Below are 57,671 nucleotides of genomic sequence, written 5' to 3' on the forward strand. Positions count from 1 at the left end.
CCTTGATGCGTATTCTTGGGCTAATTTTTCTATTTCAGGATCAATCGGCACCAAAATGGATTGACCGGCAAGGATCGCTTCAATCCTCTTAGTGAGATCCGGCCACTGGTCCCTGGGCAAGGAAAAACCTACACCTAAATTAAGCAGGGTATATTGCTTTACGCCTTTATCTGTCCGCTTGGACTCAACAAGGCGATAGGTATAATACTGCCCACCGTCTTTCCTTCCTTTGATTGTAGTTCTTCGAATATACATGCGTCGCAGCTTGGCATAAAAAAGTCTGCATGTCAAGTCTTTATTATTTTTTATGGCACTACAAGCGATGGTGAATTTCTATGTTGCTGAAATTCTGACGATTTATTTTTTTAGCGCAACGAAAAACTTTCATCAGGGGAGACTTTGAGAATAATTGTCAAAAACTTGGGCTAACGCCATGCTCAGCAGCAGCCAAGGCTACTGCTGCCCTTGAATAAAATGTTTAATGTCAGTCCGCTTCGCTATTCCAAAAGTGCCACTGCCCTGGCTGTCTGCTGAAGCTACATGTTCGGCAATCTTGCCGTTTCACCTTGCTCTTGTTTTTATTCCCTGTTTTTTTACTTTCCTTTTCAGAAGAAGCCTCTGATCTTCATTGGCAATCTTGGTTGCAATGGCATAAACTTTATTATGAAAAGATTCGTAGCTGTCTCTCTTTATTAAGGGTATTGCACCGTTTGCATATTCTTCAGGTGTTAAAATAGCAGATAATGATGTTAGATACGATTTGATAAATCGTTTTTCATCTCCAGTGATCATCCATGTTCCGTATTCATCGGCGAAAACAATTTCTTCACCGTCTTCCATTTTATCAATCAGTTTGTGAAGCAACTTGAAGCACTGCACCGCCACATCATGATCTCTTTGATCGGTTAATTTTGAGCTATCTTCAAGGTAATCGCTTATTTCATCAAACCAGGCATCGGTTTCCTCTGGGATATCGGAAAAATTTTTAGAATTTATGTCAAATGGCGCATAATAGTAACCGCCCACAGACTTTTCATAAAACTCTTCAATAGTTGCCAGAACTTCCTCACCGTCCACAGAAGATGTTGGTGCTTCGCTTATTGCTCCACCAAACACGTCATGCCTTTGATTTGTGTCCATCGTATCAAAGGCTAATTGTAGCATTTCTAATAGCTTCGATTGGCTTTGGGTTTTGAGATACGTAAACAAGCGTTTTTTATTCATCGCACATTATCTCTCTATATTCCATTTCTGTTATCTGTGATTTTGCCGATCGGGCTGCGGATCAGCGGCAGATTCGCCGCCTAATGTGGCGCGATAGCGACACGATTAGGTGGCGGTTCTGTCCGCTGCATCCGCTTGATGGCTGGCGCGTAGCGACAGTCATCAAGCGGATGGCAATCCGCAGCTCGATGGCGTGGCGCGAAGCGTCACTCCATCGCATTATTCACCGGAGAGGGCCGCTTTTTGGCCCGAATCCGGTGAAATAAAATGTTATAGATTTTGGTCGTCCATTAGATTTTTCATGCATTCATCCGCAATAAAATCTGGTTCCATACCTTCATAAAAGGCTTCGTTCAAGATAATTTTGAATCATTTTTTCGGGGCCAGACGAACCAACGCTGAAATCATTAGCGCGTATCCGTTTTTCAATCAAAGAATCTTCAGATAGCAGAAAAATTCCTGAAATATCAACGGTTAGTTTAGAGACATAAGATGGCCTTAGCGCCCATCCTTCAATAATCGTTTCTGAATCCCAAGTTGAATGATTTTCAAAAAGCTTTAATAAAGCTGGCCATAACTCCTGATGTTGGTTGTTGATATCCAGAATCAACTCGCTATTATTTCTTGCAATGTAATATTCGCGATAATCAAAATTTTCCATATAATGAAAAGTAGGATGGGATAAGGGATCAGTAACAGCTGCAATTCCGGCCCCAATATCATCGGTTGAAATAAGACCGTACTGTAATCGAGCGGCAATAACGCGAGAGATGGTAGTTTTTCCAACCATAGGAGCACCGCCTAAATACAATACCCTTGGATATTTCATTGTCATTTACTCTATAATCGCGGCGCTGACCAGCGCCGTGTGTAGCGCAAGCAAGCGGAGCTTGGTTGTGGTGTTCACGGTGTCTGGTCAAGTACCTTGTTCTGGCGCGAAGCGACAGGGCGAGGTGCTTGACGAAGTCAGCACCGCGATTCATGGCGACGAAGTCGCCATGAACAAGTGATTCTACAGATCTGTATATCCTCCCGGCTTGCGCAAGAATCTATGCACATCTCGATCCCTGCATAAGCAGTCCCACCAGGATTCCTTTTACCAAACAAACTTCGTAATAAGCTAATATTTTGTGAAAAAATCTTGCTTTTTTATGATGAACGGACTTAGGCGCAAGGAAATAATGACAAGCAGGTTTTAAAAGGTCATCCGTTTAGACGGCCTTTTTTGTGGGTGGTAGCTTTGCTGGGTAACAGGACAAAAAAGCTCACAATAGGTTATGAGCGGCGCTTAGGGAGCATATAGACGACGTAGGTAAAGGGAAAGGGTTTTAAAAGCCATGATAGGCTATTATTTAACAGATAGCTGGCATTGCAACCTTTACCACGACTGACCTAGAACGGCTCACAGAGAGCATATTAGCAGTAGTTAAGTTAGGGATTCAAATATGGGTACATAGCGGGTACAGCCAAAACCAAAAAAGCCTCACCACGAATTAACATGATGAGGCTTATATCTAAAACCCTGGCTAAGCAGGTTTTTTGACTGGTGGCGATGCAGGGAATTGAACCCCGGACACTACGGATATGAGCCGTATGCTCTAACCATCTGAGCTACATCGCCAATCTATGTAAAAACGGTTCGTTTTGAACCGTGCCAATATTCAAAATTTTTAAGGTTTTGTCAACAAAAAATATCAAAAAAGACATCTTTGTTTTGTGCGAACAGTACTTGCAAAAAAAGGCTCCATTTTTCAGGCTGTTACACCTGAAAAATGGAGCAAGAATCCCATAGGGATAAGGCTCTGGGGCAGATATTACATCATGCCGCCCATGCCGCCCATGCCACCCATGCCACCAGGAGGCATTGCAGGTCCGCCCTTATCGTCTTCAGGCTCTTCTGCAATCATGCACTCGGTGGTCAACAGAAGTCCGGATACAGAAGCTGCATTCTGCAAAGCAGAACGGGTAACCTTGGCAGGATCGATAACACCAGCTGCGATCAGGTCTTCGTATTCTTCGGTTGCAGCGTTGAAACCATTAGGTCCTTCCAGGTTTTTCACGTGCTCAACGATTACACTGCCTTCACGACCGGCATTGGCAGCGATCTGACGAACAGGCTCTTCCAGGGCGCGGAGGATAATATTTTTACCCAGTCCCTGCTCACCATCCAGCTCGAGGTTATCGAGCACTTTGAGGCAGCGGAGATACGCAACACCACCACCGGGAACAACACCTTCTTCCACGGCAGCGCGGGTTGCGTTCAGGGCATCCTCAACGCGAGCTTTTTTCTCTTTCATTTCAACTTCGGTGGCTGCACCAACATTAATTACAGCAACACCACCGATCAGTTTTGCAAGACGCTCCTGCAGTTTCTCACGATCGTAATCAGAGGTGGTATCATCAATCTGAGTGCGGATCTGTTTTACGCGGGCTTCGAGCTGCTCTTTATCGCCAGCACCATCAATGATGGTTGTGTTGTCTTTGTCTACAACAATGCGTTTTGCAGTACCCAGATCGTTTACAGTAACGTTCTCGAGCTTGATGCCCAAGTCTTCGGTGATAACCTGACCACCGGTAAGGATGGCGATATCTTCCAACATGGCTTTACGACGATCGCCAAAACCAGGAGCTTTAACAGCTGCTACGTTCAGGGTGCCGCGCAATTTGTTGACAACCAGAGTTGCGAGAGCTTCACCATCAACATCTTCAGCAATGATGAACAGTGGTTTGCCCATTTTTGCAACAGACTCGAGAACAGGAAGCAGGTCTTTCATGTTGGAAACCTTTTTCTCATTAATGAGAATCAGAGGATCTTCCATGTTAACTTCCATACGTTCTGGATCGGTTACAAAGTAAGGAGAGAGGTAACCGCGGTCAAACTGCATACCCTCAACAACATCCAGGGAGGTCTCCATGGATTTTGCTTCTTCAACGGTGATAACACCCTCTTTACCAACTTTGTCCATAGCCTCGGCAATGATGTTACCAATGGTCGCATCGTTGTTTGCAGAAATGGTACCGACCTGAGCAATCTCTTTCTGCTCTTTGGTAGGGCTGGCAATAGATCTCAACTCAGCAACAACAGCTTCAACGCTGGCATCAATACCGCGCTTGATTTCCATGGGGTTGGAGCCTGCAGCTACAAGTTTTGCACCTTCTCTGAAAATAGCCTGAGCAAGAACAGTGGCTGTGGTGGTACCGTCACCTGCAACATCAGAGGTCTTGGAAGCAACTTCCTTTACCATCTGAGCGCCCATGTTCTCGAACTTGTCTTTCAGCTCGATTTCTTTGGCAACAGTTACACCATCTTTGGTGATAACAGGTGCGCCGAAAGATTTCTCGATCAGAACGTTTCTACCTTTGGGCCCCAAGGTCACTTTTACGGCATTGGCCAGGGCATTCACACCGGTGAGCATATTTTCGCGAGCCTTGCCACCATATTTTAATTCTTTTGCAGACATTATCTAAATCTCCTTTATTACAAAGAATGGAAAGTTATCGTTCAATTATGCTTCAACAACACCAAGGATATCATCCTCGCGCATAATGAGATAATCCTCACCATCCAGCTTTACATCTGTTCCGCCGTATTTGGAAAAGAGGACGCGGTCACCAACTGCAACATCCATGGCAACGCGTTCGCCGGCATCGCTCAGTTTGCCTGGGCCGACTGCAACGATCTCACCTTCTGCTGGTTTCTCTTTAGCTGAATCGGGAATGATGATTCCACCAGCGGTTTTCTCCTCTCCTTCCAATCGCTTGACCAGAATACGGTCATTCAACGGACGAATTTTCATAAACAAATCCTCCTGTTACGTAATTAAATGTTTCTCTCTTTTTGTTATCTGTAGCCAAATAGATGTCTCTATTGCCGTCAAACGGCAGGCTCTATCTGTAAAGTAGGAAATCGCAGGGGCAGTGCCCTTTAGACTGCGCAAAACAATAGTGACGGATTTTGAAAAATCAAGGGTAATGGGCGGAAAAAAATATCCGCCCAATACATTGAAATAAATAGAATTTTTATTTCAGGCTGAACAATTTATTTTTTTTTAGCACACGGGAACCACCCAGTTTTGGGAGTCTTCCCTGGCTCCAAACTGAATTTCCTGGATCGCATCATAGAAGCGTTGCGACAGGGGGCCGATTCCTCCGCCGGCAATGGTATAGGTCTTTTCACAATAGGTAAGTTCACCTACAGGAGATATCACCGCAGCTGTTCCTGTACCGAAACTTTCCTGCAGAGAACCGTCTTCTGCAGCCTGAATGACTTCCCCAATGGTCAATCGGCGCTCTTCAACCGGAATTTCCCACTCTTCAGCCAGTTTGAGTACGGAATCCCGGGTAATACCAGGCAGGATAGACCCGCCAAGGGGAGGAGTAACCAGGACGTCATTAATGACAAAAAAGATATTGGAGGTACCTACCTCTTCAATATATTTGTGCTCGACAGCATCCAGCCAGAGTACCTGGGTAAAACCTTTATTGTGTGCCTCCACCTGCGCTTTCAGGCTTGCCGCGTAGTTGCCTGCGGTTTTAGCAAACCCTACCCCTCCAGGTACCGCACGGACATAAGAATCTTCAACATAAATTTTGGTGGGACTGAACCCCTCGGAATAATAGGCTCCCACAGGACTGTTTATGATATAGAACAGATATTCTTCAGCGGAACGTAATCCCAGATGTGGTTCTATGGCTACCATGGTGGGGCGAATATACAGGGTTGCCCCCGGCTCAGACGGGACCCAGTCCTGATCCAGATAAATGAGTGCCTTAAGAGCCTGCAGTACCCGCTCTTCAGGGAAACGCGGCATGCACATACGTAAAGCCGATTGATTCATACGTGCAAAATTGTCCAGCGGCCGGAAAAGCAGGATCCGGCCATCATTGGATCGATAGGCCTTCATACCTTCAAAGATGGCCTGACCGTAATGCAGAACCATGGCCGCGGGATCCAGGGAAATATTACCATAGGGTTCAATCTGGGCGTCATGCCAGCCATCCTGCCTGTTCCAGCGCATGGTGAACATGTGATCCGCATAATATTGCCCAAAGCCCAATTTATCCTGGTCCGGTTTCTGTTTCCGCTGCTCTTCCGGTAATTTGTTTACAGCGATTTCAAAATCTTTGTGTAACATTGTTTCCCCTTTGACACGCAATCCAATTTCATTTTGCAGTAATACCTTGTACTATGCCAATACGTCAGGTCATACATAGTGTCTGTCCAGAAACGATTTTTTATTCAACCTTGAGACAGACAAAAAAACATGTCGCAGATATGCGGTTCAATATACCGATAATTTTCTGCGCCCTGACACATTCAGGAAAAGATTATTTCTGGTTGAGTACAATGCAGGTAGTATTCCCCCCACACACCAGGGAAATCCAGTCAGGGCACCTGCAACACAGAACATCAGAATAAAGCCTTTTAAGAGAATTATGGAGCAAAGACAGAAACGAAGTTTAGCACCGGTACAGACGAAATTTTTTATCTTCGTTTTTCTGCTGTCCATGATCATGCTAGGCATGATTCTCTGGCCGTTCTGGCCTTTTCTCATTCTGGCCTTTCTGCTTGCGGGAATCTTCCGGCCTATTTACAGCTGGCTGCTCAGGTGGGTGTCCCCCTGGATGGCTTCCAGCCTTACCTGTGTTCTGATAACCCTGATAGTGTTCGTCCCTCTTACTTTTTGCGTGGGTACACTCTCCTCGGAAGCACTTAATCTCCTCCATCTCGGTAAAGACAGTAATGTACTGCTCAAACTGCAGCAAGTCATCCAAAATAATTCATTGACGCACCAGTTCCAGGAGCTGCTGCTGGAATACGGAGTACATTTCACGCCTCCGGATGTAACCGAAATCGTCTCCGAGATCAGCAAGACCATGGGAATGTTTGTCTATAATCAGGCAACTTCTTGGGCTGCCAATATCATGAATTTTACATGGCAGTTCTGCGTACTGATCATTGTCATTTATTTCCTGCTGATTGAGATTGATTCCCTGGTCGACTTCCTTACGCGCTTATCTCCACTGCCCGATGACCAGGATCGCCTCCTGATGAATAAATTTATGGAAATTGCAGGCGTTATCCTTATCGGTAACGGGCTGAGCGGTCTGTTTCAGGGCACGTTGGGGGGGATTTATTTTTCTTTACTTGGGTTGAAATCCCCGGTTCTCTGGGGTTCGGTGATGGCCATTCTTGCCTTTCTGCCCATTTTCGGCATTGGCCTGGTGTTAATTCCCACAGCGGTCATTCTGCTTATCAGCGGATCTGTGGTCAAGGCCATTCTCACAGTACTTTTTTACATGATTCTCTCTTTCAGCGTCGAGTACCTGCTGAAACCAAGGTTTGTCGGCAGACAGGTAAAAATGCATACTCTGCTGGTATTTCTGGCCATTATAGGCGGCATGAGCCTGTTCGGCGTCCTGGGAATTATTTACGGCCCACTCATAGTCACGGCTTTCTTAACGCTTTCTGACATGTATCTCATGGAATACAGCGTGATATTGAACAGATCAGTTGAAAACAGCACAAAAAAAGGATCTCACCCCTACTGCGGAGAGATCCCGGCACAAACAAAAGAAAAGAGCGATGAACAGGCTCCTTAAAAAGGATGCTATTGCAAAATTCCTCCCATGGGATCATTGAACCAGCGAAGAGCATTGTCCCTGGAATCAAAAAACCGCAGTAACATGCCATCATCATTCACTGTTTTTTGCAAAAATTCTTTTTTATCCTCATCGCCATTGTACAGGACACTGATAACAACACGATGTTGATCCGCCAATACGGCCTGGTTAAACATATGCAATAATTTGTATATTTTAAATATGGAGAACTGATCCAACAACCGTGTTTGGCGAAGATCAATCACCATCTTTTCACAAGTACAGTCATGGAGTTCCATGACTGCAATCTGGAAAACATCACTGGCCTGGGAGTGATCCACTTCACCCCGGACCAGGACCTGGACAATCCCCTCTCCGAGCTGATTCACTTCAACGGTTGCCATATTTCGCCTCGTTCTTCCCTGCGTAAACCATCGATTTCCAATAGATGTCGCCATGTTGTATCCTTATCGTCTTTCTTGACGTATACCTTCTGTTTCTTACAGAATATGGCAACTACGGGAAGAGGTACAGTAAACATCTGGTAAAGAAGTGAGCCCTGGCAAACAAATTTATTAATTTCAGATAATTAACGCGATAAAAACTTGAGAATAATTATTCCTTCCTCTTCGCTTGCGGTGCAATCCGTGGTCCGATGACAAGAAAACATATACCAGCGAACAGACACACCACCCCTACCCATTCCAGGCGGCTCAACTGCTCCTGCAGAATGAGTACGCCTAAACAGGAAGCGGTAAGCGGCTCAGCAAGGCTCAAGGTTGCGGCTGTTCCCACAGGAACGTGTTTAAGCCCTGAAGCAAACAGCCAATAGGAGACGGCTGTTGCCAGAACACCAAGGTGAATCGCAACCAGCACACCGGATCGACTGACTAACCAGCGCTGATCAAAATAGAAAAGAAAGGGCATAAGCAGACAGGCTGCCAGGGAAAACACCAGTGCAACCACCGTCTCTGCCCGATGGGTCTCCAACATTTTTTTGGTGCCCACTGTATAGGCGGCATAAGAAAGGCCTGCCCCCAGGGCGAGCAGAATTCCTACAGCATCACCTTGGGCATCGGTGCCCAGCCCGACCAGAAACAGACAACCGCAGATGGCCAGACACGTTGCACAATACCATATATATCCAGGACGCTCTCCCTGAAAAAAATAACCAAGTATACCCGCAAAAACAGGTGAGCTGCCAATGGCTGTCATAGTACCCACAGCCACGCCGGTTTTAAAAACCCCTAGAAAAAAACATCCCTGATAGGCAGCAACGAAAAACGCAGTGAGCAAAAGCAGTTTTTTGGGCCACGGAGCCTGGCCGTTAAACTTGCGGCGAACCAGTGACACCAGCAGCAAAAAACCACCACCTACCAGCAGACGCATGGCACCCACGGATATGGGATGGGCAGTGACAGGCGCAAACGCCTGAGCAGTTCCGGTTGTTCCCCAGAGAACAGCTGCCCCAATAATTAACCACACACCAGATGACGAAGAATTTTGACAGGTCACAATGGCTCCTTCTATTGCTCAAACGAGAGGTTCTCTCCTTACCTCTAGGTAATACGAGTTGTCAAGGCGTAATCAGTCAGCCTGGTATGATGATCATTTATAGTCTCCTCCCTTGACATACGCCATGCTGAATTTACTATAGATACCGACCCGGGTCTTTTCCCGGATTTCTGAAATAACTTCATGAAAACAAAACATATACCTCCCGCTGTCTGTGGTATGGCTTGTACGGGAAGAGCGCCCCGGCAAAGGAGAGTTATGCGTTTTGTACCCAACCAAATCGACCCTTTATGCAGCTGTACATCTTAGAAGACAGGTGCACCTAAGGAGAACTTGCTTATGATTCAAGTTGATCACCTAACACGAACCTACGATAATTTTGTGGCTGTAGACGATGTGTCTTTCTCCATTTCCCATGGAGAGGTCGTCGGTCTGCTCGGCCACAATGGCGCAGGCAAGACAACAATCATGAAAATGATTACCGGATTTCTCGAGCCCACATCCGGCCAGATCACCATAGATGGGAATGATATCGGCCGCAGCAGGAAAAAAATCCAGTCCATGATCGGTTACCTGCCTGAAAACTGTCCGGTGTATCCGGAAATGCATGTTGCTGATTACCTGGATTACGCGGCTTCCCTGCATGGAATAAAAGCAGGGAAACGTCCGGCCCTGATCGCCAAAGTACTCCAGCAAACAGGACTGGTTGAAAAAGCCCTGCAACCCATCTCAACTCTCTCCCGGGGGTATCGACAGCGAACAGGTGTTGCCCAGGCCATACTCCACAAGCCTAAAATCATCATCCTCGATGAACCGACCAATGGCCTTGATCCGACGCAAATTCAGCATATGCGCGCCCTGATAAAAGAACTGGCTCAGGAGGCGACCGTCATTATCTCCACCCACATTCTCCAGGAAGTGCAGGCTGTCTGTGATCGGGTGATCATTATGAAAGACGGACAAAAGGCCCTGGATGCCAATCTTGATGAGCTGCAATCCAAACAGAAACTTCTGGTGGAAAGCTCAGGCGAAACCACAGAGTTCTCTCAACTTCTCAATGATCTGCCCGGAATAGATTCCATAGAACCATGCGCAACTCAACCGGATAAGGGTATTGCACACATTGTCAGTCTCAAGGAAGGGGCTGACCAACATGCACTGGCCTCACAAATTGCACAGAAAGTAACGGATAACCATTGGCAACTCTACCAGATGCACTTTGAGACCAGAACACTGGAAACCGTATTTGCAGAGATAAGCGCACGGTAAGGAGGAACGCGTCATGAACACCATTTTTCGAGTTGCCAAAAAAGAATTTGCCGCTTTTTTCAGCTCGCCCATAGCTTATATCTTTATTGGTGCCTTTCTGGGCATCAATCTGTTTATTTTTTTCTGGGTGGAAACATTTTTCGCATCCAACATCACAGAGGTTCGTCCGCTGTTTGCCTGGATGCCCATCCTGTTGATCTTTCTCACCTCTGCCGTAACCATGCGGCTCTGGGCGGAAGAACACAGGGCAGGTACCCTGGAATTCCTTCTCACCTCACCGGTCAACCCGCTAACCCTGATCCTGGGTAAGTTTTTTGCCTGTCTTGGCCTGGTTGCACTGGCCCTGCTGCTGACCCTGCCTCTGCCGATCACCGTCAGTTTCCTTGGTGATCTGGATTGGGGACCGGTACTCGGCGGCTATGTGGCGACCATGTTTCTGGCAGCTGCCTATATTGCCATTGGTCTGTATATCAGCGTTAAATCGGAAAACCAGATTGTCAGCCTGATTGTCACGGTCCTTGTCTGCGCCTTTTTCTACCTGATTGGTTCAGACACCCTGGTTGCTTTTTTCGGAAATCGCAGTACGGAGTTTCTCCAGCTGCTGGGCTCAGGTTCCAGATTTGACTCCATCACCAGGGGCGTAATTGATCTGCGGGATCTGTACTATTACCTGTCCATCACGGCAATTTTTCTTTGCCTGAACCTGTATGGTCTGGAAAGAATTCGCTGGAGCAACAATCAGCCTAACAGCCATCATAAACGCTGGAAAATTGCCACCTTGCTGGTCATGGCCAACTTTCTGGCTGCCAATTTCTGGCTCTACCCCATGGGAACCCTGCGCACAGACCTGACCCAGGGAAAAATCTATTCCATTTCCAGTGCAACACGCAGTTACCTGAACCAGCTCAAGGAACCGCTGCTCATCCGTGGATATTTCAGCGCCCAGACACACCCCCTTTTGGCACCCCTGGTTCCACGCCTGCAAGATCTATTGGAGGAGTACGGAGTTGCAGCCAGCAATAAGGTACGGGTTGAGTTTGTCGATCCCCTGGAAAATCCGGATCTGGAGCAGGAAGCAGGGCAAAAATACGGCATCCGTCCCATTCCTTTCCAGACTGCCAGCAAATACCAGGCTTCTGTGACCAATTCCTACTTCGACATCCTCATTCAATACGGAGATCAGTTTGAAACCCTGGGTTTTCGCGATTTGATAGAAGTCAAGGTGCGCAATGAGCAGGATATGGACGTGGAGCTGCGTAACCCTGAATACGATATAACCAGAGCAATAAAAAAAGTGCTCTACAGCTATCAGGGTGGCGGCGATCTCTTTTCCAATATTGACCGGCCGGTTACCTTTACGGGATATATCTCACCGGATAACCGTTTACCCAAGGAACTGGTTAGCCTCAAATCAGACCTGCAGCAGTTGCTGGATGAAATGCAAAAAACAGCAGGCGACCGTTTTCAGGTCAGCATGGTTGATCCTGAAGAGGGAGATGGCAAAGTTGCGGAAGAATTGCAGAATCAATACGGTTTCCGCCCCATGGCTGCCAGCCTGTTTGACAGCAACACCTTCTGGTTTTACATGGTAGCCAAGAGCGGTGACCAGACCATAGAAATTCCTCTTCCGGAAGATCTTGAAAAAGAGAGTCTCAACCGGGCTATCCAGGCAGGATTCAAACGTTTTGCCACCGGCTTTACCAAAACCGTAGCCCTGAATACTCCTCCGGCAACCCCGGCCATGGCTCAGTACGGTATGCCTGCCAGAGGCCCCCAGTTCAGCATGCTGCGGGAACTGCTCTCCCAGGAGCATGTAATTTCTGAAGCAGACCTGAAAAACGGGCAGGTTCCAGGAGATGCAGAACTGCTCATGATTATTGCCCCGGATAAACTGGATGAGAAACAGCTTTTTGCCATGGACCAGTTTCTGATGCAGGGAGGCACGGTTGTCCTGGCAACATCACCTTACTCCATTGATATTCAGGGTGGGCTGAGTGCCACCGAACATACCTCGGGTTTGGAAGACTGGTTAAAATTCCAAGGAATTACCCTTGAAAAGAGCATGGTCATGGATCCTAAAAACAGTGCATTTCCTGTACCTGTTGAACGGAACGTTGGCGGTTTCACCATTCAGGAAACCCACATGGTCAATTATCCTTTTTTTGTCGATATTCGACCTGAAGCAAACAGTAACCAGGTAGACATTCTCAGCGGTATTCCCCAGGTCACCATGAACTGGGCGTCTCCCCTGCAGATTGATGCAGAAAAAAATGCAGACCGGATCATAACTCCACTACTGAAAAGTTCTGCCAAGAGCTGGCTCACCGATGACACCAACCTGCAGCCTGACTTCGAGCAGTACGGAGAATATGGCTTTCCTGTGGGAAAAGAACAGGATCGCTACCTGCTTGCAGCAAGCATAGAGGGCAGCTTTACCTCCTACTTTGCAGGCAAACCTTCACCTCTGCTCCAAAAAGATGAGCAGGACAAGGAACAACCTGCAACCCCTGAACAGGACACCAACAAAGAAGAAAAACAGATTATCAGCCGACAATTGGACAAATCCGTTGATTCAGCACGCATCATTCTTTTCGCGTCCAACAGTTTTATCAGAGACATAGTGCTCAACATCGGGGCCAGTGTCATGCGAACCAATAACCTGTCACCCGTGCAATTAATGGCCAACACCGTCGACTGGTCTCTGGAAGACCGTGCACTGCTCAGTATTCGCGGTCGCAGCCATTTTTCAAGGCCACTGGCTCCTCTGGACAAGAATATGCAGATATTCTGGGAGTATCTTAACTACGGTCTTGCATGTGCCGGGCTCTTTCTTGTCTGGTTTGTCGCCCGACTGTTGAAAAGGCGCTCTCAAAGCCGCTATGCGCAATTGATAGCCCATGTTGATGGAGGTACTCAGGCATGAACAAGATTATAATTCCTGCCATTATTCTTTTAATCGTCCAGATAGGTCTGGCCATTAATCTGCAGCTCAACACGACCAGATATGCCGCTTTTACACCGGATGCCCCCTTTGTATCCACAGCTATTAAAGAGGTGGATCAACTCACAGTGGTTGGAAAAGATGGACAAAAAGTCCGCCTGACCAAAGAAGCTGAAAAGTGGCTGCTTCCTGATTATTACAATGCTGCAGCAAACAGCGAACAGGTGCAAACTGCCCTTGATAACATTGCTAAAGCCAAGCAGGGTTTGGCGGTGGCTACCACAGAGTCTGCACTGGCCCGTTTTCATGTGGCTGATGATGACTTTGAACGCCATGTAATCCTGCACAGTCAGGGCAATAAGGTCGGCGATTTTTACCTTGGTTCTTCTGCAGGATTGCGAAAAAGCCATGCCCGGGTCGCTGACAGCCAGGAGGTGATCAGCGTTGGTCTGAGCACCTTTGACTTTGAGAACACTCCTGAAAGCTGGATGGATAAAACCATCGTCCAGGTGAACAAAGACTCTGTACAGCGCATTGCCTTCAAAGATTTTACCCTGATTAAACATGAAGACAAATGGCTGCTGGAACAGGATAAAAAACAGTCGCCTACCCTTGAGGAAGAGGTGAAAACGCTACTGAACAGCCTGCACACGATGAGTGTGGATGGAATCATTGCACCGGAAGAGGCTGCCAAGATCAGTGAACAGACTCCTGTCCAGGAATTTGCCGTCACCTATGCCCAGAAGCCCAAACAGACATATTCACTGTTTAAACCGGAAGAGGGTGAAGACTATATCCTACGGGTAAGCGATCAGGAACACCTCTTCAAGGTTCCAGGCTGGCAGATCGAAGACCTGATCAGCATCGGCCCTGAAAAATACCTGGAAGCCCCTGCACCTCAGTCTGAAGACAGCGCTACTGAAGAGGTAGCTCCTGAGCAGAAAGAGGACACCATGGCAGAAGAACTTTCCCAGGAACAGCAAGCGGACATTCCGGTTCCGGCCCCATTGCCAGAAGAACCGGCAGATACTGAGCCCACCGAATAACCTTTTCCATATCCAGGCGTTGTCAGACAGCGCCTGGATATTCATCCCTCTGCTTGCGCAACACATCACAGAAAAGGAGTTTCTCGTGCAGCACGATGTTTTTATTTTTGATATGGACGGCACCCTCTGCGATTCCAGACCGGGTATTCTCAACGGCCTGAACTACACCCTTGAAAAACTGGGCCGTCCGCCCATTGACGAGGATGAAGTTCTGGCCTACATCGGTCCCCCTCTGCAGGTTTCCATTCAGATGCTTACCGGCTATGAAGATCCGGATAAAATTGAATCTGTGCTCGGAATCTACAGGGAGTATTACAGCGACAAAGGTATGTACGAACTCAGCGTGTATGAAGGTATTGAACAAACCCTGATCGAACTTGGCAAACATGCCCGCCTTGGTGTTTGTACCTCCAAACGGCACGATTACGCAGAACGTATTATCGAAAATCTTGATTTTGGCAAATATTTTGATTTTGTCAGTGGTTCCCAGCCTGGCCAGGCAAAATGGGAGCAGCTCGATCAACTCTTACAGCATGAGCGTATCAGCAAACAGTCTGTGATGATAGGGGACCGGCTCCATGATATGGAAGCTGCTCACAAAAATGGACTTACCAAAGTAGGTGTTCTCTGGGGCTATGGAGCAAAAGAAGAGCTGCTGGATGCCGGAGCCGACCATCTGATAGAACATCCTTCTGCATTGCTGGAAATAGCAGTGGCCAGGTAAAACTCACCTGCCGGGGATCCGAGCATGCTGACCTCCATGCTGGAGAGTTGCTCCTGCAGCTCTCCCCACGTCTGAACAGGTATGATCAACGGGCATGGACTTGATCCGTACCCTTTTGTATATCAGGTAGCGTGTCCGAAGGTTTTTGCCGATTGCTTTTGCCAGATCATTCACCTGTACCGTCTCTCTCCATCATGAAGATTTACAGCAATGGCGTTCGCATTCACTCCGGCGTTAAAAGGTAACAGAATAGCCTAATTTCACCAAACGTCCCACATCACGATAGTAATATTGAGAACTGGCATCTTCCTCCATATTCCCGTAGGTCATAACTTCTTCATCAAAAATATTATCAACACTCAAGGACAGGTATCCTATACCGAGCTTGTACTTCGCATACAAATTAAGCACAGTGGTATCGTCGAGGTTTCGCTCTCTTGAGGTGAGGAGTTGGCAGTTGAAATCGATCACCAAAGGCTCGGTGTAATATCCCGCCCCAATCGTTGTTTGAAATTTAGGACCGCTCTGATACTCTTCTCCGTCAACATCATCGGCAACTGGATCAGCCAGATACCCTGCAACTTTAAAGGAGAGATCCTGCATCCAGTCGTTTTTCGCTGTAAATGGATAAAGAGCAATATCCCATTCAATACCCGTTGAACTGTAGTCTGTCGCATTATAATAGGTTCTTGGGTCAACCGAAGAATCGGTCTCGATTTTATCCTCATAATCCATATGGAATGCTGCCAGGCGCATCCGCAGCAAATCAACATCGTATTTTACACCGACTTCATAGGTCCATCCCTCTTCCGGTCCGAGATCCGGGTTGCCAACCACAGAACTGCTTTCATAATAGAGATTATTAAAGGTTGGAGCTCTGAAGGCCTTTCCAGCGTTAGCAAACAGATTCAAGCTCTCTGTCGTTTTCAACGTAATGCCCAAACTTGGGAGAAAACGGTCGTAGTCTGCGGTTCCTGACTCCCCGTCAACGAACTGTTGCCGTACACCGAATGTCGTTGTAAGCACATCAAAAACTGTCTTTTTTACCTGCATAAAAGCAGCGTAATCATTCCGGTGATGTTCGCCATACGTATTGTTATAATCAGCTCCCCTGTAAATCCAGTCTGCTCCTACATTGAAATCCCAGTCGTACAATTGGAACTTGTAATCTCCCTCAATGCCGTAATTATAATTTTTATTTTCATCCACCGGCTCATCAGGCGCGGTATACTCATCCCTTTCCATTTCATTGAACATACAGAATGCTTTTACCCTGATTAATTCCGTTTCATAGCGAATATCAGCAAAGTTTTTCAGGTAGTCCTGATCAGTTGCACTGTACCCCTTAGTGGCATCATCATAATATTTTTCAAAAGAGGTGGTTTCATATGAACCCAGATAGTCAAAAAACAGGTTGCCAAACATCTCCTTATTGACATTCCAGGCGTATTTATCTGTAGTGTCGAGAGTATATCGATATCCGCCTGAAAAGTTATACGAGATATCTTCCTGCCTATCAAGTCGTTGGTAATTAAAGCCGACTGTCAGTCCGGGTATCGTAGCGGAAGCACTATGGTTGTGATACCCTTCATTACCGAACTCCAGGGTGCCTGTGGCCGTGGTTTCATCTTTAGTTTTTTTTGTAATGATATTGATAACACCACTCATTGCATTGGATCCATACAGTGTCGAAGCAGCACCTTTCAGGATCTCTACTCGTTCAATCTGGTCAATTGGAATACTGTTTAAATCATATGCATGGCCTGCATTACCCTGCAGGGGAACCCCATTAAGGAGAATTAATTCCCCTTTCTTTATACCTCGAATGGAGACCGTACTGTTCATACCTCCCTGGGAAATTCCCAGAGGAGCATAGGATTTATAGGCAAGTCCGCCAGATCGACGTAACGCATCGATAAGGTTATTTGCTCCGGTCTCTTGTAATTCCTCTGAGGACAGCACTGTGATAAATCGAGGAGTAGCCTTTTCCTCTACAGGAAAACGTTCTCCCGTGACCGTCATCGTAGAAAGTTGTGTTGGTTCCTCCTGTGCTATGGCGGGGATTGCTGTGAACAGTAGTGGCAGCAAAAGAGCACTTCTTTTTTTGGGTATCAGACAGGTTCCTACCATCTCTCCTCCTTTTTAAAATGCATAGAAATCAGTTACACTGAAACGTGTATGTACGCTGGCAATACTACTGACCCAAATGGCATGCATTTACAGCCGATATCCCTTCCATAGCTTGCGGAGTAGAAGCAAGGACATGACAGACTATAAATCAGTACTGCTGATTATTTGGGTGGAGTAGGAAAAAGAGCCTCAGTCGCTGTATCCTGAAAAATACAGTAAGGGAGGAAGCATGATGATACGCAGTTTCAACCGCGGCTAAGGGTCACGGAAAAAATAAATTATCCAATCTTGCTTGAGCGACAATCAGCTCAGTACGGACTCCTAGCCAAGGTCGTATATTGGTCATGCTCGTTCGGAAATAAAAAAATCCCTGAACCACTTTTAAAAAAAAATGATCCGGGGATGCCCTGGTATTCCTCGTATCTGATACTGATTTCTTTTGCCTCGAGAAAGCAGCTATTGTTTCCAGGCAGGTCTTCTGACTTCCGGTTCAACCTACTCACTGCGCCTTCCCATCGAGTTCCGACAGTGACATCATTGCAGTTTTCATCCCCGGTTACAGCGGCGGGCCCGTCCCGGAATTACACCGGGTTCCCTTTTTGCTTGTTGCCAAGCACCTGAAACAATCCAAGAAAAACAGAATTGAAATTTGATGTCAACATTATTCTGCAATGTTAACAGGTTAAACCCTACCTAAAAAGCAATTGAAGTCTCATACAACAACTCACGGCATACCTGAGCTTTCCGCGATCAGCCAGGCCTACATATGCCCCAATACGCTGTAACCCCTGCCTGGCACATCAACTCTCCTCATAAAGGCCGCCGTGCAGACGGGTATTTTCTTTGGGACAATAGCGGCGTTCTGCTATCATATAAAGAGTTCTCTCTTGTCATATCCAAAAGACATGTTAGGGTCACGGAAAAAATAAAGTATCCAACCTTGCTTGTCCCGCAACTCGGTAAAGTTTTCGCGTCAATGGCTCAATACGGCCAGTATGGAACCATTGACGCGAAGACGTTACCAAACCGATATCCTACACAATTTTTGGATATGTATTATTTTCAGCAACCCTAAATACGAAAACTATGGTTATCTGTCAGTTATCAATCTCTTTTCCCCCAGGAGTACATCATGTTTATGAGACTGGTATTGATTGCCCTGTTCAGCATTACCATTTGTGTGGTAAGTGACGCCACAGCAGAAAACGCAAAAAAAAGAATCATTGCTTCCACAACCCAGATAGCCGACTTCGCGAGACAGATAGCCGGGGACCGCATGGAAGTACGCAGTATCCTTGCCCCAGGTGCTGATCCACATACCTATCAGCCGACTCCGGATGATGTTCAGTTGGTACTTGAAGCAGATCTTTGCCTGGAAAACGGCCTTCACCTGGAGGGCAAAAACTGGATGGGTACCCTGGCCAAAGACGCAGGCAAGCCTCTGGTCACTGCTACAGACGGGATATCGCCATTGACCATCGACTCCAAGGGCGAGAAAGTAGCAGATCCCCACGCCTGGTTTTCGTTAAAAAATGCCGCTGTATACGTCAACAATATTACCAGGGCATGCATTCAACTGGATCCGGCGGCAGAAGAGGAATTCAAGGCCCGTGCGGTTCTGTACCTGCAGCAGCTTCGGGTACTTGATGCCTGGATAAAAAATCAGGTAAACCGTATTCCCATCAACCGCCGCATCCTTGTCACCACCCACGACGCCTTTAATTATTTCTGTACCGAATATAAGTTCAATGCCAACAATAATTATCTCTCCATTGCCCCTGTGGGCTGGTCAACAGGGGCTGAAGTCGGCGGCGGCATGACCCCTGAACGGCGGCGCATGGTGGTTGATTCCATCAGTTCTTCCGGCGCACCGGCAATCTTTGTCGAAACATCTGTAAACCCTAAACAGATAAGAGAAATCGCCAAGGAGACCAATGTTCGAATTGGCGGAGAACTCTACTCCGACTCCATGGGCGAGGAAAATACAGCAGGTGAAACGTACATCGGCATGATGCGGGAAAACGTACTGCTGATTGTCAACGCCTTACAATAACATGCTCACAACTTGTAATTTCCATACAGCAGACAATCGCAACCATTAATCACGTTGGTAACCAGCAACCATAGACCTGGGAATATATATTATGCGATTTCTTCTAGTACTTCTTGTCTGGGGAATCATCATTGGTGGCGTGTACCTCTACACTGTCAAACGGGACAGCCGCACAGTGGCGGCAGTACCTGTTGCAGAGGCTGTCTCTCTTGATGCAAAGCATTTCTCACTGGAAATCACCCCGACCTTCAATCTTGAAAAAGACCCCTTTGCACTTGTCCTGGACGACCAGCAGACTCTGCTGGAAGTACGTATCAACGGCAAAAACCTCCAGGTAGACACACAACAGGCACAGGCAGGTCAGGTCATGCAGATAGAACATCTTGCGAATCTGGTGCATGGGCCCAATGAAATATTTATTCAAGCTGCCCCGCCAACCGCTGCCAGTGCCAGTGCCAGTGAATATGGTGTACGCATCAAGGTTATGGAAGACAGTCTGCCCATTGCAGAAACAACTCTCTGGAGCAATGCCGGCTCCCTGGTTTCCGGCTCGCTGCATTTTACCATCACCACCACGGAGGATACCGATGAACACTGATGGTAGACATGCCATAGAAGTGGAACATCTCACTGTGAGTTATCACTCAAAACCGGCTCTGCTGGACATCTCGGTGAAGATAGAAAAAGATCTGCTTGTGGGTGTCATTGGTCCCAATGGTGCGGGAAAATCGACCTTCATCAAAGCGATTCTCGGTTTTGTCAAACCGGATATCGGCAATGTACTGATTAACGGCAAAAATGCACAAAAAGCCAAAGGTGAAGTGGCCTATGTCCCCCAGCGGGGAGCAGTGGACTGGGATTTTCCGATAACAGTCGAAGAAGTTGCTCTCATGGGCAGGTATCAAAAAATACCCTGGTACACAAACCCGAAAAAACGTGACCATGATGCTGCCCTGGAAGCCCTGGAAATGGTACGCATGCAGGACTTTGCCAACAGACAGATCGGCGAACTTTCGGGTGGACAGCAGCAACGGGTATTCATGGCACGTGCCCTTGCCCAGGGCAGCAAAATTCTGCTTTTGGACGAACCTTTTGCCGGTGTGGATGCTGCCACGGAGCGGGCCATTCTTGATGTACTGGAACGAGCCAAACAATCAGGTAAAACCCTGGTGGTCGTTCACCATGACCTGTCCACTGCAGCAGAATATTTCGACCAGCTCATTCTCATCAAACAGCGGATGTTTGCCTATGGCCCTCCGCATACTGTGCTGAATGAAGAACTGCTCAGCCAGGTATACGAAGGTCGCCTGAGAATCTTCAGTGACCTGCTCAAAAAAGAAGGAGAGAAAGCATGATACTCTATGACCTGTTTATCTCCCCGCTCACAGAAACCTATTTTCAGAAAGCCCTGATCGGTGGCTGCATAGTGGCCACAGTAGCCGGGGTCGTCGGATGCCTGGTGGTGCTGCGGCGTATGGCTTTCCTGGGTGATGCATTGTCCCATGCCATGATTGCAGGTGTAGCCGGCGGGTATCTGGTAATGAAAATGCTGTTCGGTGCTGAGGCGCATGCAACAGGCATGCTGCTTGGTTCGCTCTTTGCGGCCATTGCAACGGTGGCACTGATCAGCTTTGTTTCCCGCATTTCCAGGGTCAAGGAGGACACTGCCATCGGTATCATGTATACCGGTATATTTGCTCTGGGTGTGGTTGCGGTTTCCATCTTTCGCCAGTATATCCATATTGATCTTATGCATTTTATCATGGGAGATATTCTGGGAGTGGCTGACCAGGATCTCTGGGTCAGTGCCTTTGTGGCAGCAACCGTCCTTTCGATCCTGATTCTTTTTTTCCGTCATTTCCAGGTGGCCACCTTTGATCCGATTATGGCAGCCTCCATCGGTTTGCCTGTGCTGCTTATCGATTACCTGCTCACCACTTGTGTATCGCTGGTGGTTGTCAGTGCAGTCAGCATGGTTGGGGTTATTCTGGTGGTGGGTCTGCTGATCACTCCCGCAGCCACAGCCTACCTGCTCAGTGACCGTCTGGATAGAATGATGATGCTGGCAGCACTCTTTGGAACCACCAGTGTGATCGGCGGATTATACCTCTGCGTCTGGCTCGATTCCGCTGGCGGCGGCGCGGTTATGCTCTTCTGTACTTTGCAATTTCTGGTCGTACTGGCTGTCGCTCCCAAGTACGGTTTATTTGCCCGCTGGATGCGCCTCAAGAAACTGGTTCCACAACAGACGGTGGAAGATGTACTGACCACAATTCTGCGATATGGAAAAGCCACCCCAGTATCGGTAATCAGGCAATACGCTGAAGAGAGCAAGGGCATGCGTAAGGTTCTGGAAAATATGGTGGAGAACAATCTGATTACAGCCGAGGCAGAGGGATACAGCCTGACCGAAGAAGGCAACAAAGAGGCAAGCAAGGTTCTGCGTGCCCATCGCCTGTGGGAAGCCTACCTGGCAACCATTGGCACGCCCAGGGAAGAGTTGCATCCCACAGCTCACCAGCTGGAACATATCACCGATGGCAATACCGTAGAATACCTGGATGAAAAGCTGGGCCACCCCAGCCATGATCCCCATGGAAGGCATATGGGCTGATGACCGCTCCTCATGTATGAGCCAGGCACTTGTTACTTTGCAGGAAAAAACAGATCGTTACAAATACAACAAGCCTGCCCCGAACGGCCAGGCTTGTTGTATTTGTATACCAAAATATTTCTGCACTTTTCACATGATGCATTTCTGAACAACATAAGGAGAAGAAGGCGGCACCATGGTTCTCCTGAGCTCCTCCATATCCGAGTCATTCAGCATCTGCCGATACCAGGTGGTTCGGAAATGGTGAGGCAGACCGCTGCCAACGATACAGTCTATTGAGGTTTGAATACGTGTGGTGTTGATCTCTGTGCCGCACACGATGGAATACTTTTCCCAGGGGGCTTTAATATCCATGGCAATATAGTCCACTACACCTGCCAGGATAAGTTCCCTCAGCTTTTCAGGACACAGGCCGTTGGTATCGATTTTCACCCGCAGGCCCATCGCTTTCACCCTGGTGGCGAATCGCACCAGCTCCTGCTGCAATGTCGGTTCGCCACCTGTGATAACTACTCCCTGCAGGCGTTTGGAACGCTTATCCAGAACAGTTACAATATGTTCTTCATCAATTTCTCCATGTTCAGCCTGCAAAGCCCAGAGATGCTTGTTGTGGCAATAGGGGCAGCGCATGGAACACCCCTGGGTAAAAACAATGGCCGCCACATGGCCGGGAAAATCACTCAGGGTAAAGGGGTGAAATCCACCGATTACCATCAACACTCCTCCAAATGATAGTTACTGCGCGCAGCAAATTCAGCTCGTTTCCCTGCATTCCACTGGCTGACCGGCCGCATATACCCAACCACCCTTGAGTATACCTCTGTCTCGCTGCCACAGGAAGGGCACCGTTTGTGTTCACCGTTGATATAGCCATGGGTACAGCAGATGGAAAACGTTGGCGAGAGGGTGAAGTAGGGAAGATGATAGTTTTCACAGGTCATACGTACAAACTGTTTTACTGCCTCCGGATCAGGAAACGCCTCGCCTAAAAAGACATGGAGCACCGTGCCTCCTGTATACTTGCTCTGCAATACATCCTGCAGGTCAAGCACTTCCAATACGTCCTCACTGTAATTTACCGGCAACTGGGTGGAATTGGTGTACAGGGGGGTTCCGTCCTGTTCATCACGCAGGCTGCATACCATTTCAGGGAAACGATCCCGGTCTTTTCTTGCCAGACGATAGCCGGTACCCTCGGCAGGAGTTGCCTCCAGATTATACATATTCCCAGTCTCATCCTGGAAATCCTGCAGACATGAACGGATATAATCCAAAATTTCAGCAGCAAAAGCCTTGCCCTTACTGGTGCCGATATCTTTACCCAATAGATTCAGGCAGGCTTCATTACCGCCGATTACACCGATGGTGGAAAAGTGGTTGCTCCAGTATTTCTGAAAACGGTCATGGATGGTTCGCAGATAGTAGCGGGTGTAGGGATACAACCCTTTTACAGTAAAATCTTCCAGCACCTTGCGCTTGATTTCCAGGGAGGTCCTGGCTATTCGCATCTGCTGACCCAGGAGATCCAAGAAAGAAGAGATCGAATCAGCCCGTACCCCCAGGGCAGCAAGGTTGATGGTAACCACTCCGATGGAACCTGTCAGAGGGTTGGCGCCAAACAAGCCTCCTCCCCGCTTTTCCAGCTCTCTGGTATCGAGCCGTAGACGGCAGCACATGGATCTGGCATCTTCAGGATTGAGGTCTGCATTGATGAAATTGGCAAAATAGGGAATGCCATATTTGGCTGTTGCCTTCCACAAGCCATCAAGTTCCGGATTATCCCAGTCAAAATCGCTACCTATATTGTAGGTTGGAATGGGAAAGGTGAACACCCTGCCCTGGGCATCGCCTTCTGTCATTACCTCCATAAAGGCCTGGTTGATCATGGTCATCTCATGGCCGAAATCGCCATATACAGACGAACAAGACTCTCCACCAACGATTACGGGCTGGCTGGCCAGAGTCTGGGGCGGATTCAAATCCATGGTCAGATTGGTGAAAGGTGTCTGAAACCCTACCCTGGTAGGGACATTCAGATTGAAAACAAACTCCTGCAGAGCCTGCTTTACTTCCCTATAAGACAAAGCATCATAACGGATAAATGGCGCCAGCAGGGTGTCAAAGTTGGAAAAGGCCTGTGCACCTGCGGCCTCACCCTGGAGGGTATAGAAAAAATTGACAATCTGGCCGAGGGCAGCGCGGAAATGTTTTGCCGGTCTGGATACCGCCTTTCCTTTTACCCCGCAGAACCCCTGACAAAGCAGGTCCTGTAGATCCCAGCCAACACAGTAGGTGGAAAGGAGGCCCAGGTCGTGGATATGAATATTTCCTTCAAGGTGTGCTTCGCGAACTTCTTTGGGATAGATGGTATGTAGCCAGTAGCGCTGGCTGATTTCGCTGGAAATATAATGGTTCAATCCCTGGAGGGAGTAGTTCATATTGGAATTTTCTTCGATTCGCCAGTCGAGTTTATCCAGATATTGGTCAATAATACGCGTTCCCTGTGCAGAGGTCACAGAACGGACCATTGTGCGCTGCTCACGGTATACGATATAGGCTTTTGCGGTTTTCTTGTAGGGGGATGCCAGCAGAACCTCTTCCACCAGATCCTGTATATCCTCGACTGTGGGGATCTGTCCTTCCAGCGCCATCTGGGCAAGACCGATAACCCGGATGGTCAGACGACGAGCCTCGAAGGAATCAAATTCACCGGTTACTTCCGCGGCCTTCTGCAGGGCATTGGCGATTTTTTGAAATTGAAAAGAATCGGTGCGGCCGTCCCGTTTCTGAATCTGTCTGAAGTGACAGATCTGTTCAAAGGACGCACTTTGGGCATGGGATGTGGGCATGGTTTTCTCCTTTCCTCGAAGGTACACGTTGACAGTGTAATTCAAGCTGGCAGGTCTTCGGACTTCCGGGCGTACGACATTGCTACCTACTGGTCGGAGCTTCCCAACATACTAGTCAGTGCTTTCAGCGCTCTCCCTTCATCCAATAGATTACAGAAGGAGCCTGTCCAACGTTCGTTCCCGATTACCGCTGCGGGACAGTTCCGGATTTTCACCGGATTCCCTTTTACTGCACTCCCCGTGAGTGCACCAGCTCGTCAGCATACCACTATATATTGTGTATCGACGCTGTATGTCAACGTAAAAAAGCTCATTGGAGAGTCAAATGCTGCAGTCTCATCAACCTCTGCCTCTTCAAAAAATATCAATTACATGACACCGGTGATGCCGCCATTGACAATTCATCGAGAATATGAGGCAAGGTCGCAATTACACTTTCCCACGAAGGGGTATGTGGTATGTGCAAAAGACTGTACGGGCTGTTTTCAGCTACCTCCATAATCACCTCTGCAAGGCCTTGCGCATTATCGTTCATAAATTCAGGATGGGCTTTTGTAAAAAAAAGAAATATTGCTGAAAGCCGACTCTGGAAACTGAGACGCTCCCCATTTGTAACCAGGGCTGTTCTGAAAACATCACGTACCAGCCTTTCTTCCGCATCACGGTCATATTGCAGATTGTTGAAGGTGGAATCATGGGCATATTTCTTTATCATCCTTTTGGCCACGGTAATGTACGTTTCAGAGAGATCCCTGAAAAAGGTTGGTCCTAACACCAGGCCTTCCTCGACCATGAGAAAATTGAGAAGAGTACCAATGATATCAACGGCCATCTCCTGAAGCCCACACGGTTTCCCATGGTTGTTGTCTACATTTTGATGTTTGTGATCAAAAGGATCCGAAGAGAATTGTACCTGACAGATGGAAGAAGCCTTTCTATACACTTCTATGAGGCTATATATTTCCACCCCCCAGTTCATGGAAAACCGCATTTGTTTCAACAAGTCTCTTCTGTAGGCAACCTCTCCGGAAAGCTGGTAGTGAAAGTTGAGAAGAAAATCGAGTATACGTACAAATTTTTCTTCTGAGCCATGCATGAGCTGGCGTTTCAGTGCAATAAGCAACGGATCAACCAGCAGCCGCTTGACTCTGCCATAAAAATGATTGTTGTGGATACGGGAGTAGTAGCCTTTGGCAAAATCGTAATCAAGTGCCATTACAGGGTAAAGAAGCCTGTCTATCTGTTCTTTGCTAAAACTCTTGATATCAGCATCAATAACAGCAACAGAGTCAGCGTCCAGGGCAAGGCAAACCCCAAAACTCATAAACATGTTACGCCCTTTCCCCGGTATGGAGACATCGAATCCCGCATCTTCCAGCTTTTGGTACAGTGCACTGAATTCAGCACCTTCGTTCCATTGAATAATCGCATTTCGCAGACCGCATCCCCTGATGAGGGACTCCAGTTGCCGCATATCAGATTCGTCAGCTCCATCAAGACCGAAAATAATAGTATGCAAATACTCTATCGTGCAGAGATGCAGTAAAATGTTCGTAAAAACCGATCGATTTTCTTCCTCTGTAAACTCTGTGGCAAGGCAGGGGATTACCACAATTGCTTTATGTTCGTTTTGTTTCTTCAGCAAACGGGAATAAAGATGCTGAGTATCCTGATTGAGGATGTGAAGTGTTGTGATATCAACGGATTGTTGTGAAAAATTAGGCATAACTGTCCTCAGCGAGTAACTGCTCACGGTCTATGCTGCTCGTCGTATTGGCTTTTTGGCTATAAGTATTTTTCGGTCAACCAGCCTAACGGGTATCATTTGAGAGGTAAAGCAAATTGGAGCAACTGATAATAACAACTACTCCCATGAGAAATAACTAAGCCAGCAACGCCCCTGTATGTGTAACTGGTGGTTACAGGGTGCCTGAAATTTTCGCAATCAGGCTGGAGCAGCGTATAGGTTCATCGGTAAGCCGGGCTGATCGCGGAAAGGTCAGGTACGATGTGAGCAGTTACCCTGTAACTAGAGGAACAGATTGACATAATATATAAAGTTGAGTATGCATCCAGACATGCATTGAGGTTAATCCTGAAATGGACCAGGAAGTTGCCCGAGCAATAGGAATCTCTTCTCGACAACCTCCCAGGGAATCCGGTGAAAATCCGGAACGGGCCCGCCGCTGTAAACGGGGACGAACGCTGCATGACAGTCACTGACAATGGCACCATGCCACCAATGTCGGGAAGACGCAGCAAGTAGAAAGATCCGCAAGTCAGAAAACCTGCCTGAATGCTGGAAGCAACCATGCTGCGAGGACAACAGCGCTTCTTATCTTCATCTGTGGCTGACAGGGCACCCGGATTGAACTGTGTTCAATCCGGTTTTTTTATGCCTGCAGCACCTCTTCCTGCTTTCTCCTCGTCATGCTGTTGCCTGGCCGTTGTTCCGTAAAAATTGGCTAAAAAACCATTTATGGACAGACACTAACCAAGAGGTAGCCCAAATGCAGATACTCTTCATCCATGGCATGATGTTCCAACACCGGACCTGGCAGAGGGTGGCTTCCAGACTCCATGAAATCGGAATCAACCTGACCTTTATGGATCAGGTACAAGCCTCGGCGCAGTTCTCGCAAACAGGACCGCTCCAGTGGGACCTGGTTCTGTTTGAAGCAGCCATTGGCATGCCTGGCATACAAACCATCCTCAGTAAAAGCGAAGGTATTCCCCACCGCCTCGGGATTACCCCAGAAATCCCTAATCACTTCAACACCTTTCCTCAATATATTGTTCAGGAATTGAAACGCTACCTCTCTGTTCTGGACCAGGAAAATTATCTCAACGGAATCTGTTACCTGGTTGCTCAAACAGGAAAAGACATTCCTTGGAAACCGCCTCAACCTGTCCTTACAACTGCCATCTACCATCCCCATGCCCAACAGCTGTTTTTTGATGTTGCCAAATATACCAGATGGCAGGCAAAAAGATCATTGCCTGTTTCCTTACCACGTATTGGTTTGCTCCTGTATTACAGCCAGTATGTTGAGGGCAACCTGGCTGAAGTGGATGCCCTTATCCTGGCCTTGGAAGAGCATCATTTTCTCCCCCAATGCGTACTTTGTACAGGTGGTGAGGGTCATGCGCCAACCAATGACAAACAGAATCCTCCATGGACTCATTTTTTCCAGAATACAGGTTCCATCGAACTGCTTGTCAACTGTATGGCCGGTCGCCTGCTGAAAAGCCAGGACTATCTCTGGGTATTGGAAGAGTTAAATGTCCCCATCGTCCAACTGCTCCGTTCACACAGCCAGACACCCAAACAATGGCTGGAAGATCCCCAGGGACTCCCTGCCATGTCTGCTGTATATTCTTTAGCCCAGCCTGAAACATTTGGTACCATTGCTCCCACCATCGCTGCAGCAGTAGAAACACCCTGGGCCGGAGAGCCCCCTCGCGCAATGCGCACGCTGGTTCCCCTTCAGGAGCGAATCGAGATGCTCTGCCGACGTATTCGAAAATGGGTCAACCTGCGTACACTGCCAAATGCAAACAAACGAGTCACTATCATTCTGCACAACAATCCCTGCAAAGGCCTGGAATCGACCATTGGCCTGGCTGCAGGCCTGGACACTTTCCAAAGCCTTGGGCTTCTGTTGGCTGCGTTGCAGAAAGAAGGGTATGACATCGGAGAAGCCCCAGTGGATGGACATGCAATACTCGCAGCTATCCAGGAACGGAAGGCGACCAGTGAATTTCGCTGGACTACCATTGAAGATATCATAAATAGCGGAGGTGATCTCCATCGTATGAGCCAGGAAGAATATCTTCCCTGGTTCAATGAACTCCCCCTCAAAACCCAGGCAAAAATCATCGAAGATTGGGGGGAATTTCCCGGCCAGGGAATGATCTACACTGAAAATGACAAAGATGTGCTGGTGGTCACAGGTATTGAATACGGTAACATCCGCATCATGGTGCAACCCAAACGCGGTTGCTACGGCTCAAAATGCACAGGTGAAGTCTGCCGCATCCTGCACGACCCTCACCTTGCCCCACCCCACCAATGGCTGGGCACCTACAAATATATTCAGGATAACTCCGATGCGATCATCCATTTCGGTACTGAAGGTGCGCTGGAATATCTGCCTGGCAAGCAGTTGGGGTTGTCTGGAGAGTGTTTTTCCGACATTTCCATTGACGCCCTACCCAACCTGTATACCTATATCCTTGACGCAACAGGGGAAGGCATAGTTGCCAAAAGAAGGGGACAGGCTGTACTCGTCGACCATCTCTCACCTGTTTTTCGACCAGCTGAATTAGACGCAGGCTTTTTGCGCCTGGATACGCTGCTCAATGAACATGACCGTGCTACAACCAGCAAAGAAATGCGCAGACTGCAGATCATTGAACAGGAAATTGCTTTCTTACTTGTTGAGTGTGGCCTTGCCGAAGAATATCTGGAACCTGAGGAATTACAGGACTGCCTCTCCACAGCACGCAGACAGATCACCCGCATGCAACAGACCCTGTCACCCGAAGGACGACATGTGCTTGGCAGTGCTCCTGATATTACCGGCACAGCAAAACTCCTGGCAACCATGCTGCGAACGCCCAGCCCTGGATTACCGGATATTGCAACGTTGGCAGAGAACTCTGACAAGAAGAATCTCCCCGTATATGAACGCGCCGTACAGCAGCTAGAAACACTGCTTACAACGACACAGGAACCGGAACATGAGAGGGGAGTCGACGAGCTACAGACATTTTGCAGGGATATTCAACAACGCCTACAGCAATGCGACCAGGAAATTCAGCACCTGCTCACAGGCTTGAGCGGAAAATTTATTGCTCCGGGGTTAAGCGGCAGCCTGGCAAGAGGCACCATTGAAGCCCTGCCCACAGGGAGGAATTTCTTTGCCACAGATACAACCGTACTTCCGACCAGAGCGGCCTGGGAAACCGGCAAGCAGATGGCTGACATCCTGTTAAAAAAATATTTCCAGGAGGAAGGACGTTTTCCAGAAAGCATTGGTATCAGTCTCTGGAGTTCTGACGCCTTCAAGTCAGATGGCGAGCTTTTCTGTCAGATCCTGTATCTGATGGGTGCAAAACCCGTATGGAGCAAACAGGGGAAGGTACTGGAAACCGAACCTCTTCCCCTTGAGCGTCTCACAGTAACCTGGGACGATGGGTCAACAGTCAAGCGGCCGAGGGTGGATGTCACTCTGCAGACATCCTCAATCATGCGCGATCTCGTTCCTAACTTTTGTGTCTTTTTAGATCAGACGGTCCTCATGATCAGCCGGCTTGATGAACCAGATGAGGATAATTTCATCCGCAAACACACAAAAGAAAAAATGCGGCAACTGGCCGACCAGACAGATAAAACACTTTCAGAAAAACAACTGCACAGATTAGCAACCATGCGGGTGTTCACTTCTGCACCCGGAACCCATGGTCTGGGCGTAGGTCTTGCTCTGGATGCATCGGCCTGGAAGAGCAAAGCTGATCTGGCTGAAATATATATTAACTGGGGCGGACACGCCTGTCTGAGCGATGAGGCAGCAGACATTTCCATCAGCGCAGCCCATCAGGCCCTGGCAGAGCAGCTGGGAAATATTGATATCGCGTACATGAAACAGGCATCTGCAGAATATGATGCCCTGGATTGCAGCTGTTATGCGGTTTCCCAGGGCAGCATGGCAGCTGCAGCCAGTGCAGTGGGTGGGCAGCAGGCCAAGCTGTACTGGGGAGACAGCACCTTGTCAGAATCGCCGGAGATTGAAACCCTTGCCGAAACCCTGCAACGGAGCGTACGCACAAGGTTGCTCAATACAACCTGGATACAGGAAATGCAGCAGCACGGATATCAGGGAGCACAGGATGTTGCCAGCAAGGTGAATAATCTGTACAAATGGTCTGCCACAAGTGAGCAGGTTTCCAAGGGACTGTTTGATGATCTTGTCCGTACCTATATCTTGAATCAGGATAATTATGCCTGGCTCCGGGAGGCCAATCCCTATGCCCTGGAAGAAATCACCCGCCGTCTGCTCGAGGCCCATGCCCGTGATCTCTGGGAAGCTGATGAGGATCTGCTTGCCGAGGTACGGGCTGCGGCCCTGGATGTCGAAGGGGATATGGAAGAAATCCGGGAGAACGGGGAGGGTGAAATCCAGGGGAATCAGGTGGATATCATAACCCGCCAGAATGTGGAGCAGTGGAAAATGGAATGGAAACTCTCATAAAAAGGTAACTGGTTACAGCACACCTGATCTTTCCGCGATCAGCCTGGCTTACAGTTCATTACAAAAAAAATAACAGGTGGTAAATACATATGCATCAACGAGGATATATAGGCCGCAAAATGCGGCTGCCCAAATTACACAAAGACCCAGCCATCATCATTGCCGCCTTTGGCAGCACCAATAAAAACAGGGCTGTGCTGGAGGAATTTCAACGTGATCTGGAAGTACGGTTCCCTTCCCATTCCATATATTGGGGGTACACCTCTGAGATTATACGTAAAAAACTCAAACTGCCAAGCCTGCAGCAAACCCTTGCCCAGGTGGAATCCGATGGTTTTCGCAAGGCTGTGGTGCAGCCGATTCATATTTTTCCCGGAACAGAATATACACAACTGGCTGAAACCTGTGAATTTTTTCCTGGAATGAATGTCTTCCTCAGTGAAACCCTGCTCCACCGATGGGATTTCATCAAAGAACTCCTGGAAATCGTCGAACCTGAATTCTTCACCCCTGAAGAAGGTCTGAACCTGATCGCCCTGCACGGCACCCCCCTTGCCGCAGACCCCGTTAACATTGTTTACATGGGGATGGATAACCTGCTCACCACTCTCTACCCCAATGTGCTGGCTGCAACCGTTGAAGGTGTGCCGGATCATGAAGCCGTACTGGCCAAAATAAAACGAGATAACCTGGCGGACAAATACAAACGGGTAAAAATCATTCCCCTTATGTATTACGCAGGCATCCACGTCGATGACGACCTTATGGGAGAAGAGGATAGCTGGCGCGCAGCCCTGGAAGACATGGGCTTTACCGTGGAGTGCCCTCAAGTGACAATTGATGGAGAGACCAGATATAAAGGCCTGGCCCATTATCCGGGAGTCAACAAGGGGTTCCTGGACAGATTGGAGCGTACCCTTGAACTGGCTGAATATTATTAACTTGCGTATGAATCCGTGACATCTTAGAGCCTGACATACCTACTCACCTGATATTTTGCAAATAAGTGCGGTGTCTGTATGGGGCGCGGAAAATAATAAATATCCAAAAATTGCGTAGGATATCGATTTGGTCACCTCGTCGCGTCAAGGGTTCCATACTGGCCGTATTGAGCCATTGACGCGACGACGTTACCGCGTTGAGAGACAAGCAAGATGGGATAATTTATTTTTCCGTGACCCTATACATTCAGGCTCAAAGAACAACAATGACGAATTACAGTGGAGCTCCTCAACAGATAGACTGCATTCATTTACAAATCGGAACTACTCACAGAGAAAATGGCTCAGTTTAAAAATAAACCCGCATTTATAGCTAGTTACGAGAGCCACAGAGATGTTCGCAATCAGGCTGGCGAAGCTGTGTTAATACAGGCAGTGACACTCTTTACATTTTACGCTCACCTTGCATTAACAACTGGATAGGAGCGATATTGAAAATATGAGCTGACGATTCATTAACCTTCCAGGGAAAGTTTCCATTCTCCCACAATGGAGTGTCAAAATTTGGCCCACATGTGCCTGCCCAGGGGTCTGTAGATTCGCTAAAACCAGTTCCCCACACTTCAAAGTGCAGGTGCGGCCTTGTACTGTTTCCTGCGCTACCAACTTCTGCAATTTTTTGTCCTTTTTCTACATGATCACCTACTGAAACAATAATAGAAGTAGTTTTTAAATGATCATATCTTGTTGCAAACACACGTGAATTCTCTGGATGTTTAATCACAACCACATTTCCGCCATCGAAACACCAAAAGCAACTACCTGTGCCAACCCCACAGTACGGTCCAATCTCAGTGCATACCCTGTAGCCATTTGACTGATTTGGCTCAAACCAACCAGTTGGAGGTGCTTGACAGTCTGGATGAAGGAAAGGACAATCATCATATTTGCCATCAAAAACCCATAATACTTCACCAGCATATGCGGCATATACATCAGTTCCTTTCTGTGTGCTTATATCAGTCCCCTGATGTCCCACGTAGCCAGCTATACCGCAATTAAAAGCTTTACCATCAGAATCGACATCAGGATATCCTATTTCTCCAACACACGTTTCTTCAGGAATACAGTTTATCGGCCATCTCAATTCATTGCAATTAGCCGAACTCAAAGGACAAAAGAGTAAAAATATAGAAAAAAGAAACCATTTCATATGAGAAACTACCTATCTTATTTCAGAAAATAATCAACAGAAGACATATATCCACCCACGGCAGTACGTATATTTGTAACTAATCACAGGCACCCCACGAAGTCTCCCCCTGGTCGCTTATCTCTTGGCACGATCGAGGTTTCCCGCAGAGATAACCTAACGGAGTCTTTGCTTACCTGCGAACAACCGCGCTTGCCCAAATCTGAAGTACCTGCGACCAGTGACAGCTCAGAACCAAGTGAAATATCAGTGTTGTTAACCCAGTGATCAGTTATGTATATTTTTATCAATCGGCAAACACCATCTTCTCGTTGTTCAATAAAAGTAAATAAATCGATGAAAAAGAAATTTCTTTTTGAATGGCCGGAAGTGGCATATCAAGCACTATAACGCCATCTATTATACCGTAATCAGCAGTTGATTTTATATGCATGCCATCACTTAAGGTGAGAAATCCTGCTGCTGAACGTGGCAAGCCAATATAATTTCCTTGTAGTTTTCCACTACTAATTTGAGACGTCAGGACATATTCGTTGGCAAAAGTTGATCCAGCACGTGGAGAAGGATCATGCACAATTAAATAATCAGGGTTTATTGCAACACCGTCACTTCCATAACCAACAAGAGTAACCCAATGTCCTCCAATCCTGGTGTATACGTCTGATGCTGAATCATATTCATACCACCCTATGTTTAACCAAACAGATCCATTGCCCAAGAGGCCTTGTTGTATCCATTCCAAGTCAGGAATATTCACATTTGTACTAAATTCAGAGGAATGATAACGCCATCCTTGGTATTGCAGCCTGGTGTAATTATAGCCTTTACTAAGAATATATTTCTTTACTCCTAGCAAAATATCCTCAGCACTGTTTCCATCAATAAGGCTTGTATTTAAATAGGCGCTAGATCCAAGAGTTTGGGCAACATCAAACTGATCTTTTTTCCGGTCACTGGTATTTGATGCAAGATCAGGAAAGCCATGATCATCAAGCCACATCATTGAGTTGGACACCGCAACAGGAGCGCAATATTGTGTCCCGCCCCCTGGCAACCCGCCGTACGCGGAATCTGTTTGAAGATAATCTGGAATATCATAAACCTTGTCTAAGTATGCGCCTTGGCAAATTTCAACAAGAACAAAACTGCAAAAAAATAATATCCAGACCATTGGCAACCGAATCATCTTATTCATAAATACAAACATATTTGGGATAACTCTCCGCACTCTATTGTTAGGATCTACGCTGAAGCCGGTAGGGATTCAAGCCGTTTTCGTTCTTCCAGGTATTGGTCAGGGCATCAGCAAGGTGGTAGATCAAGCAATATCAGTGACCGGATTTTCGGAATTATTACTCAGTATATATTGCTGGCTGCTAACACTGCCCGGGCCAATGATACCTGGTGAAAAAACAGCACTGATTGAGGGCTGCCCCTGTGCTAAAACGGAAAAAAGGAGCACCGAAAAATACGGCCTGAATACAAATAGTGCAAGCATAGACCTTCCGGGCAATAAACTTTTCCCCACGGGACATAGCAGGTTTCTCTTCTCCCCAAAACGATGATATGGGCATCAAAAATACATAACTACAGACGAATTTAGTATAGCAAACGATCCATGTTTTCCAAATTACTTTCAATATCGTAACCATTTTCTCTGGCATTTACCCACCCAAGCATTATATAGTGTCTGTTATTACCTACGCCCCTGCACAAACGCAGATTACTATATAGTTCGCGATAGATTCGCCTGGAGGATTTTACATGGATAGGGAAGCACAACAATCTCCACACTGGATCAGGAAGATACTGGTTTTTCTTACATCCCTGGCAACAGCCCTGTTCTTTCTCTTTTCCTCTGCTGCAGGTTAGGAATATAGAGTAATCTACATTGCACCCGGTGGTCCTGCCGACAATGCATCCAGGTAAATTGTAACTCATCACAGGGTCTGCAACTACTTGGTTTCACTTACCTCCGCACTGTAACTGACCACAGACATCTCGTTGATATTGGAGTCTCCGCTTACCTTCTTGGAAAAAATTTTGAGCATAACGCAAAAATTGGACGGAGGAACGAAACTCTGAAAAAACTCTTAATGAACAGGCACTAGTTACAAAAATGCATCAGCACCAGGACTGTTGTTGCGGTATTAACTAAGGTGGCCCAGGAAAAACAAAAATCCATTGAGGAACTCAACCAAGCCTCTACCTTACTGAAACAAGAAATAGACAAAAAACGCGCAGCCACCTGGGATATTCCCCGGCAATAACGGCAAACTATGAAAGACGCTACCACCCGGATAACAATAAAGAGGGGCAGACATAAGCATGTTATGCTGCTCAGCACATTCGAGTTTTAGCCGTTGCCAATCAGCTTTTACTCCAAATCTCAGACAGTTATTGTCATCACAGAAATTAAGCGTTAGGATAACGCTGCTCCTCGCAGAGCATCCGGTCAGGGGAGAATTTTACAAGGTGAGGCAATGAAGAAGAGAATAGTGCTCCTGCTTTCTTTTTGTTTTTTTTCAGGGGAAATAACCTCGGCAGCGACCCGCTATATACGAACGGATGGCACGGATACTGGCCAATGTTCCTCTGTGGCAACGCCTTGCAAATCGATCCAGTATGCCATAAATCGAGCGGCTGAAGCCTCCAACGATACCATACGTATCGCCTCCGGCACCTATAATGAGGCGGTGGTCATCCCCTCCTCTTTCCAGGAGTTGCACTTGACCTTGTCAGGTGGCTGGAATGATGATTTTTCGCTTTCCTGCAACGGCCAACCTACAATATTGACTGCACCGGATACCTCACAGTCTGTTATCAAAATGTTTGATTCAGCTGTCTGGAACACCCTTGATCTCAACCTTACCTGTATCAATTTCCAGGGCAATGGACTCACCTATCCGTTAAACGCTATCTCGATGTATTCCAACAGACAAAATTCCATGGAACTTAGTCTTGATAGATGTACGGCATCGCATTTCCCAGGCCAGGCATTACTCATCCAGGCCGAAAACAGTGCCCAACTGACGGTTCAGTTAAACGAAGTAAGACTGGAGCATAACTCCGCTTTGCTCAACGGCAACTGGTCGGGTATCGGCCTTTTTGCCAGGGCGACTGACGCCGATTCGGTGCTTGACCTTGACTTGGAAAACTGCTGGATTCGAGACAACGTTGGCGACAACGATCAACAAGGTGGTGGAGGCGTTTCCTTGAACGCAGGTGAAGGAGGAGTCCTGAATGCGACCATGACGAACACGGTCATTGTTGGCAATGAAAAAGATGATACCGGCGCAGGCTTGCGTGTAGCTGCCAGTGGCACGACAAGCCAGAGCGTACTGGAATTGGACCTGATCAATTCCACCATCAGTGGCAACCGCTCTCTCTCATTTCCCGCTGGTGGAGGGTTGAGCGTCTACGCGGGGAACACCTCGAAAACCACAGTGCGCCTGAAGAACACCATTGTGTGGGGAAACGAAAACTCACAGGGCGCGAACGATGACATCTACTTATATGAAAATGCCCTGAACAATGAGGCAGAGGTGTCTCTCACCTCCTCTTACTCCATACTCTCTTCGATCAACAATGAAGAAAACCAAAGTGTCTTTACAGATGGTGGACATAATCTCAGTGTTGATCCGTGTTTGAGATCCGACTACCACCTACGCAGGAATTCACCTGCCATCGACGCCGGGCAATGCGGCACACGACTTCTCCCACTCAATACCTACTACCGGATCGCACCCCTAAAGGACATTGATGGCGAGGATCGACCCCCATGGGGGGAATATACGGGCTGCGATATCGGTGCCGATGAATACTTTCCCCGCATGCTCTGCTTCCCGATCAGAACAGGAAAGGGAGATATGACAATGATCTGTATGTAGCGTACAGAACAGGTGGTAAAAACGAGAAGATGCCCTTACAAAAGCGGCACGTTCAACATGTCCCTGTGGGATATTCTTTTGTCGTAACTTCTCACGGGGTAGACGAATACATTTGAAAACCTCCAGCATTTTCAGAGTTTACCTTTCTTCTTGAAATTGACGGTATAGTTGCGGTGATTGCCAAATATTTTGAAGACTTCAAAACCATGTTCGCACACTAAAGCTTGCAATTCATCCATATCTATTTTATCGGGATCTCCTGCCAATTCCGTGATGGACAAAATTCCATTTTCTTTTAAAACCCTGTATATTTCATTGAAATAAATGAATTTATGCTCGACTTCTCCAATTATAAATAGCCAACCACTTTTTGCCATCTTTATAAGCTAGTGGCTGGACAGGACTAAAAACCTTTGTCAATCAAATGATACGTGGCAAGCATCTGATATAACGTTTTTTCAAGCAGTCGTCTCTTCTCTACTTTCCGCTACTATAACAAAGAAAGGTTAATTTACCGCTCTCTCAGACCAACGTTTTCGTTGGAATTAAGGATAGTTCGTAACTTTACCAAGAGTCGCTCTCTGGAAAAAGGCTTCTCTATAAAGTTTTGCCCGTCATCGAGCACTCCGTGCTGAGCGATGAGGTCGGCCGTATATCCTGACATATACATGCTTTTTAGATTAGGTCGAGAAGCCTTGATTTTATCAACAAGTACGCGCCCATTCATTTCCGGCATTACAACATCTGAAATGATTACATCAATTGTATAAGGATATTCCTCTGCAATGGTAAGGGCTTCGTGGGGGCTATTTGCCGCAAGGACAGTGTAGCCTGAATTTTCCAAATTTCTTTGGGTAATTGTCAGAATGGCGGGTTCGTCTTCCACCAGCAAGATTGTTTCCGCACCCTGATGCGATGACGACGAGAGCTCCTCAGACGATATAAAATGAACACTCTCTGCATGGTGCCGTGGTAGATATATTTGAAAAGTTGTCCCTTTTCCTTGGGCGCTGGTGACAGACACTGCGCCGTTGTTTTGTTTTACTATACCGTATACGGAAGCAAGCCCAAGACCGGTTCCCTGGCCTATGTCTTTGGTGGTAAAAAATGGCTCAAATATTTTATCGAGAGTTTCCTTACTCATGCCTGTCCCAGTGTCTTCCACAATGATTCGCACATATTCGCCTGGTACGAGATCAATCGGCTCATGGGTGCTTGCTTCTCCTATTGAAACATTTTCTGTTTCAATGGTGATGCTACCTATATCGGCAATAGCGGCTCTGGCGTTTACGCACAGATTGGCCAGAATTTGATCAATCTGACCAGGATCGATTTTCACAGACCAGAGGTTATCCCCGGGGTGCCAGATTAGATCAATATTTTCACCAATCAAATGTTTCAACATTTTTAATGTGGCTGCAATTGCAGCATTTAAATCTATCTCGCGTGGCGTAATTGTCTGCTTGCGCGCAAAGGCAAGAAGCTGCCTGGTTATGTCGGCAGACCGCTGGGCAGCCTTGCTTATTTCAAGCAGGTCTTCCTTGAGAGGATCTGTAGGGGATATTTTATCAAAAGCAATTTCCGTATAACCAATGATTACATTAAGCATATTGTTATAGTCATGGGCTATACCTCCAGCGAGCCTGCCAATAGATTCCAGTTTTTGTGCCTGATTCAGTTGATCAAACAACTTTTCCTGTTCCTGCTCTGCTTTTTTTAATTGACTGACATCTTCAGAAAAAATAATAACTCCGCCTATTTCTCCTTTGCGATCATACCATGGTCGAATTTCCCAATTAAGCCATTGAATCTCGCCAGTTGTTCGTTTCATCGGATCTGCTTTGCCAGACAATACTTCGCCACTTAGGGCCCGTTCGTGTATTGCCCGTAAATTTTCAGATAGTTCTGGAAACACATCATAGTGAGAACATCCAAGCAGGTTACCCTTATCTTCAAGCTGAAAATCACGCAACCAACGACGGCTGTAGTTGATATAGCGCATCTCGCTATCGAACATGGCGATGGCTACAGGGGCGTTCTCTATAAACAGGGAAAGCCTCTGCTCACTTTGCTTCAGGGTAAGTTCTGCTTCCTTTCGTTCGGTTATATCGGCAACTGTACCGACTAACTCGGTGGCCTGCCGGTCGGCTCCTTCACCGGAAAAATCTGCAAGTCCGTAAGCTTCAACCCATCGAACAGTACCATCGGAACGCGTAATACGATATTGGGCGTGAAAATTTTCAGGAGTAGATGGATTGAGTGCATGAGAGACCTTATCTAGCAATCCTGGAAGATCGTCTGGATGGATAAAAGTATTCAAGATCTCCTTGTTGAGCGCAGAATCTTTTTTAACACCAAATATTTCTCTATATCCCTCATCCCAGGTGGCAATATCCGTTACCGGGTTGTATTGCCACCAGCCAAGATTAGCCGCCTCAAAAGCGAGTCGACGCTGTTTGTCGAGAATGCGGAGGGCTGCTTCTGTTTCTTTTCGTTCGGTTATATCCTGGGCTGCACCCCATACCCCCACAATAGTGCCGTTGTCATCTTTTTCTGCTTCTCCTTTCACCCAGACCCAGCCATTACTCCCATCTCTACGCACCGTCTCCAGTTCAAATTCATAGGGAATTCCCAATGCAGCGGTTTGCTGAACCGCTGGGGCCAGTTTTTTCCAGCTTTCCTGGGTAAACAGCTTGTGATGTTCCTTATACGATGGCGGAGGAGAATCAGGATCATAGCCAAACATATGATAGAGTGCATCTGTCCAACTTACCTCATTTGTTTTGATCTCAAGGCGCCAGCTGCCAAGTCTCGCTATTTTTTGAGACTTTCTCACATCTTCCTGGCTTCTTTTTAACTCTTCTTCGGTGCTTTTCAATTCGGTAATGTCTGATCCGACCGCAAGTATTTCTGTTATATTCCCCCGGTCATCGAAGATTGCCTTATTGCTCCATGTCATCCACAACCGTTGACCGTTTCTACAGATATTTTCATTGACGTAATTGAGATATTTATTGTGATTGTCGACAATATCCTGGACAAGTTCAGTCAAGCTCTGGCCAAGGGAATCATGCTCAGGGACAAGTATACGGACATCTTTGCCGAGGATTTCTTCCTCCTGATAACCGAATAGCTGTTGGGCAAATTCGTTGAAAAAAGTGATGGTACCATCCACACGCCAACGAATGATTGCACTGTTGGCATTCTGTACAAGTTGCCGGTAGCGTTTTTCACTCTCTTCCAGTTGCGCCATTGCATCTACCAGTTCTTCGGATCTGGCACGTAATTGATCGTTAACCGTGAATAATTCCTCATTGCTGGCTTGAAGCTCTTCATTTGTAGTGCCCAGTTCCTCATTGGCAGCGTGAAGTTCTTCGTTTGACGCCTGCAGTTCTTCGTTAAGTGATTGGAGTTCTTCACTATTTGTTTCCAACTCTTCAATCACGTCCTGCAAATACTCTCGGGTGGCACTCAGCTCATATTCCAGTTCAGCGATTTTATTCTTTTCCTGTTCAGTTACCTCACCATCACTAGAGATAGGTTGACAGCTATTCCCGAGATTAAAAAATATCACCAAAAACTGTGGTGATGCTGCAGTGGGTACAGGCCCCACCTGAATTCGTACTGTTTTCGTACCATCATGGGATTTGAGCTGTATATTTTGGCTGGTGACTATCTGGCTTTCTTTTTTGGAGCGATTCAATAATGACTGAAGAGCAAGACGAATCTCCTTGCGAGCCATATTGATCGTATTGAAATTATCTCGAACGCTGCCTTCCGAAAATTTGAGATAACGGCTTACGTCACCTCGAAGAAAAAGGATATTACCATGTTCGTCAGTGAGAACACTGCTGCAATCTAACATGGCCAGCAGCGCAGAAGTAAATTCGCGCTCTTTCCATAACTCTGTCTTCTCCTGTTTCTGCAATATGGGCATTGCAGGTGTCAGTTGTGCAAGGCGGTGTCTCTGAAGCAGTGCAGGGAAAGAATTGTTAGCAGATTCCTTACGTTTAAAAATTTTCCATTTGCCATCAAGCGTCGAAAACAATTCAGGTTGCTTGTGAACTGATTCAGATTTCCCAAGAAACAGCAGGCCGTCAGGCTCCAGGCAGAAATGAAATAGAGAGAGAATTTTAGCCTGAAGATCACTCTCCAGGTAGATCAACATATTCCGGCAACTGATCATGTCCAGATGCAAAAAAGGAGTATCTCTAAGAAGATCCTGCTTTGCCGTGACGACCATATCCCGAAGCGGCCTATTGACAGAAACCATATTGTCACTTTGGGTGAAATAACGGTCAACCAAATTTTGTTCCAGATCAAGTATAGCCGCCAGTGGATATAATCCCTTTCTGGCCCATTGAACGCAGTGTTCATCGATATCAGTCGCAAAAATCTGAATTTTGTATTTATAGATATCTTCTCTGAGCAGCTCAGCAAGTACAATGGCCATTGAGTAGGCTTCTTCACCTGTCGAACAGGCAGGCACCCAGATTCGCACCGAGTCATTGGGTTTCTTATCCTGTATTCTTTCGCGCAAGGCTTCAGATAGCGCAGAAAAGGCCTGTTTATCTCGAAAAAAGCTGGTGACGGATATTAACAGGTCTTTTAACAATTCACTTAACTCCGCAGGATTTTCCTGGAGAAAATCCAGATATTCTCTCAGAGTATGAATTTTATTAAAAATTGCTCTGCGAGTAATCCGCCGATACATAGTGGTTGGTCGATATCTGGTAAAATCGGTATTGCCTTTTCGACTCAGTAAACGGAGAATATTCTGCAGGTCATGATGTTGTGAGTCCAGTGCGTAGGCATCTTTGAACCGCAGAGGTGATTTACTCAAAGATTCTAGAGTTGGACCAATTTCTTCAGGTAGAAGAGTCAGGTCAACATTGCCAGTTTGAATTGCGGCAATGGGCATGCCATCAAATTTAGCACTGTCTGAGGATTGGGCGATGGTTATTCCGCCGCTCGCTTTGATCGCTCGAATACCATGTGCTCCGTCACTGCCGGTGCCGGAGAGAACGATGCCTATTGCCCGACAATTTTGATCTTTAGCAAGAGACGTAAAAAAGTAATCTATAGATGGCTTAGGAGCGCCTTGCAGTCCTTCGATGAGATGGAGCTCGCTATCTTTGTAGGCAATATCTCTGCTCGGCGGTGAAATGTAAATTGTATTAGCTTTGATTTTGACTTTATCTTTGATATTTTCAACTGGCAAATCAGTCTGTTTTGCCAGTAACTCTCCAAGAATACTATGATAGTCGGGAGCAAGATGCTGAACGATAACATAGGTGAAATCCGTTTCTTTTGGCAGACCAGGGAGCAATCTCTGCATAGCCTCAAGGCCACCCGCAGAGGCTCCAATCCCCACAATGACAGGCTCTTTTCGTCGAGGGCTACCGCTTTCAGGATGGTTTGCATGCATATCATCATCAGCGTGCTGTGTCGATAAGTTTTCATGCAAGATATGATCAGAGTCATTCATTGGATTCTTTCCTCGTTTAGGTTGCATGAAAGCGCTACTGTTTAGTAAAATCTAACCAAAAACATAGGAGAAATACAACTCAATGTTGCTCCAGTAATTTCTTGTCACAGATAGACATGTAACTGACCACCGAGTCAACAATACTGATATTTCAATTGGTTACGAATTGCAACTGATCACAGGTGCTTCAGATTTGTGCAAGCGCGGTTTTTCGCAGATAAGCGAAAACTCCAATATCCGCTATATGTCTGCGGTAAAATGTATCCATGCCTCGGAGTCTACCCTTACCTGTGCAAAAAGCCTCATTTATGGACAGACACGAACTCAACGGGTACAATTCATGCCCAGGAAGGTGAGCCAATCACCGGGTAAAGAGAAGTCTCTGGAATCTTTATAGTAACATAAAGCTGTAACGTAACTATTCACAGGGGAACCGATAAATTTGAAACTCACCTGTATTTGTAACTGGTTACGGGGGCCTGAAATTTTCGCAATCAGGCTGACGCAGCGTATTGGATTATACGTAAGCCAGGCTGATCGCGGAAAGATCAGACGCACTGTGAGCAGTTACGTTGTAACAAAGTCTTGGAATATACCATCTGCCAACAGCTTGAAGTGTGATATCCTGTTGATAAGTGTAACTCATGTTTATCTGAAATGCTGCTAATGGTTTGTCTAACTTTCTGACAATTAAGCGCATCGACCTCTCGGAGGAAAGACATGCGGGCAAGATACTTTCTAGCTATGGCTATATGGGTTGCCTTGTTAACAAGCTCCTTCATTCTTTATTGGAGAGAGACTTACTCAACCGCATTACAGTTAGCTTCCCAGGTTGCAGATTCCCATTTCAACAAGGATCTTGCTTATCGACGATGGGCAACTCTGCATGGCGGGCTGTATGTGCCCCCAACGTCAGATTCTCCTCCCAATCCATATCTAGCTGAAATTACTGACAGAGATATAGAAACAACGGATGGAAAACAGCTTACACTTATAAACCCAGCCTATATGACACGTCAGGTCTTTGAATTGAGCCAGGAACAGTATGGAGTTCGTGCCCATATTACAAGCCTGCTACCACTTCGTCCTGAAAACAAACCTGACGACTGGGAAAAAAAGGCATTGTATGCCTTTGAATCTGGCGCAAAAGAGTTCTCCTCTCTAGAGTCCATCAATGGCAAACCGTATCTCCGATATATGCGGCCAATGATAACGGAAGCTGGGTGTCTAAAATGTCATGGGTATCAAAAGTACAAAGTAGGAGATGTTAGGGGAGGCATCAGCGTATCTGTGCTCTTTACTCCTTATCTGGAAAAGACCAAAAATCAGCAAAGGTTGACTCTACTTATTCATCTGGCAATTGGAAGTTTCGGTCTATTGGGCATTTGGTTATTTGGACATCTGGAATATAGCTCTCATGCATCATTACAAGAAAGTCAGCAACGTTTAAGTTTTGTCATGAAGGCCTCTGACATGGGGCCATGGGACTGGAATCTACTAACCGATGAGGTCCTTTTTTCTCCTGAATGGAAACGCCAAATTGGATATGAAGAAAACGAAATTTCCAACCAATACAAGGAATGGGAAAAACGTTTACATCCGGATGATCTCGAACGAGTGCTTTCCACGCTAAAAGCTCATTTTGAAGATAGTGAAAATGGTTATAACGTAATCTTCCGCCTTCGGCATAAAGATGGTTCATACCGATGGATCGAATCAAAAGGTATCACACTCAAAGATAAATCAGGCAAACCATATCGCATGCTGGGCTGTCATCTCGACATTACTGCTAAAAAAGAAAGAGAGGATGCGGTCCGCCAAACTGCTCTGGAATGGTCGGCTGCAACGGACGCCTCGAATGATGCACTCTATATTCTTGACATAGATCGCCATCTTCTGCGTGCTAACAAAGTATTTTATCAAATGATGGGGTGTAGCCCGGAAACCACCATCGGAAAACATATTGAAGAAATTATCCATCCTGCAGGTGAATCAACTCCTTGTGCGATTTGTCGCGCACAAAAAGAGCTCAGAGACACAATCCTCCGCATGGAACCTGATGACCCCAATAATCCAACTGGAAAACCGATTGAAGTAACACTTACAATTGTACGGGGTGAAAATGAATTACCCATAAGAATCTTTATGCGGATACAGGATCTCACCGAACAGCGAGAAGTTGAATATTCTTTGCGCAAGAGCCAGGAACAGTGGGAAAAAACCTTCAATGCAATTGATGATATTGTCACTATTCTAGATACTGACATGAAGATAGTTAAAATCAATCGAGCGGGATTTGAGGCTTTAGGTTTGTCCAGTAATGATATTATAGGGCGACATTGCCATGAACTTTTCGCAGATTTGAAAAAAGCTTGCCCGAAGTGTCCCATATTAAAAACCAAGCGTACTTTTGAACCATATTCCAAGGAAGTTACGCATGAAAAACTAGGAAAAACCTTCCTGGTTTCAGCTGCAGCTATTTTGGATACAGAGAAGAACCTGACACATATAGTCCATACGGCCAAAGACATAACCGAAAAGAAGAAGATCGAAGCCGAACTTCTTCAGGCCCAAAAAATGGAGGCAATAGGAACCCTGGCAGGTGGTATAGCACATGATTTCAACAATATTCTGACTTCCATCCTAGGCTATGCTGAGCTGGCCAAAAGCAGCGCACCCGTGAAGAGTGAACTATCGAAAGACATCGACCAGGTTTTGCGGGCAACTCAACGAGCAATAGATCTTGTACGTCATATCCTCTCTTTCAGTCGTAAGGCCGACTATTCATTGAAACCACTGGAGCCTCATTTAATAATTAAGGAGGCTCTCAAAATGATGCGAGCATCCATCCCATCTTCTATCAGAATACAAGAAGAAATAGATGACCACTGTGGATGGATCATGGCCGACCCCACCAGTATCCATCAAATTATCATTAATTTGTGTACGAATGCTCAACATGCGATGGAGAGAGAAAAAGGTATTCTGAGCATCAGACTATATCGACAGGCAGTTACCCAAGAAGATCTGAGAGGTGAACAGGATGGTTCTATCGGCCAATTTATTGTACTCGAAGTGAGTGACACTGGAAATGGAATTGAACCAAAAATTCTGGAGAGAATTTTTGATCCGTATTTCACGACAAAAGAAGATGGTAAGGGCACCGGGCTTGGTCTGGCTGTCATTCATGGCAAGGTAAAGGATTTTCAGGGTTTTATACGGGTGAAAAGTAAAGTTGGCCAAGGCAGCACTTTTTCAATGTATTTTCCAGCGTTAGAAAGTCACATAAATAACCAGATTCCAACTGCCCCTGAAGGACCTATTCCTAAAGGTACAGAAAGAGTTCTGGTCGTTGATGACGAAGAGGCCATTGCCAATTTGACAAAAGTGACGCTTGAAAAACTCGGCTACACTGTGACTGCCTTCACGAGTGGAATGGAGGCATTGAAAAAGCTACGTGAGAATGCAGATCAATTTGATGTTGTTATCACCGATCAAACGATGCCAGGCATGAATGGAGGCGAATTGGCAAAAGAAATTTTGAAGATCAGACCGGATATGCCTATTATCCTCTGCACAGGTTACAGCTCGATCCTTTCAAAAGAAGAAGCAATTGCAATAGGCATCAGGAAATATTTAAAGAAACCGCTACAGAGAAAAGAACTTGCTCAAGCATGCAGAGAACTCCTGGATAATACGGTGACGAACGTATAGAGCTTTCAGAGAATGCCCCTTTTTCCCAGCATGATGTTGTTTCACAAAAAAAGTGATCTCAGGTACTCCGATATATTACCCTATTCGCTTAACTGCTTCACCAGCTTACATATATTTTCAGCCGGTGTGGGAGGGCTGTAATAATAGCCCTGTACCTGGTCGCAATCAATAGCACGCAAGAATGCCAGTTGCTTTTCATCTTCAACACCTTCGGCAACCACCTTCAGATTTAAATGGTGTGCCATGGCTATAATGGCTTTAACAATCATGGCATCATTGACGTTGTTCACAACATTTGTAATGAAGGACATATTGATTTTTAGGGAATCCAAAGGCAATTTCTGTAGATAACTCAGAGATGAATACCCTGTTCCGAAATCATCAAGCGAAATCAGAACCCCCATTTCCTTCAGTTCATGGAGATAACTAATGGCTTTTTTCGGATTGAGCATAATAGCTGTCTCGGTGATTTCTATTTCAATGACTTCAGGATCGAGTTTGGATGTGTTTATAGCGTTTAAAACGGTTTTGACAAAATCTTTCTGCCCGAACTGTATACCGGACACATTGACGGCAATGCTGAACAAAGGCAGGCCCATATCCTGCCATTCCTTGGCCTGTCGACAAGCTTCTTCAAGGACGAATGAGCCCATTGGAACGATAAGACCGGTGGATTCTGCCAATGGAATGAAATCTCCGGGAGATACAATCGTGCCGTCTTTTTGGTGCCATCGGATCAGAGCTTCGACTCCAATTATATTATCTGTCTTCAAATCAATTTTAGGCTGATAGTACAGCTTGAATTCCTTTGATTTAATAGCTTTGTGAAGGCTTGCTTCAAGATCTAAATACTCGATAGAAGTTTTATTCATAATATCTGAATAAAATTCGAAAACAGTCCCTTTTTTCTGTTTGGCATAGTCCAGTGCCGTTTCGGTATTTTTTAACAAAATATCTACATCCTTCCCGTCGTCCGGAAAACGAGCGATTCCGATACTGGCAGAAAGGTAAACTTCGTGGCTATCAAGCCTGCAAACCTCTGAGAGACTGTTTACGATTCGTTTCAACACTTGGTTGATTTTGTTGACATCATCCACGTCATGGAGAAGAACCGCAAAAAGATCTCCCCCCATGCGAACGGCGAGTGATGCAGCCGTAGTTGCATTGAAGACAGGATCGCTTTTTCGCAAAGAATTCTTCAACCTATGGGAGACGATCTTCAAGCAATCGTCACCCCGTTGAGGCCCCAAGCTCTTATTGATTCTGCTGAAATTGTCCAAATCGATCAAAACAATTGCAAGCGTCTTCCGATATCGGTCTGCATATGAGATTGCTTTTTTTATAAATTCATAAAAAAAATCTCGATTGGGTAACATCGTGAGGCTGTCATAAAAGGACAGCATGTGCACTTTTGCTTCCGTTTTTTTTCGTTCTATTCCCAAAGCAATTTTATCTGCCACCGATGCGAGGGAATCCATGACCGTATCATTGAGAACATTTCTTGAAAACATGGCCATAACGCCTACAAGCTTGTCATCCACAATTAAAGGGTAACCGGCAAAAGCTACCATGCCTTCTTTTTTGGCCCACTCCTGATTGTTAACCCGAGGATCGCCTACCACGCTGTTGGTAAGATGAGGTTCTCGTTTCTGGGCAATTGAACCGATTTTAAGGTGACCTACAGGTATAAATTGATGCGCACCGACGATATGAGTATATAGTCCGGCACTTGCTTTTAGCTCCAGGATGTTTTGAACTTCATCATACACCCAGATCCTCGCGAAAGCGGCATCAAGGTATTTAACAAGTGACTCTGTGCAGGATTGGAGTAGATTCTGCAAATCCTGCGCTTGTATGAGAATGGCACTTATTTCTGAAGCAAGCAGGATTTGATGGGTTCTTTCTGTTACCTGTTCTTCCAGTCTTTGATTATGTAGCAAGATTTTATCGTGATATGATTTTAATTTAAGAGCACTGTTTATCCTTACAATCAGCTCGCCTTCACCCAGCGGCTTGTTGAGGATATCCGTTACGCCCATATCATAAGCGTCCAATTTTACGTTATCATCCATTAGGCTCGTCATTAAAATAAAGGGTATGGCTGCTGTTTGGTCATTTTTCTTTATTATTCGCAGTAGATCAAAACCACCTTTTTCGGGCATTTTGAAATCACAGACGATCGTATCAATATTGTTTTGTGATATTTTTTCAAGAGCATGATCTACACTTGTGGAAAAAAACAGCACCCACTCTTGCTTTTTTCTTCGAAGCATACGTTTGATGCTATTTAACAAGTTGGCATCATCATCAACAAAAAGAATATTTTTCATAAAGAGTACCTGCTCACAGCGCACCTGATCTTTCTTCGATAAGCCTGGCCTGGCCAGGTATGCCTCACACGCTGGGCCAGGATGGTTGCTAAGGGTCGCGGGAAACAATAACTATCCAATAATTAGTGGGATATCGTCTCGATAGCGATGTTATCTTGACAAGTGATACTATATTGAAAGCGAGTTAGGAGTCTGTTGGAAAATTGCTTTTTTTCTCAGCTTAAGGCATTTTCAAAAAATCAAGCACAGCCATGTCATTGATATTGCGAGCATCGACTTGCTGAATACAACACAAATATGGAAAAAAAGAGCTTTCTCCGACAGACTCCTAAGCATACATTTGGTTTATCACACCAAAAATCTAGAAAAAAGTGAATTTTCGAAAGAACCACTTTGTGTCCATGGAAAAGAGGAAAACAACTCATCTGAAAAGCCTATCGGAGAACCTATATACCCGTGATCAAATACGCAGCACCCGCTTAGAACCACTGAACCATAAGAATATTTTCACAGCTTGGCGAACGGTTACCTATATTTTCAGGATGCGTGACCACCTGAGTCAATACGATAAGAGATAGAGCAGCAGCTAATTCTTGTAGATGCATTTTTGCTGATATAGAATAATTCTGCAGTTAAGGGTCACGGAAAAAAGAAAATATCCCATCCTGCTTGTCTCTCAACTCGGTAACTTCGGCGTGTCAATGGCTCAATACGGCCAGTATGGAACCATTGACGCAACGACCTTACCAAACCGATATCCTACGCAATTTTTGGATATTTATTATTTTCCGCGCCCCCAAGTAAGATGTATGAGTTTGTACAGACGTGCAATACTATTCACAGATTCCAGACACGAAGGAAAAAGAAGGTGAAAATTTCGGATATATCAATCAAATGGAAAGTACTGCTGATCGTTCTCCTTGGAGCAGTTGTTGTAGCCACAATTCTCACGGTCGAGCGAGTAGCAGACATGCGCAACGATGCCGTAAGCAACATAGTGGATAAAAGCAAAGCCACTGTTCTTATGGCAGAGGCAACCAGGACAGAAATGGCAAAAAAGCTGGAACTTGGCCTGATTAAACCCTTTACTGAAATACCGGCAGATAAACTCATCGAAGCGGTACCGGTGGTTACAGCCATGCAGACCGCAGCGATAAATGCCAAACAATCTGGGTATACCTTTCGTGTGCCCAAGGTGCAACCACGAAATCCTGCAAATAAACCCACTCAAGCCGAGTTAGAGTACCTCCAGAATATCAAAAACAATAACCTGGATGACCTGGTAGTCATAACAAAAAACGAGGTCCGTTACCTGAAGCCCATAAAACTCACGCAGGACTGCCTTTTCTGCCATGGCGATCCACAAGGTGCAAAGGATCCCACCGGAGGGACCAAGGAAGGCTGGCAAGCAGGGGAAATACATGGGGCGTTTGAAATTATCAGCTCCCTTGACCAGGTCAACAAACAGATTAACAAAACCAAGCTGTCCATGATTGGCTGGACAATAGGTATCGTCGGGGTCATCGCAGCTTTTGCATGGTACCTGCTCCAATCATCAATTATCAGGCCACTTCAGCGAGTCTCTCAAAACATCAGTACTATTGCAGCAGGAGATCTTACCCAAGACATTCCCAAAAGAGGGAACGATGAAATCGGCCAGATGATTTCCAGTATAGACCATATGTCTACACAGCTCCGTTCTATGATACGAAACATAGCAGAATCATCGGCAACCCTCCATGAAGAAGCAAATCTCCTGGGAACGTCATCCGCAAACATAAAGCATGTTACCCAGGATTTGAATGATCGCTCAACCTCTGTTGCCGCTGCGGCAGAAGAGATGAGCGCCAACATGAACAGTGTGGCAGCAGCTACGGAAGAAGCCTCTACGAATATTTCCCTAGTCGCCACATCAACGGAAGAAATGGCTTCCACAATCAGAGAAATAGCTCAAAAAACTGAGCAAACCCAGACAATCACGCGCCGTGCGGTCAGTCAGGCAGAAACAGCTTCAAGCCATGTTGATCAGCTTGGGGCAGCTGCCACCGAAATCGGTGTGGTTACACAAACCATAACTGAAATCTCTGAACAGACTAATCTACTTGCGCTGAATGCCACCATTGAGGCCGCCAGAGCTGGGGAAGCAGGAAAAGGCTTTGCTGTAGTTGCCAATGAAATCAAGGAGTTGGCGAAACAGGCTGCAGATGCAACCCAGGAAATAAAAAACCGTATTAACGACATCCAAAGCCGAACCAATTCAACAGTGGTGGAAATCCAGGGAATCACCCAGGTTATTGATGAGGTCAACAGTATTGTAGTTATGGTTGCCTCGGCAGTGGAAGAACAGAACGTTACCACCAGTGAAATTGCAGAAAATATATCCCAGGCCACCATTGGCATTCAGGAAGTCACTGAAAATGTATCTCAAAGCTCAACAGTGGCTGTGGAAGTAGCCCATGACATCAGCAAGGTTAGCAGTGAAGCGGTTGAAATTGCGCAGCAATCACAGGCTCTCAGCGAGAGGGCACGTGAACTTGAAACACTCTCTGAACAATTGAAGTCAATGGTTCGTACCTTTACGATTTGATCGTAAATTCCCCCTAACACCTTTGGCAAATGCCGTCCGGGAAATATAGCATTTCCCGGACGGCATTTCACTGGGATTATATTAGAAGTTACAACATGTTAAGCAACTGAAGCTCAATAAATTTTCCTTTTCCCCAGTCCTGAACCTATCACATTAAAAGAGTTCTCCACAATGAAGAGAGCGTTGGGATCAAGGGTAAACACCCTCTCTTCCAATCTCTTTATCTGCAAATTATTGGTCACTGTCATCAGCATTTTCTTATCTTTGCCGGAATACGCCCCCTGGGCATTGATTATAGTAACCCCCTGTTTCAGCTCATTAATAATGATATCTGCAATGGCACGCCCATAGTCACTGAGAATATAGACAACCTTGCGCTGGTTAAAAAGGGTCAGTACGTATTCCATGGCTGTGGTAGAAATAAAGGTAAGGATTAGAGATGCCACAACCAGATCTATTTCGTAGAGAGTCAAGGTAAAGGAAAAGAGCAGCGCATTATAGAAAAAATAGAATTTGCCGATGCCAAGATTGAATTTCTGATTCAAAATAACAGCTACAATATCCAGCCCGCCTCCAGAGCCAACCGAGCGGAGAATAATCCCGCTGCCTGCGCCACAGATTATTCCTCCGACAATGGCTGCATACAACTGCTGTTGCACCTGAAGGTCATAGTGAATGCATTCAGATGCAAGTGTCACCACACCGACAGCGTACAGACTGTAAAGAAAAAACCTCCTGGAGACAAAAAGATATCCCATAATCATTACAGGAATATTCATTAACAGGTAGAGCATGCCAGGTGAAAGACAACTGGTCTGATAGGAAATGAGCAACGCCGTACCAAACAACCCACCCATGATAAAACTATGGTGAACGAGCACGGCTTTAGCGCCAAAGGCAAAAATTATCGACCCACTGGTGATCAGGATCAGATTCCAAATAATATTTTTGAAGGTCTCAGTGCTTACCATGAAATATCCATCCAACATAACTTCTCACAGTGCACCTGATCTTTCTACGATCAGCCCGGATTACGTTTGAAAAAATACGCTGCACCAGCCTACTGTGAAAAACTCAGGCACCCTGTAACCAGTTACAAATACAGGAAAGTTGTTGGATGGTAACTCCTCCTAGGGGGAGTTACCATCCAACAACATAGCCGAAAAGTTTGTGCAGGAAAAACTCCTGCTCTATTTCAATGATAGAAAGTATACTGTAACCATGTTCCCATTACCTAGAGCATTTATGCAATAATAATTTTCTTAAACAGAACATTTTAAGTAACTGCTCACAGACACTCCACGGAGTCTCCCGCTGATCGCTTCCCTCTTTGAACCATTGCGATTTCACGAAGAGATAGGCTAACGATGTCTACGTTTGCCTGCTCAAAATCGAGCTTGCACAAATATGAAACGCCTGTGGTCAGTTACAGTTCGGCAGAGAGTGAAACCAAGAAGATACAACCCCATGATGAGTTACCGTTTTACCTGGCAGTGGCCAGCGGATGGACAACCGTAGACAACAACATCCGTGAAGGAGTGTCCCCCATGTCTTCATCCCTGCTTCTGCCATGCCGTTTGAAAAACATGCACCTGCTTCCGGCGTAGTTGCAGGATGACATCACCCAGCCAGAAGACAGCAGCACCGAAAACTCCTCCGAAATGGGATTCGACAATGGGGATGCTGATATTACCGGGATGCAGGGAAGCAAACAGGACGTGTCCTGTATACATTTCATACCCCACTTTTCCAATCAGCACTGCCAGACTGGACAGGGACACTGCTAAAAGCGTAACAGCGGCTCCCGCATGTCTCCTCTGGACAATACCCTGCTCCAGCCAATCCCGAACCATCAGTAACATAAGCCCATGGGCAAGTCCAGACAAGCCGCAATACCCCACCTGGGAAATCAACGGCGAACAGGCTGTTGCCACGAGTAAACTTCCAAGCCAGCAACAAAGCAGTCCGGTTATCTTGCTGGCACAGGATACTCCTTTCCACTGCAGCCAGAGTATGGTTGTAGCCACTGCATCCATAATCAGATGATACCAGCTGACATGAACCAGGGGATGGGTGAACACTCGCCACCACTCTCCCTGCATCACCTTATCAATGGAGAAAATCAGTTCACTTGATCGACCGGGGACCAGGAGGTGCTGGTTACATACCAGCAACACCCCGATCCACATCAGCATGATCACATGGGAGAGACGCTGTCTTCGAAACATGGATCACACGCTCCTGTTGTACCCGCCGGAACGCCGTACAATCCATCCACATACCAGCAGCAGGACAATCATCCAGGGGCCCACCGGACCACTGCCAACTCCGGGAGAAGGTAATCCCTTAAACATGCCGCCTGATCCATCCTGGTCAGCACGATATGAACGTACCGGTTGTGCCTCCCTTGTTTCCATGGCCTGCCGTTCTCTCTGTACTCGTGCACTGTTTTTCCGTTCAAGCCCCAGATTTTCCATTTCCTGTTCATCCAACACCAGCATGGACGTGTAATCAGTAACCAGGGAGTATTCCTTGCCGATACCGACAATTTCCTGAACTAACGCATCGGTCTCTCCAATGTTACGGATAGTTTCCATATTCTGTTCAATTCTGGCCAGGGCCCACAGACGTTCAATCTCCGGATTGTCCGTATCACTGTCCGGAAGAATGGTCTCACATGTCCACTCCTGTTTCTCCCCGGAGACCTTGGCATCCAGGGTTATCTGCACAGGACCAGGGCTGGTGTATTTGCCGAACACGACAAGCTGCTGCCCCCGGTATAACGAACCAATATCCGTAGGAGTCAGGTCTGTCATCCCTCCTCCTTTGAAGTTGATATGTGCATCGTGGAGAGCCTGGTAAAACACCTTGTTTTTCGCCTGAAGTATTCGCCCATAAATATCATCCCGAGGGCTTATGTCCATGGCAAAACCTCCTGATGCCTTTGCCAGACCTTCGAGCAACGGCCTATTACTGCTGTTTCCCATAATAAACGTGAACAACCGCACATCCTGCTCATCCACAAGCTTGAGGAATTCTGCCTGAGCAGTAGGCCCGACATTTGCCACCCCGTCGGTAACCAGGACAATGGCTGTGGTACGCTCATCATCCATTCTGCGTAATCCGCTTTTCAAACCATCATACAAAGCTGTTCCACCCTCAGCAGTCACCCCTTTCAGCTGGGAGATCGTCTGCTGCACGTTTCCCTCACTGGCCTCGATGAACCCACTGGTCAATTCATGCACCCTGTTATTGAAAGTCACCACACGAAAACGATCAGCAGCAGACATTTTGCTTAACACCTTGCCGACACCATCAGCCAGGGTTGTTAGCTTGTCTCCTGACATGCTGCCAGATCGATCCAGTATAAATACCCAGTCAGTACCTTCGGTAATTTCAGCCAGGGAAGCTGCAGGGGTTATGGTGAGCATAAACGTACCAGCAGCAGCACCAGCCTGCCTGTAGGGAACCAGTTCCACCCTGCCGGGGACAGTATCGTCAAGTCGATAATAAAAAACTATGTCTTCAGAAAGCCTTGCCCCCTCTTTGGAATCTATCCGTGCATGATACACCGTTCCATTACCATGCTCTTCGCCGACGTCGACTGGCAGCTGTTCAACCAATGCCTGCTGCATATATCCAGGTAGACGGACGTCCTTTACAGGGTGCGCAGATTTGAATACCAGGTCAAAACTGAACTCCTCGTCCACCTGGTCATCCACACTCCAGAACGCCAGGCGCTCTTCATCCGTGCCACCTTCCTGCAGAGGGTAGACATACCGGCCAATATTCAAGTCAATTCGAAGCGGTTGGTAATAAACCAGCCGCACCCGGGTATCCTGCCCTGCCCTTACAGGATAAACTGCTACATCAAAGGTTTTATAGTCGTCTTTTTCAGCCAGAGCAGTGTCTTTCCCTGCACTTTTCTGCTGTTGATAGATATCCTGGGCTTTCTTTTTTTCCAGGACCTCGCCAATGACCTCCTTACCGTCTATCCATAGACTCAGCTCAGAAAGGCTTGCCTCTCTGGGCAAGGGAAAGGAATAGACAGCCTCCAAATCCTGTTCAGCCTGACTGGTGAAAATCTGGTCAACTTCTGTTCTGGCATACCCATTATTGAGCACTACAGATACGGCATGTTTTTTTATGGAAATCTGATCGGCCCCACCATTTTTAGGTTTAAGGAGACCAGCTGCCTGAGATTTTCCAAAAACCCCCAGGACCAGCACAATAATCAACCCTGTCATCAGGGCCGAGACCCACGAATTGTTTTTTGCATCACGTTGCATAGTACAACCTCCTTTTTGTATTGCTCATGTCTTCACAGACGGTTGTTGTACTTAAGGCAGCAATCATGCCATTTATTTACACAGCGTAACCCATTAATTTTAAATGATTTGCTCAAAAAAACACCTATGGACAAATTTATACCGGATGCATTTTACGATCAGGAGATGTACAATTTAGGAACAGGCAACATATACGTATTGAGCCATTGACGCGACGACGTTACCGAGTTGAGAGACAAGCAAGATTGGATACTTTATTTTTTCCGTGACCCTAAACACTGGAAAATACATGGAAGCACAGGAACGGGAACAGCTCAGCAAAATCAGAGACGCCATCTTTGCCAATCCTTTTGGTTCAAGACGCCTTGCCATAGATCTCTCCTTAACCGGATTATCAGCTTCAGATCCACTCCCGAAAATTACCGCCAAACTCACTGAAGATGTCAAAGCCATTGTTGATCGCATCGCTGCCAGACAACATAGCATTCGCAAGCCCTTAAACGATACAGATCTACAACTGTTTGCCTATGGAGCGCTCTTCTATATCTTTCACCTGTTTGTCCCCTGCTTTGACCAACACATTCAACAACAGGTTAAAGCAGGCGATGACTGCTGCCAGGTACCATTTGCCCGTGATGCCCTGGGGCTGCTACAATCCTATGGTTTTTCCGAAAAATTGTGCCTGCGCTACTTTGCACTCTTTTTTCAGATGCGAAGAGCTTATTTCTTTATCAACAAGATTGTAGGAAAAAGTGATTGTATTCAGCAACTTAGGAGGTCCCTGTGGCATAACATCTTTACCAGCGAAATACAGCTGTATGAACAGTACCTATGGAATCGCATGGATGATTTTTCCACCATGCTCCTCGGCCAGACCGGTACAGGGAAAGGTCTGGCAGCTGCAGCCATAGGCCGATCCGGATATATCCCCTTTAACTCCAGACATTCAAAATTCACAGAAAGCTTTACCCAGGCCTTTGTATCCATCAACCTGTCACAGTTTCCTGAACAGATCATTGAATCAGAACTGTTTGGCCACCAGAAAGGTGCTTTTACCGGTGCTGTGGACCAACACAAAGGAGTGTTCAGCCTTTGCAGTCCCTGTGGAGCCATTTTTCTCGATGAAATCGGTGACGTAACTCTACCGGTTCAGGTAAAGCTTCTGCGTGTTCTCCAGGAACGAACTTTTACTCCTGTGGGCAGTCATCAAGCGCAAAAATTTCCTGGACGGGTGATTGCTGCTACCAATCACTCCCTGGACAAGCTCAGGCAAGAAGGAAAGTTTCGAGATGATTTTTATTATCGCCTCTGTTCAGATGTCATTGAAGTACCGAGTCTGCGAATGCGTTTGGATCAAAATCCCAATGAGCTGGAAGAACTTCTGGATGTGGTCTTGAAACGAATATTTGGCGAAAAGCCTGATGAACTGGCTGCCAAGGTGTTGCAATACATCGGTAAACATCAGCCACCTCACTATAACTGGCCCGGCAACATCCGGGAACTGGAACAGTGTACCAGACAGATTATCCTTAACAACCGCTACCATTGGCAACACGCTTTACCAACCACGGAAGTGGAGCAGATAAACCACGGCTGCTCCCAAGGTTCCTTGAGTGCCCAGGAATTACTCTCTATGTATTGCAGGCTGCTATATAAACAACATGGCTCGTATGAAGCTGTAGGACGTATAAGCGAACTGGACAGAAGGACAGTAAAAAAATACATCCAGCTGGGAGAGGATCAACAGTAGCCAAGCGTTAATTCAGCGCAAGCTCAACCCAGTATCTCTCTAATTTTCTGAGAAAAACTCTGTCTGGAAAATGGTTTGCTCATAAAATGAATACCAGGTTCCAGTATACCATGGGGGGCCACCACTTCATCTGAATACCCCGAGATAAACAGTACTTTCAGTTGCGGTGAAGACTGCAGCAACATTTCTGTCATATCCCTGCCACTCATTCCCGGCATAACAACATCGGAAACCAACAAATCAATAC

At 46.5% G+C, this 57,671-nt stretch carries 35 protein-coding genes, 1 tRNA gene, 1 pseudogene and 3 riboswitches (1 of these 40 running past the window's edge); of the genes and pseudogenes, 15 read left to right on the forward strand and 22 right to left on the reverse strand.

What is annotated here, in order from left to right; genetic code table 11:
• The 7 genes and pseudogenes from G493_RS28650 to G493_RS0109520 form a co-directional block, all read right to left on the reverse strand.
• Positions 1–255 (reverse strand): annotated as a pseudogene (locus tag G493_RS28650) (IS1634 family transposase); the annotation flags it as partial.
• Between the two features lie 306 nt (positions 256–561).
• The gene (locus tag G493_RS0109495; RefSeq protein ID WP_028580186.1) at positions 562–1,224 is read right to left on the reverse strand and encodes a hypothetical protein; all 663 of its coding nucleotides are present in this window, start codon (positions 1,222–1,224) and stop codon (positions 562–564) included.
• 337 nt (positions 1,225–1,561) lie between these two features.
• Positions 1,562–2,053 (reverse strand): hypothetical protein, encoded by a 492-nt coding sequence (locus G493_RS0109500; RefSeq protein ID WP_028580187.1) that lies wholly within the window; start codon positions 2,051–2,053, stop codon positions 1,562–1,564.
• A gap of 715 nt (positions 2,054–2,768) precedes the next feature.
• A tRNA-Met gene (locus tag G493_RS0109505) sits at positions 2,769–2,845 on the reverse strand.
• Positions 2,846–3,038: 193 nt separating this feature from the next.
• Entirely contained in the window at positions 3,039–4,685 is a 1,647-nt protein-coding gene (groL, locus tag G493_RS0109510) for a chaperonin GroEL (RefSeq protein ID WP_028580188.1), read from the reverse strand.
• 45 nt (positions 4,686–4,730) lie between these two features.
• Positions 4,731–5,021, reverse strand: a complete 291-nt coding sequence (gene groES, locus G493_RS0109515) for a co-chaperone GroES (RefSeq protein WP_028580189.1) — start codon at positions 5,019–5,021, stop codon at positions 4,731–4,733.
• Positions 5,022–5,273: 252 nt separating this feature from the next.
• A complete protein-coding gene (locus G493_RS0109520; RefSeq protein ID WP_035274125.1) occupies positions 5,274–6,359 on the reverse strand; it encodes a branched-chain amino acid aminotransferase in 1,086 nt (361 codons plus the stop codon).
• Positions 6,360–6,660: 301 nt separating this feature from the next.
• Here G493_RS0109520 and G493_RS28655 point away from each other — a divergent pair, with 301 nt between their 5' ends.
• Positions 6,661–7,827, forward strand: coding sequence for an AI-2E family transporter (locus G493_RS28655; RefSeq protein ID WP_084813507.1), 1,167 nt, complete (start codon positions 6,661–6,663; stop codon positions 7,825–7,827).
• A gap of 8 nt (positions 7,828–7,835) precedes the next feature.
• On the opposite strand, the gene G493_RS0109535 is transcribed toward G493_RS28655, so the two are convergent.
• Together G493_RS0109535 and G493_RS0109540 are read right to left on the reverse strand one after the other, a co-directional pair.
• On the reverse strand, positions 7,836–8,285 hold the full coding sequence (locus G493_RS0109535; RefSeq protein WP_153306466.1) for a hypothetical protein: 450 nt from the start codon (positions 8,283–8,285) through the stop codon (positions 7,836–7,838).
• A gap of 157 nt (positions 8,286–8,442) precedes the next feature.
• Positions 8,443–9,342 (reverse strand): DMT family transporter, encoded by a 900-nt coding sequence (locus G493_RS0109540; protein WP_028580193.1) that lies wholly within the window; start codon positions 9,340–9,342, stop codon positions 8,443–8,445.
• A gap of 339 nt (positions 9,343–9,681) precedes the next feature.
• On the opposite strand from G493_RS0109540, the gene G493_RS0109550 reads away from it, so the two are divergent.
• The 4 genes from G493_RS0109550 to G493_RS0109565 all read left to right on the forward strand — a co-directional run bounded on the left by G493_RS0109550 (position 9,682) and on the right by G493_RS0109565 (position 15,322).
• Entirely contained in the window at positions 9,682–10,611 is a 930-nt protein-coding gene (locus tag G493_RS0109550; protein WP_028580194.1) for an ABC transporter ATP-binding protein, read from the forward strand.
• A gap of 13 nt (positions 10,612–10,624) precedes the next feature.
• Positions 10,625–13,534, forward strand: a complete 2,910-nt coding sequence (locus G493_RS0109555) for a Gldg family protein (RefSeq protein ID WP_028580195.1) — start codon at positions 10,625–10,627, stop codon at positions 13,532–13,534.
• The gene (locus G493_RS0109560; RefSeq protein ID WP_028580196.1) at positions 13,531–14,598 is read left to right on the forward strand and encodes a DUF4340 domain-containing protein; all 1,068 of its coding nucleotides are present in this window, start codon (positions 13,531–13,533) and stop codon (positions 14,596–14,598) included. Before G493_RS0109555 ends, G493_RS0109560 begins: the two co-directional genes overlap by 4 nt.
• An 85-nt stretch (positions 14,599–14,683) precedes the next feature.
• Positions 14,684–15,322 (forward strand): HAD hydrolase-like protein, encoded by a 639-nt coding sequence (locus G493_RS0109565; protein WP_028580197.1) that lies wholly within the window; start codon positions 14,684–14,686, stop codon positions 15,320–15,322.
• 234 nt (positions 15,323–15,556) lie between these two features.
• Here the strand turns inward: G493_RS0109565 and G493_RS28660 are convergent, their stop codons facing one another.
• A complete protein-coding gene (locus tag G493_RS28660; RefSeq protein ID WP_035274128.1) occupies positions 15,557–17,452 on the reverse strand; it encodes a TonB-dependent receptor plug domain-containing protein in 1,896 nt (631 codons plus the stop codon).
• A gap of 451 nt (positions 17,453–17,903) precedes the next feature.
• A riboswitch (cobalamin riboswitch) is annotated at positions 17,904–18,088 on the reverse strand.
• 496 nt (positions 18,089–18,584) lie between these two features.
• On the opposite strand from G493_RS28660, the gene G493_RS0109585 reads away from it, so the two are divergent.
• From G493_RS0109585 to G493_RS28665, 4 genes are all read left to right on the forward strand, one after another.
• Entirely contained in the window at positions 18,585–19,505 is a 921-nt protein-coding gene (locus G493_RS0109585) for a metal ABC transporter solute-binding protein, Zn/Mn family (RefSeq protein WP_028580199.1), read from the forward strand.
• Between the two features lie 91 nt (positions 19,506–19,596).
• The gene (locus G493_RS0109590; protein ID WP_028580200.1) at positions 19,597–20,103 is read left to right on the forward strand and encodes a hypothetical protein; all 507 of its coding nucleotides are present in this window, start codon (positions 19,597–19,599) and stop codon (positions 20,101–20,103) included.
• Positions 20,093–20,860 carry a metal ABC transporter ATP-binding protein gene (locus G493_RS0109595; RefSeq protein WP_028580201.1) on the forward strand — a complete coding sequence of 256 codons (768 nt, stop codon included), beginning with the start codon at positions 20,093–20,095 and terminating at the stop codon, positions 20,858–20,860. Before G493_RS0109590 ends, G493_RS0109595 begins: the two co-directional genes overlap by 11 nt.
• The gene (locus tag G493_RS28665) at positions 20,857–22,119 is read left to right on the forward strand and encodes a metal ABC transporter permease (RefSeq protein ID WP_035274129.1); all 1,263 of its coding nucleotides are present in this window, start codon (positions 20,857–20,859) and stop codon (positions 22,117–22,119) included. Before G493_RS0109595 ends, G493_RS28665 begins: the two co-directional genes overlap by 4 nt.
• Positions 22,120–22,248: 129 nt before the next feature.
• On the opposite strand, the gene G493_RS28670 is transcribed toward G493_RS28665, so the two are convergent.
• The 3 genes from G493_RS28670 to G493_RS28675 all read right to left on the reverse strand — a co-directional run bounded on the left by G493_RS28670 (position 22,249) and on the right by G493_RS28675 (position 26,694).
• Positions 22,249–22,833, reverse strand: coding sequence for an anaerobic ribonucleoside-triphosphate reductase activating protein (locus G493_RS28670; RefSeq protein WP_035274131.1), 585 nt, complete (start codon positions 22,831–22,833; stop codon positions 22,249–22,251).
• On the reverse strand, positions 22,833–24,968 hold the full coding sequence (locus tag G493_RS0109610; protein WP_051309181.1) for a ribonucleoside triphosphate reductase: 2,136 nt from the start codon (positions 24,966–24,968) through the stop codon (positions 22,833–22,835). Before G493_RS0109610 ends, G493_RS28670 begins: the two co-directional genes overlap by 1 nt.
• A gap of 31 nt (positions 24,969–24,999) precedes the next feature.
• Positions 25,000–25,237: riboswitch (cobalamin riboswitch) on the reverse strand.
• Between the two features lie 95 nt (positions 25,238–25,332).
• Positions 25,333–26,694, reverse strand: a complete 1,362-nt coding sequence (locus tag G493_RS28675) for a glycosyltransferase family protein (RefSeq protein ID WP_035274133.1) — start codon at positions 26,692–26,694, stop codon at positions 25,333–25,335.
• Positions 26,695–27,058: 364 nt separating this feature from the next.
• Positions 27,059–27,278, forward strand: a riboswitch (cobalamin riboswitch).
• Between the two features lie 200 nt (positions 27,279–27,478).
• On the opposite strand from G493_RS28675, the gene G493_RS0109625 reads away from it, so the two are divergent.
• Entirely contained in the window at positions 27,479–31,222 is a 3,744-nt protein-coding gene (locus tag G493_RS0109625) for a cobaltochelatase subunit CobN (RefSeq protein WP_028580203.1), read from the forward strand.
• A gap of 89 nt (positions 31,223–31,311) precedes the next feature.
• Positions 31,312–32,163: a sirohydrochlorin cobaltochelatase gene (locus G493_RS0109630; RefSeq protein ID WP_028580204.1), complete on the forward strand. Its 852-nt coding sequence runs from the start codon at positions 31,312–31,314 to the stop codon at positions 32,161–32,163.
• 445 nt (positions 32,164–32,608) lie between these two features.
• Here G493_RS0109630 and G493_RS0109635 read toward each other — a convergent pair whose 3' ends face one another.
• Complete coding sequence (locus tag G493_RS0109635; RefSeq protein WP_028580205.1) at positions 32,609–33,376, reverse strand: M23 family metallopeptidase; 768 nt, start codon at positions 33,374–33,376, stop codon at positions 32,609–32,611.
• Positions 33,377–33,662: 286 nt separating this feature from the next.
• Positions 33,663–34,583 (reverse strand): hypothetical protein, encoded by a 921-nt coding sequence (locus G493_RS0109640; protein ID WP_028580206.1) that lies wholly within the window; start codon positions 34,581–34,583, stop codon positions 33,663–33,665.
• A gap of 1,276 nt (positions 34,584–35,859) precedes the next feature.
• Between G493_RS0109640 and G493_RS0109660 the strand changes: the two genes are divergently transcribed.
• Positions 35,860–37,266: a hypothetical protein gene (locus G493_RS0109660; RefSeq protein ID WP_028580208.1), complete on the forward strand. Its 1,407-nt coding sequence runs from the start codon at positions 35,860–35,862 to the stop codon at positions 37,264–37,266.
• Between the two features lie 131 nt (positions 37,267–37,397).
• Here G493_RS0109660 and G493_RS0109665 read toward each other — a convergent pair whose 3' ends face one another.
• Entirely contained in the window at positions 37,398–37,643 is a 246-nt protein-coding gene (locus G493_RS0109665) for a class I SAM-dependent methyltransferase (RefSeq protein ID WP_028580209.1), read from the reverse strand.
• 134 nt (positions 37,644–37,777) lie between these two features.
• Positions 37,778–42,754, reverse strand: coding sequence for a PAS domain S-box protein (locus tag G493_RS32025; RefSeq protein ID WP_051309182.1), 4,977 nt, complete (start codon positions 42,752–42,754; stop codon positions 37,778–37,780).
• Positions 42,755–43,498: 744 nt separating this feature from the next.
• Here G493_RS32025 and G493_RS32030 point away from each other — a divergent pair.
• Positions 43,499–46,468 carry a hybrid sensor histidine kinase/response regulator gene (locus tag G493_RS32030; protein ID WP_051309183.1) on the forward strand — a complete coding sequence of 990 codons (2,970 nt, stop codon included), beginning with the start codon at positions 43,499–43,501 and terminating at the stop codon, positions 46,466–46,468.
• An 80-nt stretch (positions 46,469–46,548) separates the two neighbouring features.
• Here the strand turns inward: G493_RS32030 and G493_RS32035 are convergent, their stop codons facing one another.
• Positions 46,549–48,798: a two-component system response regulator gene (locus G493_RS32035; protein ID WP_051309184.1), complete on the reverse strand. Its 2,250-nt coding sequence runs from the start codon at positions 48,796–48,798 to the stop codon at positions 46,549–46,551.
• An 868-nt stretch (positions 48,799–49,666) separates the two neighbouring features.
• On the opposite strand from G493_RS32035, the gene G493_RS0109685 reads away from it, so the two are divergent.
• Positions 49,667–51,385: a methyl-accepting chemotaxis protein gene (locus tag G493_RS0109685; protein WP_028580211.1), complete on the forward strand. Its 1,719-nt coding sequence runs from the start codon at positions 49,667–49,669 to the stop codon at positions 51,383–51,385.
• Between the two features lie 113 nt (positions 51,386–51,498).
• Here the strand turns inward: G493_RS0109685 and G493_RS0109690 are convergent, their stop codons facing one another.
• The 3 genes from G493_RS0109690 to G493_RS0109700 form a co-directional block, all read right to left on the reverse strand.
• Entirely contained in the window at positions 51,499–52,356 is an 858-nt protein-coding gene (locus G493_RS0109690; protein WP_028580212.1) for a YitT family protein, read from the reverse strand.
• 582 nt (positions 52,357–52,938) lie between these two features.
• Positions 52,939–53,613, reverse strand: coding sequence for a rhomboid family intramembrane serine protease (locus G493_RS0109695; RefSeq protein ID WP_028580213.1), 675 nt, complete (start codon positions 53,611–53,613; stop codon positions 52,939–52,941).
• Between the two features lie 3 nt (positions 53,614–53,616).
• Positions 53,617–55,674: a VIT domain-containing protein gene (locus G493_RS0109700; RefSeq protein WP_028580214.1), complete on the reverse strand. Its 2,058-nt coding sequence runs from the start codon at positions 55,672–55,674 to the stop codon at positions 53,617–53,619.
• A gap of 289 nt (positions 55,675–55,963) precedes the next feature.
• On the opposite strand from G493_RS0109700, the gene G493_RS0109705 reads away from it, so the two are divergent.
• Positions 55,964–57,424: a sigma 54-interacting transcriptional regulator gene (locus tag G493_RS0109705; protein ID WP_035274136.1), complete on the forward strand. Its 1,461-nt coding sequence runs from the start codon at positions 55,964–55,966 to the stop codon at positions 57,422–57,424.
• Positions 57,425–57,447: 23 nt separating this feature from the next.
• Here G493_RS0109705 and G493_RS32040 read toward each other — a convergent pair whose 3' ends face one another.
• Positions 57,448–57,671 carry the end of a PocR ligand-binding domain-containing protein gene (locus tag G493_RS32040; RefSeq protein ID WP_084813510.1) on the reverse strand. It continues 2,734 nt past the right edge of the window, so only the last 224 of its 2,958 coding nucleotides appear in the window; its start codon lies beyond the right edge, outside the window; it ends in the stop codon at positions 57,448–57,450.

The organism is Desulfogranum japonicum DSM 18378 (genome assembly GCF_000429945.1).
GTDB lineage: Bacteria > Desulfobacterota > Desulfobulbia > Desulfobulbales > Desulfobulbaceae > Desulfogranum > Desulfogranum japonicum.

Excerpts from the sequence above, each read along its gene's own strand:
- G493_RS0109585 (WP_028580199.1), top strand. The coding sequence starts at position 18,585 with ATGTTTATGAGACTGGTATTGATTGCCCTGTTCAGCATTACCATTTGT.
- groL (WP_028580188.1), bottom strand. The coding sequence starts at position 4,685 with ATGTCTGCAAAAGAATTAAAATATGGTGGCAAGGCTCGCGAAAATATG.
- G493_RS0109700 (WP_028580214.1), bottom strand. The coding sequence starts at position 55,674 with ATGCAACGTGATGCAAAAAACAATTCGTGGGTCTCGGCCCTGATGACA.
- G493_RS0109555 (WP_028580195.1), top strand. The coding sequence starts at position 10,625 with ATGAACACCATTTTTCGAGTTGCCAAAAAAGAATTTGCCGCTTTTTTC.
- G493_RS0109610 (WP_051309181.1), bottom strand. The coding sequence starts at position 24,968 with ATGCCCACATCCCATGCCCAAAGTGCGTCCTTTGAACAGATCTGTCAC.
- G493_RS28655 (WP_084813507.1), top strand. The coding sequence starts at position 6,661 with ATGGAGCAAAGACAGAAACGAAGTTTAGCACCGGTACAGACGAAATTT.
- G493_RS0109560 (WP_028580196.1), top strand. The coding sequence starts at position 13,531 with ATGAACAAGATTATAATTCCTGCCATTATTCTTTTAATCGTCCAGATA.
- G493_RS28675 (WP_035274133.1), bottom strand. The coding sequence starts at position 26,694 with ATGCCTAATTTTTCACAACAATCCGTTGATATCACAACACTTCACATC.
- G493_RS28665 (WP_035274129.1), top strand. The coding sequence starts at position 20,857 with ATGATACTCTATGACCTGTTTATCTCCCCGCTCACAGAAACCTATTTT.
- G493_RS0109630 (WP_028580204.1), top strand. The coding sequence starts at position 31,312 with ATGCATCAACGAGGATATATAGGCCGCAAAATGCGGCTGCCCAAATTA.
- G493_RS0109705 (WP_035274136.1), top strand. The coding sequence starts at position 55,964 with ATGGAAGCACAGGAACGGGAACAGCTCAGCAAAATCAGAGACGCCATC.
- G493_RS0109660 (WP_028580208.1), top strand. The coding sequence starts at position 35,860 with ATGAAGAAGAGAATAGTGCTCCTGCTTTCTTTTTGTTTTTTTTCAGGG.
- G493_RS0109690 (WP_028580212.1), bottom strand. The coding sequence starts at position 52,356 with ATGGTAAGCACTGAGACCTTCAAAAATATTATTTGGAATCTGATCCTG.
- G493_RS28660 (WP_035274128.1), bottom strand. The coding sequence starts at position 17,452 with ATGGTAGGAACCTGTCTGATACCCAAAAAAAGAAGTGCTCTTTTGCTG.
- G493_RS0109665 (WP_028580209.1), bottom strand. The coding sequence starts at position 37,643 with ATGGCAAAAAGTGGTTGGCTATTTATAATTGGAGAAGTCGAGCATAAA.
- G493_RS0109495 (WP_028580186.1), bottom strand. The coding sequence starts at position 1,224 with ATGAATAAAAAACGCTTGTTTACGTATCTCAAAACCCAAAGCCAATCG.
- G493_RS0109520 (WP_035274125.1), bottom strand. The coding sequence starts at position 6,359 with ATGTTACACAAAGATTTTGAAATCGCTGTAAACAAATTACCGGAAGAG.
- G493_RS0109595 (WP_028580201.1), top strand. The coding sequence starts at position 20,093 with ATGAACACTGATGGTAGACATGCCATAGAAGTGGAACATCTCACTGTG.
- G493_RS28670 (WP_035274131.1), bottom strand. The coding sequence starts at position 22,833 with ATGGTAATCGGTGGATTTCACCCCTTTACCCTGAGTGATTTTCCCGGC.
- G493_RS0109590 (WP_028580200.1), top strand. The coding sequence starts at position 19,597 with ATGCGATTTCTTCTAGTACTTCTTGTCTGGGGAATCATCATTGGTGGC.
- G493_RS0109695 (WP_028580213.1), bottom strand. The coding sequence starts at position 53,613 with ATGTTTCGAAGACAGCGTCTCTCCCATGTGATCATGCTGATGTGGATC.
- G493_RS32025 (WP_051309182.1), bottom strand. The coding sequence starts at position 42,754 with ATGAATGACTCTGATCATATCTTGCATGAAAACTTATCGACACAGCAC.
- G493_RS0109635 (WP_028580205.1), bottom strand. The coding sequence starts at position 33,376 with ATGAAATGGTTTCTTTTTTCTATATTTTTACTCTTTTGTCCTTTGAGT.
- groES (WP_028580189.1), bottom strand. The coding sequence starts at position 5,021 with ATGAAAATTCGTCCGTTGAATGACCGTATTCTGGTCAAGCGATTGGAA.
- G493_RS0109640 (WP_028580206.1), bottom strand. The coding sequence starts at position 34,583 with ATGTTTGTATTTATGAATAAGATGATTCGGTTGCCAATGGTCTGGATA.
- G493_RS32035 (WP_051309184.1), bottom strand. The coding sequence starts at position 48,798 with ATGAAAAATATTCTTTTTGTTGATGATGATGCCAACTTGTTAAATAGC.
- G493_RS0109500 (WP_028580187.1), bottom strand. The coding sequence starts at position 2,053 with ATGAAATATCCAAGGGTATTGTATTTAGGCGGTGCTCCTATGGTTGGA.
- G493_RS32030 (WP_051309183.1), top strand. The coding sequence starts at position 43,499 with ATGGCTATATGGGTTGCCTTGTTAACAAGCTCCTTCATTCTTTATTGG.
- G493_RS0109550 (WP_028580194.1), top strand. The coding sequence starts at position 9,682 with ATGATTCAAGTTGATCACCTAACACGAACCTACGATAATTTTGTGGCT.
- G493_RS0109535 (WP_153306466.1), bottom strand. The coding sequence starts at position 8,285 with ATGGCGACATCTATTGGAAATCGATGGTTTACGCAGGGAAGAACGAGG.
- G493_RS0109625 (WP_028580203.1), top strand. The coding sequence starts at position 27,479 with ATGCAGATACTCTTCATCCATGGCATGATGTTCCAACACCGGACCTGG.